This window comes from Magnetospirillum sp. LM-5, assembly GCF_902729445.1.
In the GTDB taxonomy this organism is placed as follows: Bacteria; Pseudomonadota; Alphaproteobacteria; order Rhodospirillales; family Magnetospirillaceae; genus Magnetospirillum.
This window is the reverse complement of the sequence record NZ_CACVCE010000002.1, coordinates 1-56,711: the sequence shown is the minus strand read 5'-3', so window position 1 is coordinate 56,711 and position 56,711 is coordinate 1. Positions and strand designations below refer to the sequence as shown.

The 56,711-nt window shown below is 65.8% G+C and carries 50 protein-coding genes and 1 pseudogene (1 of these 51 running past the window's edge); 23 read left to right on the top strand and 28 right to left on the bottom strand.

Going from position 1 to position 56,711, the window contains the following annotated elements:
• A protein-coding gene (locus tag MTBLM5_RS01835; protein WP_173974104.1) for a glycosyltransferase family 2 protein crosses the window boundary here: on the bottom strand, positions 1–546 show its 5' portion. It extends 432 nt beyond the left edge of the window; the window shows 546 of its 978 coding nt (coding positions 1–546); the start codon lies at positions 544–546; its stop codon lies off the left edge, out of view.
• A 95-nt stretch (positions 547–641) separates the two neighbouring features.
• Here MTBLM5_RS01835 and MTBLM5_RS01830 point away from each other — a divergent pair, with 95 nt between their 5' ends.
• Complete coding sequence (locus tag MTBLM5_RS01830) at positions 642–1,484, top strand: ChbG/HpnK family deacetylase (protein WP_173974103.1); 843 nt, start codon at positions 642–644, stop codon at positions 1,482–1,484.
• Positions 1,481–2,656: a 3-phenylpropionate MFS transporter gene (locus tag MTBLM5_RS01825; protein WP_173974102.1), complete on the top strand. Its 1,176-nt coding sequence runs from the start codon at positions 1,481–1,483 to the stop codon at positions 2,654–2,656. Before MTBLM5_RS01830 ends, MTBLM5_RS01825 begins: the two co-directional genes overlap by 4 nt.
• On the opposite strand, the gene chrA is transcribed toward MTBLM5_RS01825, so the two are convergent.
• A complete protein-coding gene (gene chrA / locus MTBLM5_RS01820; protein ID WP_173974101.1) occupies positions 2,627–3,883 on the bottom strand; it encodes a chromate efflux transporter in 1,257 nt (418 codons plus the stop codon). The genes MTBLM5_RS01825 and chrA overlap by 30 nt on opposite strands.
• A gap of 4 nt (positions 3,884–3,887) precedes the next feature.
• On the bottom strand, positions 3,888–5,282 hold the full coding sequence (locus tag MTBLM5_RS01815) for a PLP-dependent aminotransferase family protein (protein ID WP_173974100.1): 1,395 nt from the start codon (positions 5,280–5,282) through the stop codon (positions 3,888–3,890).
• A 75-nt stretch (positions 5,283–5,357) separates the two neighbouring features.
• Between MTBLM5_RS01815 and MTBLM5_RS01810 the strand changes: the two genes are divergently transcribed.
• Entirely contained in the window at positions 5,358–5,567 is a 210-nt protein-coding gene (locus MTBLM5_RS01810) for a DUF1127 domain-containing protein (protein WP_173974099.1), read from the top strand.
• A gap of 46 nt (positions 5,568–5,613) precedes the next feature.
• Here the strand turns inward: MTBLM5_RS01810 and MTBLM5_RS01805 are convergent, their stop codons facing one another.
• A complete protein-coding gene (locus tag MTBLM5_RS01805; RefSeq protein ID WP_173974098.1) occupies positions 5,614–7,311 on the bottom strand; it encodes a di-heme-cytochrome C peroxidase in 1,698 nt (565 codons plus the stop codon).
• A gap of 178 nt (positions 7,312–7,489) precedes the next feature.
• On the opposite strand from MTBLM5_RS01805, the gene MTBLM5_RS01800 reads away from it, so the two are divergent.
• Both MTBLM5_RS01800 and MTBLM5_RS01795 read left to right on the top strand, forming a co-directional pair.
• Complete coding sequence (locus tag MTBLM5_RS01800) at positions 7,490–8,749, top strand: HD-GYP domain-containing protein (RefSeq protein ID WP_173974097.1); 1,260 nt, start codon at positions 7,490–7,492, stop codon at positions 8,747–8,749.
• A gap of 113 nt (positions 8,750–8,862) precedes the next feature.
• Positions 8,863–9,759 carry a D-hexose-6-phosphate mutarotase gene (locus MTBLM5_RS01795; protein ID WP_173974096.1) on the top strand — a complete coding sequence of 299 codons (897 nt, stop codon included), beginning with the start codon at positions 8,863–8,865 and terminating at the stop codon, positions 9,757–9,759.
• Between the two features lie 251 nt (positions 9,760–10,010).
• Here the strand turns inward: MTBLM5_RS01795 and MTBLM5_RS01790 are convergent, their stop codons facing one another.
• Both MTBLM5_RS01790 and MTBLM5_RS01785 read right to left on the bottom strand, forming a co-directional pair.
• A complete protein-coding gene (locus tag MTBLM5_RS01790; protein ID WP_173974095.1) occupies positions 10,011–11,927 on the bottom strand; it encodes a propionyl-CoA synthetase in 1,917 nt (638 codons plus the stop codon).
• A gap of 235 nt (positions 11,928–12,162) precedes the next feature.
• Positions 12,163–12,336 carry a YdcH family protein gene (locus MTBLM5_RS01785; RefSeq protein WP_082911000.1) on the bottom strand — a complete coding sequence of 58 codons (174 nt, stop codon included), beginning with the start codon at positions 12,334–12,336 and terminating at the stop codon, positions 12,163–12,165.
• Positions 12,337–12,482: 146 nt separating this feature from the next.
• Between MTBLM5_RS01785 and MTBLM5_RS01780 the strand changes: the two genes are divergently transcribed.
• A complete protein-coding gene (locus MTBLM5_RS01780; RefSeq protein ID WP_173974094.1) occupies positions 12,483–13,052 on the top strand; it encodes a UbiX family flavin prenyltransferase in 570 nt (189 codons plus the stop codon).
• Between the two features lies 1 nt (position 13,053).
• On the opposite strand, the gene MTBLM5_RS01775 is transcribed toward MTBLM5_RS01780, so the two are convergent.
• The 9 genes from MTBLM5_RS01775 to MTBLM5_RS01735 all read right to left on the bottom strand — a co-directional run bounded on the left by MTBLM5_RS01775 (position 13,054) and on the right by MTBLM5_RS01735 (position 25,385).
• On the bottom strand, positions 13,054–13,500 hold the full coding sequence (locus MTBLM5_RS01775; protein WP_173974093.1) for a response regulator: 447 nt from the start codon (positions 13,498–13,500) through the stop codon (positions 13,054–13,056).
• Positions 13,493–15,067, bottom strand: a complete 1,575-nt coding sequence (locus MTBLM5_RS01770; protein ID WP_173974092.1) for an ATP-binding protein — start codon at positions 15,065–15,067, stop codon at positions 13,493–13,495. The genes MTBLM5_RS01775 and MTBLM5_RS01770 overlap by 8 nt, the downstream gene beginning before the upstream one ends.
• A gap of 8 nt (positions 15,068–15,075) precedes the next feature.
• The gene (locus MTBLM5_RS01765; protein WP_173974091.1) at positions 15,076–15,795 is read right to left on the bottom strand and encodes an ABC transporter substrate-binding protein; all 720 of its coding nucleotides are present in this window, start codon (positions 15,793–15,795) and stop codon (positions 15,076–15,078) included.
• Positions 15,796–15,850: 55 nt separating this feature from the next.
• Complete coding sequence (locus MTBLM5_RS01760) at positions 15,851–16,567, bottom strand: cytochrome c (RefSeq protein WP_173974090.1); 717 nt, start codon at positions 16,565–16,567, stop codon at positions 15,851–15,853.
• Positions 16,564–19,653, bottom strand: coding sequence for an efflux RND transporter permease subunit (locus tag MTBLM5_RS01755; RefSeq protein WP_173974089.1), 3,090 nt, complete (start codon positions 19,651–19,653; stop codon positions 16,564–16,566). The genes MTBLM5_RS01760 and MTBLM5_RS01755 overlap by 4 nt, the downstream gene beginning before the upstream one ends.
• A 3-nt stretch (positions 19,654–19,656) precedes the next feature.
• Positions 19,657–21,258, bottom strand: a complete 1,602-nt coding sequence (locus MTBLM5_RS01750) for an efflux RND transporter periplasmic adaptor subunit (protein ID WP_254430864.1) — start codon at positions 21,256–21,258, stop codon at positions 19,657–19,659.
• A gap of 111 nt (positions 21,259–21,369) precedes the next feature.
• On the bottom strand, positions 21,370–21,744 hold the full coding sequence (locus tag MTBLM5_RS01745; RefSeq protein WP_173974088.1) for a hypothetical protein: 375 nt from the start codon (positions 21,742–21,744) through the stop codon (positions 21,370–21,372).
• Between the two features lie 31 nt (positions 21,745–21,775).
• The gene (locus MTBLM5_RS01740; protein WP_173974087.1) at positions 21,776–24,709 is read right to left on the bottom strand and encodes a methyl-accepting chemotaxis protein; all 2,934 of its coding nucleotides are present in this window, start codon (positions 24,707–24,709) and stop codon (positions 21,776–21,778) included.
• A 142-nt stretch (positions 24,710–24,851) separates the two neighbouring features.
• Positions 24,852–25,385, bottom strand: coding sequence for a hypothetical protein (locus MTBLM5_RS01735; RefSeq protein WP_173974086.1), 534 nt, complete (start codon positions 25,383–25,385; stop codon positions 24,852–24,854).
• Between the two features lie 34 nt (positions 25,386–25,419).
• Here MTBLM5_RS01735 and MTBLM5_RS01730 point away from each other — a divergent pair, with 34 nt between their 5' ends.
• Positions 25,420–27,933, top strand: coding sequence for an HD domain-containing phosphohydrolase (locus MTBLM5_RS01730; RefSeq protein ID WP_254430863.1), 2,514 nt, complete (start codon positions 25,420–25,422; stop codon positions 27,931–27,933).
• Here the strand turns inward: MTBLM5_RS01730 and MTBLM5_RS01725 are convergent.
• The 3 genes from MTBLM5_RS01725 to MTBLM5_RS01715 form a co-directional block, all read right to left on the bottom strand.
• Positions 27,914–29,053: an FIST signal transduction protein gene (locus MTBLM5_RS01725; RefSeq protein ID WP_173974085.1), complete on the bottom strand. Its 1,140-nt coding sequence runs from the start codon at positions 29,051–29,053 to the stop codon at positions 27,914–27,916. The two genes, MTBLM5_RS01730 and MTBLM5_RS01725, sit on opposite strands and share 20 nt — an antisense overlap.
• A gap of 164 nt (positions 29,054–29,217) precedes the next feature.
• Positions 29,218–29,544: a TusE/DsrC/DsvC family sulfur relay protein gene (locus MTBLM5_RS01720; RefSeq protein ID WP_173974084.1), complete on the bottom strand. Its 327-nt coding sequence runs from the start codon at positions 29,542–29,544 to the stop codon at positions 29,218–29,220.
• A 47-nt stretch (positions 29,545–29,591) separates the two neighbouring features.
• Positions 29,592–30,275, bottom strand: a complete 684-nt coding sequence (locus MTBLM5_RS01715) for a bifunctional 2-polyprenyl-6-hydroxyphenol methylase/3-demethylubiquinol 3-O-methyltransferase UbiG (RefSeq protein WP_173974083.1) — start codon at positions 30,273–30,275, stop codon at positions 29,592–29,594.
• Between the two features lie 34 nt (positions 30,276–30,309).
• Here MTBLM5_RS01715 and MTBLM5_RS01710 point away from each other — a divergent pair, with 34 nt between their 5' ends.
• A complete protein-coding gene (locus MTBLM5_RS01710; RefSeq protein ID WP_173974082.1) occupies positions 30,310–30,813 on the top strand; it encodes a YdcF family protein in 504 nt (167 codons plus the stop codon).
• A 49-nt stretch (positions 30,814–30,862) separates the two neighbouring features.
• Here the strand turns inward: MTBLM5_RS01710 and purL are convergent, their stop codons facing one another.
• Both purL and purQ read right to left on the bottom strand, forming a co-directional pair.
• Positions 30,863–33,061 (bottom strand): phosphoribosylformylglycinamidine synthase subunit PurL, encoded by a 2,199-nt coding sequence (purL, locus tag MTBLM5_RS01705; RefSeq protein WP_173974081.1) that lies wholly within the window; start codon positions 33,059–33,061, stop codon positions 30,863–30,865.
• Positions 33,058–33,747, bottom strand: coding sequence for a phosphoribosylformylglycinamidine synthase subunit PurQ (gene purQ / locus MTBLM5_RS01700; RefSeq protein WP_173974080.1), 690 nt, complete (start codon positions 33,745–33,747; stop codon positions 33,058–33,060). Before purQ ends, purL begins: the two co-directional genes overlap by 4 nt.
• Before the next feature lie 234 nt (positions 33,748–33,981).
• Between purQ and MTBLM5_RS01695 the strand changes: the two genes are divergently transcribed.
• The 7 genes from MTBLM5_RS01695 to MTBLM5_RS01665 all read left to right on the top strand — a co-directional run bounded on the left by MTBLM5_RS01695 (position 33,982) and on the right by MTBLM5_RS01665 (position 39,731).
• A complete protein-coding gene (locus MTBLM5_RS01695) occupies positions 33,982–35,136 on the top strand; it encodes an ABC transporter substrate-binding protein (protein WP_173974079.1) in 1,155 nt (384 codons plus the stop codon).
• A 65-nt stretch (positions 35,137–35,201) separates the two neighbouring features.
• The gene (locus MTBLM5_RS01690) at positions 35,202–36,077 is read left to right on the top strand and encodes a branched-chain amino acid ABC transporter permease (RefSeq protein ID WP_173974078.1); all 876 of its coding nucleotides are present in this window, start codon (positions 35,202–35,204) and stop codon (positions 36,075–36,077) included.
• A 5-nt stretch (positions 36,078–36,082) separates the two neighbouring features.
• On the top strand, positions 36,083–37,027 hold the full coding sequence (locus MTBLM5_RS01685; RefSeq protein WP_173974077.1) for a branched-chain amino acid ABC transporter permease: 945 nt from the start codon (positions 36,083–36,085) through the stop codon (positions 37,025–37,027).
• The gene (locus MTBLM5_RS01680) at positions 37,024–37,785 is read left to right on the top strand and encodes an ABC transporter ATP-binding protein (RefSeq protein ID WP_173974076.1); all 762 of its coding nucleotides are present in this window, start codon (positions 37,024–37,026) and stop codon (positions 37,783–37,785) included. The genes MTBLM5_RS01685 and MTBLM5_RS01680 overlap by 4 nt, the downstream gene beginning before the upstream one ends.
• The gene (locus MTBLM5_RS01675) at positions 37,785–38,489 is read left to right on the top strand and encodes an ABC transporter ATP-binding protein (protein WP_173974182.1); all 705 of its coding nucleotides are present in this window, start codon (positions 37,785–37,787) and stop codon (positions 38,487–38,489) included. Before MTBLM5_RS01680 ends, MTBLM5_RS01675 begins: the two co-directional genes overlap by 1 nt.
• Before the next feature lie 64 nt (positions 38,490–38,553).
• A complete protein-coding gene (rarD, locus tag MTBLM5_RS01670; protein WP_173974075.1) occupies positions 38,554–39,405 on the top strand; it encodes an EamA family transporter RarD in 852 nt (283 codons plus the stop codon).
• 68 nt (positions 39,406–39,473) lie between these two features.
• Entirely contained in the window at positions 39,474–39,731 is a 258-nt protein-coding gene (locus tag MTBLM5_RS01665) for a BolA family protein (protein ID WP_173974074.1), read from the top strand.
• Here MTBLM5_RS01665 and MTBLM5_RS01660 read toward each other — a convergent pair.
• Positions 39,728–40,771, bottom strand: coding sequence for a hypothetical protein (locus MTBLM5_RS01660; RefSeq protein WP_173974073.1), 1,044 nt, complete (start codon positions 40,769–40,771; stop codon positions 39,728–39,730). The two genes, MTBLM5_RS01665 and MTBLM5_RS01660, sit on opposite strands and share 4 nt — an antisense overlap.
• Before the next feature lie 190 nt (positions 40,772–40,961).
• On the opposite strand from MTBLM5_RS01660, the gene grxD reads away from it, so the two are divergent.
• On the top strand, positions 40,962–41,285 hold the full coding sequence (gene grxD, locus MTBLM5_RS01655) for a Grx4 family monothiol glutaredoxin (protein WP_068503252.1): 324 nt from the start codon (positions 40,962–40,964) through the stop codon (positions 41,283–41,285).
• Positions 41,286–41,452: 167 nt separating this feature from the next.
• The gene (locus MTBLM5_RS01650) at positions 41,453–41,683 is read left to right on the top strand and encodes a hypothetical protein (protein ID WP_173974072.1); all 231 of its coding nucleotides are present in this window, start codon (positions 41,453–41,455) and stop codon (positions 41,681–41,683) included.
• 32 nt (positions 41,684–41,715) lie between these two features.
• Here MTBLM5_RS01650 and MTBLM5_RS01645 read toward each other — a convergent pair whose 3' ends face one another.
• Together MTBLM5_RS01645 and parE are read right to left on the bottom strand one after the other, a co-directional pair.
• Complete coding sequence (locus MTBLM5_RS01645) at positions 41,716–42,180, bottom strand: peptidylprolyl isomerase (protein WP_254430862.1); 465 nt, start codon at positions 42,178–42,180, stop codon at positions 41,716–41,718.
• Positions 42,177–44,168 carry a DNA topoisomerase IV subunit B gene (gene parE / locus MTBLM5_RS01640; protein WP_217424954.1) on the bottom strand — a complete coding sequence of 664 codons (1,992 nt, stop codon included), beginning with the start codon at positions 44,166–44,168 and terminating at the stop codon, positions 42,177–42,179. The genes MTBLM5_RS01645 and parE overlap by 4 nt, the downstream gene beginning before the upstream one ends.
• A gap of 94 nt (positions 44,169–44,262) precedes the next feature.
• On the opposite strand from parE, the gene MTBLM5_RS01635 reads away from it, so the two are divergent.
• Positions 44,263–44,676: an acyl-CoA thioesterase gene (locus MTBLM5_RS01635; RefSeq protein WP_254430861.1), complete on the top strand. Its 414-nt coding sequence runs from the start codon at positions 44,263–44,265 to the stop codon at positions 44,674–44,676.
• On the opposite strand, the gene MTBLM5_RS01630 is transcribed toward MTBLM5_RS01635, so the two are convergent.
• The gene (locus MTBLM5_RS01630) at positions 44,677–45,300 is read right to left on the bottom strand and encodes a hypothetical protein (protein ID WP_173974070.1); all 624 of its coding nucleotides are present in this window, start codon (positions 45,298–45,300) and stop codon (positions 44,677–44,679) included. It lies immediately after the preceding gene.
• Positions 45,301–45,715: 415 nt separating this feature from the next.
• On the opposite strand from MTBLM5_RS01630, the gene MTBLM5_RS01625 reads away from it, so the two are divergent.
• Together MTBLM5_RS01625 and MTBLM5_RS01620 are read left to right on the top strand one after the other, a co-directional pair.
• Complete coding sequence (locus MTBLM5_RS01625; protein WP_173974069.1) at positions 45,716–46,393, top strand: response regulator transcription factor; 678 nt, start codon at positions 45,716–45,718, stop codon at positions 46,391–46,393.
• Complete coding sequence (locus tag MTBLM5_RS01620) at positions 46,380–47,771, top strand: HAMP domain-containing sensor histidine kinase (protein ID WP_173974068.1); 1,392 nt, start codon at positions 46,380–46,382, stop codon at positions 47,769–47,771. The genes MTBLM5_RS01625 and MTBLM5_RS01620 overlap by 14 nt, the downstream gene beginning before the upstream one ends.
• Here the strand turns inward: MTBLM5_RS01620 and MTBLM5_RS01615 are convergent, their stop codons facing one another.
• Entirely contained in the window at positions 47,772–48,335 is a 564-nt protein-coding gene (locus tag MTBLM5_RS01615; RefSeq protein WP_173974067.1) for a PleD family two-component system response regulator, read from the bottom strand. It abuts the gene before it with no gap.
• A 340-nt stretch (positions 48,336–48,675) separates the two neighbouring features.
• A pseudogene (locus MTBLM5_RS18800) lies at positions 48,676–48,873 on the bottom strand (Hpt domain-containing protein); the annotation flags it as partial.
• A 212-nt stretch (positions 48,874–49,085) separates the two neighbouring features.
• Here MTBLM5_RS18800 and MTBLM5_RS01605 point away from each other — a divergent pair.
• Entirely contained in the window at positions 49,086–51,599 is a 2,514-nt protein-coding gene (locus tag MTBLM5_RS01605) for an EAL domain-containing protein (RefSeq protein ID WP_173974066.1), read from the top strand.
• Between the two features lie 683 nt (positions 51,600–52,282).
• Entirely contained in the window at positions 52,283–52,714 is a 432-nt protein-coding gene (locus MTBLM5_RS01600; RefSeq protein ID WP_173974065.1) for a thermonuclease family protein, read from the top strand.
• Positions 52,715–52,737: 23 nt separating this feature from the next.
• Here MTBLM5_RS01600 and MTBLM5_RS01595 read toward each other — a convergent pair whose 3' ends face one another.
• Both MTBLM5_RS01595 and alaS read right to left on the bottom strand, forming a co-directional pair.
• A complete protein-coding gene (locus MTBLM5_RS01595; RefSeq protein WP_173974064.1) occupies positions 52,738–53,028 on the bottom strand; it encodes a hypothetical protein in 291 nt (96 codons plus the stop codon).
• Positions 53,029–53,095: 67 nt separating this feature from the next.
• Positions 53,096–55,726 (bottom strand): alanine--tRNA ligase, encoded by a 2,631-nt coding sequence (alaS, locus tag MTBLM5_RS01590; protein WP_173974063.1) that lies wholly within the window; start codon positions 55,724–55,726, stop codon positions 53,096–53,098.
• Positions 55,727–55,839: 113 nt separating this feature from the next.
• Between alaS and MTBLM5_RS01585 the strand changes: the two genes are divergently transcribed.
• A complete protein-coding gene (locus MTBLM5_RS01585) occupies positions 55,840–56,343 on the top strand; it encodes a thermonuclease family protein (RefSeq protein WP_173974062.1) in 504 nt (167 codons plus the stop codon).
• Positions 56,344–56,711: the final 368 nt, after the last annotated feature.

Sequence of the window (56,711 nt, the reverse complement as noted above, 5' to 3'; positions counted from 1 at the left end):
TTCCGGCATCGAGTTCAACACATCGACCACCTTGCGATCCAGCAGGCGGAAATCGCCGGCGCCTTGCGGCAGGCTGACCTCCGACACCTTGGCGAACAGGTCGTAGAACAGATTGGCCGAAAAGCGTTTGACCGCGCTTTCCTTCTCGCGGCCCGAGCGAACGGCGATGACCATCTCATAGCCCTCGCGCCACAATTCCAGCATCCGCCCCACCAGTTCCGGCGGGTGCTGCAGGTCGGCGTCGATCATCGCCACCGCCTGGCCCGAGGTGTGATGCAGACCGGCCGACAGCGCCTTTTCCTTGCCGAAATTGCGCGACAATTCGACCAGCTTGATGCGCGGTTCCTGGTGGTGATGGGCCACCACCTTGGCAACGGTGTCGTCGCGGCTGCCGTCATCGACGCAGACCACTTCCCACGTCACCCCGAACCCGTCCAGGACCGGAATCAGCCGGGCGAACAGATGGTCGACATTGTCCGATTCATTGAACATCGGCACCACCAGCGACAGGATCGGCCGGCCGGAATCAGGATTGTTTTCGGACATGGGAAGATCCCTTGTGGCGACGCTTGGAAAGTCGAGCGGAAGTGTGAACAATAGCGGCCCGCCGGTCAACGTCCGGCACCTGGAAAGAAATTCGGATGACCGCACCCAACGCCATCACCCTGTGCGCCGACGATTACGGCCTGGCCCCCGGCGTGTCGCTGGCGATCCGCCAATTGATCGAACAGGGGCGCCTGCAGGCCACCGGCTGCATGACGCAAAGCCGCTTCTGGCCCGACGAGGCCCGGGCGCTGAAGGACCTGGACGGCCGGGCCGATATCGGCATCCACCTGACGCTGACCGACCAGGCTCCGCTGGGACCGATGCCCAGGCTGGCCCCCGACGGCAAGCTGCCGCCCCTGGGCACGCTGTTGAAGCTGGCGCTGACCGGCCGCCTGGACCAGGCCGAGATCAAGGCCGAGTTCCATCGCCAGTACGATGCCTTCGAGGCTGGCTTCGGCCGCCCCCCCGATTTCCTGGACGGCCACCATCATGTCCAGCAATTGCCGGGAATCGGCGCCGCGACGCTGGAATTATGGCGCCATCGCATGGGCCGCAAGGGCTGGATCCGATCCTGCGTCGAGCCGCGCGCCGCCATCATCGCCCGCGCCGTCAACCCGGTGCGCGCCCTGATCATTTCCGAGTTGGGCCGCCATTTCCGCCGCTGCCTGCAGGTGGAAGGGGTGCCGCATAACGGTTCGTTCCGGGGGGTCTACGACTTCTCGGGGAGGGTGCCGTTCGCCCAATTGTTCCGCCGCTTCACCGACCGGCCGCGCCTGCGCACCTTGATGATGGTCCATCCCGGCTTCGTCGATGACGCCCTGAAGGCCGCCGACAGTCTGACCACCCAGCGGGAAGAGGAATACCGCTTCCTGGCGTCCGACGAATGCGTGCTGTCGATGGCCCAGCGCGGACTGACGCTGTCGCGCCTGTTCCCATGACCCGAACCCAGGCCGGCCTGCGCCTGTCGTTCTATTACACCGCCCTGTTCATCGGGGTCGGCACCCAATTGCCGTTCTGGCCGTTATGGCTGAAGGACCGGGGCCTGACCCCGGTCGAGATCGGCCTGATCATCGCCGTCATCTATGTGACCAAGGTGGTGGTCAATCCGCTGATCGGCCATGTGGTCGATAAGCGCGGCGATCGCCGCCGGCCCATGGTGGTACTGGCCACCGCCGCCGCCATCGGCTGGCTGGCCTTCGCCCTGACCGACGGATTCTGGACCATCCTGACCCTGTCGGTGGTCGCCACCGGCTGCTGGTCGGCGATCATGCCGGTGGGCGAAAGCCTGGTGCTGGCGGTGGCCACCCATCACAAGCTGGATTACGGGCGGGTGCGGCTGTGGGGATCGGCCTCGTTCATCCTGGCCGCCATCGCCACCGGCCAGATCCTGACCGGCCAGCCGACCAGCCTGTTGGTGTGGCTGGTCTCGGCCGCCCTGGCGCTGACCGCCATCAGTTGCGCCACCCTGCCCGACCAGCGGATTCCCGTCGGCCCCGGTCGCGAGCCGGCCCGGCTGGCGCCCCTGTTGGGCTCGGCGCCGTTCCTGTTGTTTCTGGCCGCCGCCAGCCTGAACCAGGCGGCGCACACCGTCTATTACGGCTTCGCCACCATCCATTGGAAGTCTGCCGGCATCGAGGGCGACGTCATCGGCTATCTGTGGTCGGAAGGGGTGGTGGCCGAAATCGCCCTGTTCGCCTTCTCGGGCCGGGTGGTGGCGCGGCTGGGGCCGGCCCGGCTGCTGCTGATCGCCGCCTTGGCCGGCATCGTGCGCTGGTTGGTGCTGGGCACCACCACCGCCCTGCCCGCCTTGGCCCTTGCCCAATTGCTGCACGCCGCCACCTTCGGCTGCGGCCATCTGGGCGCGATGCATTTCCTGAACCGCGCAGTGCCCGCCGGCCTGTCGGCCCGCGCCCAAGGCATTTTCGCCGGCATCGCCGCCGGAGCGGCGCCGGGATTGATGAGCCTGGCCTCGGGCCGGCTGTACGAAGCCTTTGGCGGCGGCGCCTTCCTGACCATGGCAGCCATCAGCATGGCCTCGGGGCTGGCGGCCTGGCTATTGGCCAGGCGCTGGGACGGCGGGCTAATAAAGCAGGGCGCCGATCGCGGCTGAGCCTGCCAACACCGGCACCATTCCCCACTTCAAGCGAACCAAAGCCACCATCGCCGCCGCCCCCAGGACGATGGCGACCGGCTGGGCCGAGGCCGGATCGGGAAGCGGCAGATTGATCGGCCCCACCCCCCAATCGCCGACCTTGGCAAAGGCCACATGCAGGGCGAACCACAGCGACAGGTTCAAGATCACACCGAAGACGGCGGCGGTGATGGCCGACAAGGCCGCCGCCAGCCGGGCATTGCCGCGCATGCGCTCGACATGGGGGGCGCCGGCGAAGATCCACAAAAAAGACGGCACGAAGGTCACCCACACCGTCAGGCAGGCCGCCAGCACTCCGCCGGCCCATGGGTTCAACGGGCCGGGATCGCGAAAGCCGGCCAGGAAGCCTGCGAACTGGTTGACCAGGATCAGCGGACCGGGGGTGGTTTCCGCCAGCCCCAAGCCGTCCAGCATCTCAGGGGGCGTCAGCCAGCCATGCACCTCGACCGCCTGCTGGGCGACGTAAGCCAGAACCGAATAGGCGCCGCCGAAGGTCACCACCGCCATCTTGGCGAAGAACAGGCCGACCGCCCCGAAGGCCCCTTGACCCCAGGCCAACGCCAGCCCGACCGGGGCCAGCCACAGGATCGACCACAGAAGAATCGTCGGCAGCGACCGCCCGACCGGCGGGCTGTCCACCACCGCTAGCTGGCCCTCGGCCTTGGTGCTGGCGAAGCCGTAAAGCCCGGCCGCCGCGACGATCAGCGGAAAGGGCAGGCCGAACAGGAAGATGGCGAGGAAGGACAGCACCGCCACCACCCGGTGACTGGGCCGCTTCAGGCCGCGTTTGCCGATGCGCAGGCAGGCTTCGACCACCACCGCCAGCACTGCCGGCTTCAGTCCGGCGAACAATCCCTGGACCAGGGTCAGGTCGCGAAAGCCGACATAGAAGGCGGCCAGCGCCATCATCACCACGAAACCGGGGGCGACGAACAAGATGCCGGCGGCCAGCCCGCCCTTGACCCGGTGCAGCAGCCAGCCGGCATAGGTGGCCAGTTGTTGGGCCTCGGGGCCGGGCAGCAGCATGCAGAAATTCAGGGCGTGCAGGAAGCGTTCCTCGTCCAGCCACTTCTTCTCGTCCACCAGGATGCGGTGCATGGTGGCGATCTGCCCGGCCGGCCCGCCGAACGACAGCAGCCCGATCTTGGCGAAGGTGCGAACCGTCTCGGCGAAACCGGGCTGCATGGTGTTACACCGTCGGCATGGTATGGCCGGGACCGGCGGCCAACAGGCCGGCCAGGATGCGAAGGCCCCGTTCCAGGGTGGCATGATCAGGCGGCGCCGTCACCGATACCCGCACGCCGTCCTGGTGCGGCCGGCCGATGGCGAAGGATTCGGTGGGCGCCAGGTTGACGCCGTGCCGGGCCGCCTCGGCGACGAAGGAAAGGCTGGTCCATGGCAGGGCCAGCGGCAGCCACAGATTGAAGGCGGCCCCGGTGGGGCGCAATTCGTCACCCAGGATTTGGGCGGCCAGATCCAGCCGAACCATCGCCTCGGCCCGCTGGCGGTCGGCGGCGACGATCGCCTGGCCCTCGTCGATCAGGATGCAGGCGGCTTCGATCAAGGGCACCGGCAACGCCAGGCTAAGGGCACCGATGGCGGCGTCGAAGCGGCCCTTCCAGACGGCGGGAACGGCGGCGAAAGCGGCGCGCAGGCCCGGCGACACGCTTTTCGACAAGGTGGTCAGATAAATCACCCGCTCGGGCGCGAACACCTGCAGCGCGTCGGGGCCGTCGGGATCAAGGAATCGGTGCACCCCGTCTTCCAGCACGAACGCATCATGGGCGCGGGCCAATTGCGCGATGGCCCGGCGGCGTTCGGCGCTCAGGGTGGCGGTGGTCGGGTTCTGCACCGTCGCGGTGGTATAAAGCAGACGCGCCCCCTTGGCGAAGGCCTTGTCGACCTCGTCGGGGATCAGTCCGTGTTCATCCATCGCCACCGGCACCACCGGCCGACCCAGCAGGGCGGCGGCCGACTTGAAACCGGGATAGGTCAATTCCTCGGCGGCGACCATGTCGCCGGCCCGGGTCAGGGTGGCCAGGGCGGCGACGATGGCCTGCTGGCTGCCGGCGGTGACCGACACCAATTCCGGCACCACCTCGACCTTCTCGCGTTTTAGCCACAAGGCGCCGGCCTGGCGGTGGCGCATGCCGACCGGGTCCAGGTTGTAGGACAGCAATTGCGGCAGATCGGGACGGCGGCCAATCCGTTCCAGCACCGGGCCGACCGCCCAGGCGCCCTGGTCGCCGCCCGGCCGGTTGACGGCCAGGTTGACGGTGTCGGGCTGGGGCCGCCACGCCACCGCCAAATATTCCGGCAGGGCTGCGTCGGCCTGGCGGGCCGGGTCGGTGACGAAGGTACCGCGCCCGACCTCGCCTGACAGCAGGCCGCGACGCTCGGCCTCGACATAGGCCCGCGCCACCGTGCCGACGGTGACCTTCAGGCGCCAGGCCAGATCGCGGTGGGTCGGCATGCGAAAGCCCGGGGCCAACCCGCCCGAGGCGATGTCGGCCTCGATGGCGTCGGCGATGGCGCGGTATTTCGGTCCGCCATGGGCGGCCAGGTCGGGAAGCCAATTTGACATGGTGTCAATACTGCCATTGACTCGGATACACCGTCAATGTGCAAATCAATTACGGTGTCAATGGAGGGCAATGCCATGACTGCCCAGAATTGGATGGGTTCATTTTTCCGCCTCACCCGGTCGAGCGAAGGCTTTCGACTGCGGTTGGACATGCTGCTGACCTGGATCGAGCGTTCGGCCCAGCGCCGCGCGTTGTCGCGCCTGGACTATCGCATGATGACCGATCTGGGCCTGAACCGCGCCCAGGTGGAAGAAGAAGCCGCCAAGCCGTTCTGGAAAGAATAGGCCGCCACCGGTGACGGTGACGGCCTAAGTCGAGGGAGGAAGACGGTTAAAGCGTCTTGATGTACTCGATCAGCTGCCAACGCTGCTCGTCGGTCAAGTCGGTTCCATAGGTGTGCCCGGCATTGGAATTGGCCGGCTTGGTGGTGTCGAACTCAGTTCGGCCGATGTTGGTCCGGAAGCCGACATTCTTGGCGTCGAAGACGGTGCCGCCAACCTTGAAGGTCTTGATCCGCTCGGCCGGCGGCTTCAGCAGTTCGTACAGATTGGGCACCGAGCCGTTGTGCAGATAGGGCGCGGTCGCCCAGATGCCGTTGAGCGGACGGGCCTTATAGACGGTGGCGACGGCAAAGGACGGACCGGCCGGCGGCTTGGCCAGGGCCTTCGGCGCGCTCCAGCCGGTCGGCAAGGGCGACAGCGGATCGGTCTCGGGCCGGGCGATCTTGCCCAGGATCGAACCGGTGACCGCGTTGGCCAGAAGATTGATGCCCAGGTCGGTCGGCTGCAGCTTGGCACCGCCCAGCATCTTGGTGCCGGCCAACTGACGGGTCTGGACCATGCGGGTAGCGTTCTGGTTCATGGTCGGGTCGGTGCCGACCTGATCCATCGGGATGGTCACCACCTCGATCGGGGCACTGGGGTCGGTCAGCAGGGCGTGGCACGACATACACTTCTCGGCGTAAATATTGCCGCCCCGGCCGGCCAGCTTGGCGTCGATCGGACCGATGGCATCGCGCCAGCGCGGCGACGTCAACTTTTCGACCAGCACTTCCATGGCGCCCAGATTGCGCACCCGCACCGTGCTGTCATAGTAATCATGCAGCAGGCTGGGCTTCTTCAGCGCGGCGTCGCCGAACACGCCCAGCACCTCGCCGGCATTGCGGCCCAGCTTCTCGAAGCTGGTGCGGTTGGGCACGGCGGCATTCCACTGCACCCAGTTGAAGCGGCCGGTATCCCACAGATGCGGATACGACACCGGGGCATCGGCCGCCTTCTCGTTGGCGTCATAGCGCAGATCGACACCGGTGACACGGTTGAAGATCATGCCGAACGCATCGGTGCGGCCATGTCCCCAGCTCTCGCTGCTCGAGTTCTTCAAGATGACGGCGACACGGTCGGCGTTTTCCTTCAGCCGCGCCTTCAATGCCTGCTTGGCGCGGTTGGAGGGCGCAGCCCCCAGCATGCGGAACGACATCCGGTCGAACTTGCCGGAATCCGAGACGGTTTCTGCCAGCGCCGCTTGCAGATCGCGCAGGAAGCCCCCCAGATCGGCCAGGGCCGGGGCGCCGTCGATCTGAATCTCGCGCCCCTGGTACCGGATGCGGTTGGTGTGGCAAGCCGCGCAGGTCATGCCGAACCAGGCCGGCTTGAACTGGTCGGGCTGGTCCTTGGCGAAACCGATCGGCAAATTGTCGGAATTCCATTTGGCCGAAACCGCCGGCAGATAGCCGTAGCGGACCAGGCCGCCAGCCAGAAACCGATCGAAGGATTTCGGCTGTTCCAGATTGACCACCAGATCGTAGTGGGCGATGCGGGAACCCTGGCTGAGATTGTAGTACCAATCGGCCTCGTCGTTGTTCCAGCCCTGGTTGACCTTCATGACGTTGTATTCGGTCGCGTTGGTCTTGGCGGCCCAGGCCGGCGCCTCGTCCCGCTGACCCACGGGCTTGGATTCCTGAACGGCCGGTTCGGGGGCACACCCCATCATCAGGCCGCCGATCGCGATCACTGAAAGATATCTCAGCATGAACACCCCCCCTTATGACGATTGCACGGAACGACGATACCATTCTTACATCGCAAGACAACTACAGTTTAACTACTTTTGGTAATGAACTGAACGTTCATTCCCGGTTCATGGACGACCTCACCGCCTGGTGTATGATCGCGCCGCACGCCCCATCCGCCCCAAAGGACCCGTTGGCATGAATCCGTTTCAGAAGCGCACAGCGATCCGCATTGCGGCCGTGAGCATCGTGCTGGCCTCGGTGGCCAGCCCGATCGCCTGGTTTGTCGAACGGGAAGGCGCCGAGGAAAGCATCGTCAAGCTGGCGATCGAGGAATCCGACCAACTGATGCACTTCCACGACGCCATCGGCCTGTCCGGCGAGGAAGGAATCGAGCGGGCCATGCAGGCCGCCAAGACCATCTCGGGCGGTCTGTTCGACATCGCCGAGATCTATGACAAGAGCGGCACGAAGCTGGCCGAGGCCATCACCGCCGAGGGCGAAACGGTGGAATCCGCCCTGCCCAGCCACGGCAGGCCGAACTACAGCTCTGCATCCTATGAAAACATTCGGGTTGCCGACCGCTGGGTGCTTAGGGTGTTCGTGCCGCTGCGCACCGACAGCGCCGACACCACCGGGCCGATCCTGGGCTATTTCGAGGGCGTGCGCGTCGTGCCGGAATGGCAGCGCCAACAGATCCTGGACAGCTCGCTGGCGGTGGCGTTGATGGTCAGCCTGGCCTCGCTTCTGTGCGGGGCGGCGCTTTATCCGGTGGTGGTGCACCTGTCATCCGACAACGAGCGCAAGGCCCGCGAGGTGCTGGATTCCCACATCTCGATGATGGAGGCCCTGGGCCGCGCCATCGCCAAGCGCGATTCCGACACCGGCGCCCACAATTACCGGGTCGCGTGGATCGCGGCCCGCATCGCCGAGCGCCTGGGCATGACCGGGTCGGCCATGCAGGCCCTGATCGCCGGCAGTTTCCTGCACGATGTCGGCAAGATCGGCATCCCCGACGCCATCCTGCTCAAGCCCGGGCGGCTGGATGACGGCGAAATGACCATCATGCGCACCCACGTCGCCCTGGGCGAGGAGATCGTCACCGGCATGGGCTGGCTGGACGGCGCCCACGCGGTGGTGGCGGCGCACCACGAGAAGTGGGACGGCAGCGGCTACCCCCGTCGGATCAAGGGCGAGGAGATTCCGTTGGCGGCGCGCATCTTCGCCGTCGCCGACGTGTTCGACGCGCTGTGCTCGAAGCGGCCCTACAAGGCGCCGATGAAGTTCGACGAGGTGATGGCGATCTTGGAGCGTGACACCGGCAGCCATTTCGACCACACGGTCATGGCCGAGTTCCGCGTGATCGCCGCCGCGATCTTCGACCAATTGGCCGATTGCGACGAGGCCGAGGCACGGCGCCTGCTGGAAGAACGCGTGCGCCGCCACTTCGAGATGTGATCCCCAATCGGGGCGGCTTGGCCCGCCCGCCGCCCCCGCCCCGCCGGGGCGGTGTGTCGGGCCAAGGGCTGGGTTAGGATCAACGACACCTTCGACCAGCCCAGGATGCCCCGATGACCATCGCCGACCTGACCCGACGCTTCGCCATCGACGGCAGCCTGTCCTTCCGCGCCGGTCCCGGCGACCTGATCATGATCGACGTGACCGCCGATGGCGGCCGCGCCACCATCAGCCTGTATGCCGGCCAGGTGCTGTCGTTCGTGCCCGACGGCAAGACCGACCTGCTGTTCCTGAGCGAGCAGGCCTATTACGCCAAGGGCAAGGCCATCAAGGGCGGCATGCCGGTGTGCTGGCCGTGGTTCGGCCCCGATCCCGACGGGCTGGGCCGCCCCGGCCACGGTTTCGCCCGCACCCGGCCGTGGGATGTGATGGAAACCCGCAAGCTGGCCGACGGCCGCGTGATGGTGGTTCTGGGCCTGGCCTGCGACGCCGAGACCCGGGCGATCTGGCCGCATTCCTTCGTGCTGGCCCAGGAAATCGTTGTCGGCGACGGTCTTGAGGTGGCGCTGGTCACCCGCAATTCCGGCCAGACCACCTTCACCCTGTCGCAGGCCCTGCACACCTATTTCCGGGTCGGCGACATCGAGCGCACCCGGATCCGCGGCCTGGATGGCTGCGCCTATATCGACAAGATGGAGGGCGGCGCCGTCAAGAGCCAGTCCGGCCCGGTGGTCATTTCCAGCGAAACCGACCGCATCTATACCGGCGTGCCGGCCGCCCTGTCGATCGAGGATGACGGCCAGGACCGCCGCATCCTGGTGGAAAGCAAGGGGTCGGCCAGCGCGGTGGTGTGGAACCCGTGGCAGGACACCGCCAAGGCCATGGCCGACCTGGCCGACGAGGATTACCGCCACATGATCTGCGTCGAGACCACCAATGCCGGCCCCGACCTGGTCGCCGTGCCGCCCGGGGCGGTCCACCGCCTGGAAGCCCGCATCCGCCTGGGCTGAGTTCCGCGTGGAAAAGTCCCTCGGCTTCGCCTCGGTGTACTTTTCCCCGATTCTGTTTGGAAACCCCGTGCTCAAGCAAGCTTTCCGCGCGGGATTGCTCCGTTTTCCCGCCATGAGGCGAGCACGGCTCGCCTCATGGCGGGGGTCAAACGGGAAAAATAGGCGCAGGGCCGCCCCTAGCCTATTTTTCTCCTTTTGAATCAACGTGCAAAAGTACACTGAGCGAAGCGAAGGACTTTTGCACGAACGACTTATTCCCCCGCGTCCTTGCGGGCCTTGGAATAGCCGATGCCCTGCAGGCTCTCGTCGATCTCGTCCAGGATGGCCGGGTCGTCGATGGTCGCCGGCATCTTGTAATCCTGGTTGTCGGCGATCTTCTGCATGGTGCCGCGCAGAATCTTGCCCGAACGGGTCTTGGGCAGACGCTTGACCACGGTGCAGCTCTTGAAGGCGGCGACCGGGCCGATGGTCTCGCGCACCAGGGCCACCACTTCCTTGAGGATCTGATCGTCCGGCTTGGTGACGCCGGCCTTCAGGCAGATGAAGCCCAGCGGCAACTGGCCCTTCAGTTGGTCGGCCACGCCGATGACGGCGCATTCGGCGACGTCTGGGTGGCTGGCCAGCACTTCCTCCATCTGGCCGGTCGACAGGCGGTGGCCGGCGACATTGATGATGTCGTCGGTGCGGCTCATCACATAGGCATAGCCGTCCTCGTCGATCATGCCGGCGTCGGCGGTCTTGTAATAGCCGGGGAACTCGGCCAGATAGCTGTCGAAGAAGCGCTGCTCGGCGTTCCACAGGGTGTAGAAGGTGCCGGGCGGCAGCGGCAGCTTGACCACCAGCGAGCCGGTCTGGCCGGGCTTGCACTGGTGATGGCCTTCGTCCAGCACCTGCAGGTCCCAACCGGGCGCCGCCTTGGTCGGCGAACCGGGCTTGACCGGGAATTCATGCAGGCCCAGGCAGTTGGCGGCGATGGCCCAGCCGGTTTCGGTCTGCCACCAATGGTCGACCACCGGAACCTTCAGGTTCGACTGCGCCCACTTGATGGTGTCGGGGTCCGAGCGCTCGCCGGCCAGGAACAGGGCCTTCAGGCAACCCAGATCGTACTTCTTCAGCAATTCGCCGTTGGGGTCCTCGCGCTTGATGGCGCGGAAGGCGGTCGGCGCGGTGAACAGGGCGGTCACCTTGTGCTGGCTGATGACGCGCCAGAAGGCGCCGGCGTCGGGAGTGCCGACCGGCTTGCCCTCATAGACGATCGAGGTGGCGCCGTGCAGCAAGGGCGCGTAGCAGATGTAGGAATGGCCGACCACCCAACCCACGTCCGAGGCGGCCCAGAACACCTGGCCCGGCTCGATGTTGTAGACGGCCTTCATGGTCCACTTCAGCGCCACCATGTGGCCGCCATTGTCGCGGACCACGCCCTTGGGCTGGCCGGTGGTGCCCGAGGTGTAAAGGATGTACAGCGGATCGGTGGCGGCGACGGCCACGCACTCGGCCGGCTGGGCCTTGGCGGCGGCTTCGGTCCAATCGACGTCGCGGCCGGCGATCATGTCGGCGGCCACCTGCGGACGCTGCAAGATGACGCAATGGGCCGGCTTGTGGTCGGCCAGCTCGATGGCATGGTCCAGCAGCGGCTTGTAGGGAATGACGCGGTTGGTTTCGATGCCGCACGAGGCCGACACCATCACCTTGGGCAGGGCATCGTTGATGCGGGTCGCCAGTTCGTTCGAGGCGAAGCCGCCGAACACCACCGAGTGCACCGCGCCCAGACGGGCGCAAGCCAGCATGGCGACCACCGCTTCCGGCACCATCGGCATGTAGACGATGACGCGGTCGCCCTTGCCGACGCCCAGGTCGCGCAGCACGCCGGCGAAGCGCGACACCTGGTCCTTCAACTCGGCATAGGTGATGGTCTTGCAGGTGTTGGTGACCGGGCTGTCATAGATCAGAGCGGCCTGGGCGCCACGGCCGGCCTCGACATGACGGTCGACGGCGTTATAGCAGGTGTTGACCTCGCCGCCGGTGAACCAACGATAAAAGGGCTTGCGCGAATCATCCAGGACCTTGGTCCACGGCTTGATCCAATGGACATCCTTGGCCGCCTCGGCCCAGAAACCCTCGGGGTCCTTGAGCGAACGTTCGTAAGCCTGCTGATATGCGTTGGTCATTCTCTGACGAATCCTCTGCTTTGCGACTTCCCTTGGGGGGTAAACCCCCCTCCTTTCGAGGGGGCTAACATCGCACAGAGGACGCAATTAATGCAAAGCCGGAATTGTGGTTTTCCACAGTTTCGCCGCCCGCTATCGTGCCGCGGCGCAACATTGCGCAACTTTGTTACCGCCAGAAACGGCAGCGGCCGCCGGGGCACCCCCGACGGCCGCGCATTTCCGCCACGAATTCAAACTAATGCGTCGTCGAACTGCACCGCGTCAGCTCCTCCTTGATCCGGAGTTTCTGGCGTTTCATGTCGGCAATCGCCACATTATTGGGAAGAGGACGCTGGGCTTCCTGGATGATGGCGGAGTCAAGCGCAGCGTGCTTGGCTTTCAAAGACTCGATCCGGTCCTGAAGGCTCATTACTATCCTCCCTGGGATATGGGTGAGGTGGATAGCATAGGACGGCGAAAAGCCGCTGTCAGCGAAAAAATCGCGTTATGTGCCCGACTATTGCTTTAGAATCAACCCACATTCCGCATGGGAATGGCGCAAACGGAGAGAATGTCATGGATCAGACACCCAACCGGCTGGTGGTCGGCATCAGCGGCGCCTCGGGGGTGATCTATGGCATTCGCATGCTCGAGACGCTGCGGGCGCTGAAAATCGAGACCCATCTGGTCCTGAGCAAGGCCGCCGAGGTCACCTTGGCCCACGAAAGCGATCTGAAGCTGGCCCAGGTGCGCGCCCTGGCCGATCATTGCCACCGCCCCGAGGATATCGGCGCCGCGCCGGCGTCGGGTTCGTTTCGCACGTTGGGGATGGTGATCGCGCCCTGTTCCGTCCGCACCATGAGCGAGATCGCCACCGGGGTCACCTCGTCGCTGCTGACCCGGGCGGCCGACGTCGCCCTGAAAGAGCGCCGCCGGCTGGTGCTGATGGTGCGCGAAACGCCGCTGCATTCCGGCCACCTGCGCACCATGCTGGCGCTGTCGGAGATGGGGGCGATCATCGCGCCGCCGGTGCCGGCCTTCTATGCCGCACCGGCCAGCCTGGACGACATGGTCGATCACACAATCGGCCGGGTCCTGGACCTGTTCGGCCTGGATTCCGGCCGGCTGCGGCGCTGGGGCGAATAGATCAGGACGCCGCCGGGATGTTGATGGTCAGCCAGTAAAGGCCCAGCTTGTCGACGACGCGATTGAAATCGGCGGAATCCATCGGCTTGTGGATGTAGGAATTGGCCCCGAGGTCATAACCTTCCATCACGTCGGTCTCGTCGTCGGACGTGGTCAGGATCACCACCGGCATCCGCCTGGTGGCGTCGGTCTCGCGCATCTTCTTCAAGACGTCCAGGCCGCCGATACCCGGCAGCTTGAGGTCCAGCAGCATCAGGGCCGGCAGCGCCATCGAACCGCTGGCGACCCCGGCGGGGCCGTGCATCAGCCTGACCGCCTCTTCGCCGCTGCGGGCGACAACCAGGTCGCTGTAGAGATTGGCCTTGGACAAGGCGTGCTGGGTCAATTCGATATCGTCGTCATTGTCCTCGACCAGAACGATGGTCCGCGACCGCAACGGCTTAGTCATTCCTCATTCCTTCCCAGCACGTAAAATAGAAGGTGGCGCCTTGTCCCGGGCTCCCCTCGGCCCACACCTTGCCGCCATGGCGCACGATCACGCGATGAACCGTCGCCAGTCCGATGCCGACCCCCTCCATCCCCTCGGCGTTGGGCAGACGGTTGAAGGGGGCGAACAGCCGATCAACGAAAGCCATGTCGAAACCGGACCCGTTGTCGGTGACGAAGAAGACCTGACGGCCGTCTTTTTCGCAAGTCCCGAAGGTGACTTTCGGATCGGGCCGCCCCCGGGTGAATTTCCAGGAATTTTCAAAAAGGTTGGCGATGGCGGCCGACATCAGGCGGCGGTCGCCCTTGACCTCCAGCCCGGGCTGGATGTCGACCGACACCGGATGATCGGGATGGTGCTCGGCCAGTTCGGCGACGATTTCGCCCGCGACCGACGACAGGTCGATGGGCTCGACCTGCAATTCGCCGGTGGTGGCGCGCGACAATTTCAGGAAAGAATCGATCATCCCGGCCATGTCGCGGGTGCCGCTGCGGATGCGTTCCAGGCAATGCTTGCCGCGCGCGTCCAGAACCACCCCGTATTCCTCGAACAGGATGCTGACGAACCCCTCGATGCGACGCAACGGCGCGCGCAGATCGTGCGACACCGAATAGCTGAAGGTCGAGAGCTCCATGTTGGCGCCTTCCAGCTCGGCGGTCCGCTGCCGCACCCGGGTTTCCAGCTCGCGGTTCAGGCGAACCACCTGGGCCTCGGCCGCCTTGCGATCCTCGATATCGCGCTCGAGGGCGAGATTGGTGCGGGTCAGATCCTGATAGGCGGCTTCCAGACCGACGCACAGGCTGTTGAAGGCGGCCACCATGTCGTCCAACTCGTCGGGCTCGCGCGGGGCGCGGCGGATCAGGCGCAAGGTCGGAGCCGGCGCGTGAACATCGTAATGGCGCAGATAGGTGGCGATGGTGACCAGATGCCGGGTGACCAGGCGCCACACCACGTACAAGATGAACAGCGACATCAGGAGGATCGAGCCGACCTGGCTGACCAAGGTGACCATCGCGGTTTCCTTGAGCCGGCCATAGACGCCCTCCAGCGTCGCCTCGACATAGAGGTGGCCGACCACGCGCGGCTGCCCGCGATCGCCATAGATGATCGGATAGACCCTGGCCAATTCGTCCCGGCCGGCCCGGGTCCCGACAGCGATGACCACCGGCTTGGAATTGGCGTTGAACACTTCGCGCACTTCCAGGGCCTGCATGTCGGGCAGCTTCAGGATGCCTTCCAGTTCCAGCCTGATCTGCGCGGTGTCCATATGCCACAGGCTGCCGGCCAGGGAATTGAGACGGCTGGATTCGATCTCCTGCAAGCGATCTTCAATGGTGCGCAATTCGCGCTGGTAATCGCGATAGACCAGGGCGCTGGTCGAGACCAGCGCCAGCGTCAGGCTGAACACCAGGACCAGGCCCAGCAAGCGCATCGCCAGACCGCGGCGGCGGATCGGGCGCGGCTCGGGGCCGGCCAGCGGAAGATGGTCGAGCTCGGGAGCCTTGGTCTCGCGGGGGGTCCCGTCCATGGCCGCCATCACCGATATCCGTTGCGGGCAAGGATCTTGCGCAAGGTCCCGTCATCCTTCATCGCCCGGATGACGGCCCCCAATTCGGCCATGTGGGGCAATTGCGCCGAACTCTTCGAACATTGCAGGGCCAGCGGAATGCGCGACAGTTCCAGGATGTCGCCGATCTGGTCATCCAATCCGGCCTTTTGGACCTGATGCAAGATGGTGGGAACGGCCCCCGACACCGCGTCGACCCGGCCATGGGCCAGCTTCTGCAGGGACTGACCGTAATCCTTGTCGATGTCGCGCTTGATGCGCTCGTCGGCCTCGAACCGCTTGTCGAAGGCCACGCCCCGGACCATCGACACCGTCAGCGGCAACAGGTCGTCATACTTGGCCAAGGTCACGCCCTTGCGGGCGATGATCCCGAACGGCATGGGATAGACGGTCTCGCCCAGTTCCACCAGGCGGCCCCGGCTGTCCATCCACAAGATGATGGTGCAATCCTGCACCCCCAGTTCCAGATCGCGCTCGATACGGGCGAAGGTCTGCAGGGTGAACGGCAGCGTGTGCCCGCTACGCTTTTCCAGTTCGGCGATGATCTCGGGAAAGGCGCCGGCCGGGCGGTCAGGGGCTTCGTAGAACGCCCACGGCGCCGCGTCAATGGAGACGAAGCGGATTTCCGCCGCCGACGCCGGCACGGCCGCCATCGCCAACACGCCGAAAATCCACCTTTTCCACGCCATGCGCGCTATCCCAATCCCGGATTAAGCGTAAGGATATGTCGGATCATAACGCGACTCAATGGCCGGAATGGCCGGAATGGCCGCCCATGCCCGGCAAAGGTGCGCTCTGATCGATCCCGTTGGCGGCCTGCATGGCGCGGACATAGGCCAGGGCCGGCTTGTCCTCGCCCGCCTTCAATCCCTCGGGCTTGGGCATGTCGCCCAGTTTCCACATATGGCCCTTGGTGCCCTCGCGCAGGACCTTCAGGACCTGGGAATCGTCGTGACCGCCACCGGGGGCGTACCAGGCATGGATCAAGGGCGGCCCCTGATCGCTGCCGCGCAGTGCGGTCCCGTGGCAGGTGGCGCACACCCGCTCGAACACCGCCTTGCCGGCCAGGGCGGCGCCGGTCAGGCTGGGCTGGACCAGCTCGGCCTGGGCGAAGCGCGCCGATAGCGGGCGGCCTTGCGCGGTCAAGCTTAAGACCGCCGTCACCTTGTCGGCGGCCTTGACCGGCAGTTCCGCCTTCAGGCCGGCGCCGTCTTCGGTGAACGACACTTCGTGCCTGGCCGCCCCCACCAGCACGGTGGCCTTGCCGACAGCCGCGACCGGCTTGTCGGCATGGTCGCGCACCCACGCCCGGATCAGGCCGTCGCGGACCACGAATTCCACATGCAAATCGCCCGACAGCCCGATCTGGCCGCCATAGAACGGCAGCATCGCCCCATGCGATTGCGCCCAGGCCGGGGGGGCGGCAAGACCTGCAAGCAACATCAGAACAACCTTCTTCATGATTGCAACTCCTTCACGGCACGGTGGCCGACCAGCAGATAGATGACGGGGGTAACCAGGGTGTCGAGCAAGGTCGACGACATCAGCCCGCCGAAGATCACCACCGCCACCGGGTGCAAGATCTCCTTTCCGGGCTGGCCGCCGGCGATGGCCAGCGGCAACAGGGCGAAGGCCGCCACCAGGGCGGTCATCAGGACCGGCGTCAGCCGTTCGGCCGAGCCGCGCACGATCATCGCCGCCCCGAAGCCTTCGCCTTCGTGGGCCATCAGGTGGCGGTAGTGCGACACCTTCATGATGCCGTTGCGCGCCGCGATGCCGATCAGGGTGACGAAGCCGACCAGCGACGCCACCGACAGCGGCAAGCCGGTCAGCCACAGGGCGGCGACGGCGCCGACCAGGGCCATGGGCACATTGGCCATGATCACCAGGGCCAGCACGCCCGAGCGGAAATGGCTGGCCAGCACGGCGAAGATGCCGGCCAGCGACACCAGGGCCAAGAGGGCGATGCGGCGGCTGGCGTCCTGCTGGCTTTTGAACTGGCCTTCCAGGCGGATCTCGAAGCCGGCCGGCAGGGTCATCTGATCCAAGGTCGCGTTCAGATCGGCCACCACCGAGCCGATGTCGCGGCCCTGGGAATTGCCCAGCACCACGATGCGCCGTCGCAAATCGTCGCGATTGATCAGGTTGGGCCCTTGCGTCTCGACCACGTCGGCCAGCAGGCCCAAGGGAACCTTGCCGGCCGGCGTGTCCACCAGGATCTGGCCGAACTCGGCGCTTTCCGATCGCCAATCCTCGGCCAGGCGCAGGACCACATCGACGGTCTTCTGGCCGTCCCTGATCTGCGACACCACCCGCCCGCCCAGGGCGGCTTCCAGGGTCGCGGTCAGATGATCGGCGGTCAGCCCGTATTTGCGGGCCTCGGCCCGGTCCAGCCGGATCTGGACCTGGCCGATCAGCACCTGCTTTTCCACCTGCAGATCGACCACGCCCGGCACCTGGGCCATGCGCTCGCGCGCCTGGGCCGCCACCTGGCGAAGCGTGTCGAGATCGTCGCCGAAGATCTTGACGGCGATTTCCGCCCGCACGCCCGACAGCAGGTGGTCCAGACGATGCGAGATCGGCTGGCCGATATTGACCGAAATCCCCGGAATCTGCGCCAGCTTGGCCCGCATGTCGCCCAGGATCGCCTCACGCGCGCGGCCGGTTTCCTTCAAGTCCACGTCGATCTCGGAATAATGGACGCCCTCGGCATGCTCGTCCAACTCGGCCCGCCCGGTGCGCCGGCCGGTGGACAGGGTCTCGGGCACCGTGGCCAGCAGGGTCTCGGCGATGGTCCCGATGCGGTTGGATTCCGACAGCGAGGTCCCCGGCGGCAGCACCACATTGACCGTCACCGTGCCCTCGTTGAAGGGCGGCAGGAAGGTGGTGCCGAGAAACGGCACCGAGACAGCCGCGACCACCACCGCCAGACCGGCCGGAGCCAGCACCCGGGCCGGATGGGCGAAGGCCCAGGCCAGAAGTCGGCCGTTGGCGGCCTTGAGGCCACGCACCAGTGCCGTCTCGCGGTGCGCCACCACCCCGGCCTTGGGCAGCAGCAGCAAGGACAAGACCGGCGTCACCGTCAACGACACCGCCAGCGATGCCAGGATCGACACCACATAGGCCACGCCCAAGGGCGCGAACAGCCGGCCCTCGATGCCCGACAGGGCGAACAGCGGCAGGAAGGCCAGCACCACGATGATGGTGGCGTAGACGATGGAATTGCGCACCTCGGCCGAGGCGGCCCGCACCACCTCGAAGGCCGGGCGGGGGTTGGCCGCCGCCCGGTTCTCGCGCAGGCGGCGCAAGATGTTCTCGACATCGACCACCGAATCGTCGACCAGTTCGCCGATGGCCACCGCCAGCCCGCCCAGGGTCATGGTGTTGATGGACAGCCCCATGGCCTGGAACACCATCGCCGTCACCACGATGGACAGCGGAATGGCGGTCAGGCTGATGGCGGTGGTGCGGAAATTGGCCAGGAACACGAACAGCACGATGGCCACCAGCACGGCGCCGTCGCGCAGGGCTTCCTCGACATTGGCGATGGCCCGCTCGATGAAGGCCGCCTGGCGAAACAGCACCCGTTGGGCATCGACGTCTGCCGGCAGGGTGCGGGCCATGTCGGCCAAGGCCGCCTCGACCGCGGCGGTGACGGCGACGGTGTCGGCGCCCGGCTGCTTTTGCACCGCCAGGATCACCGCCGGACGAGCGTCAACCGAGGCGTCGCCCCGCTTGATCCCGGCGCCGATGCGGACGTCGGCGACCTGGCCGACGGTCACCGCCGCGCCGCCCTTCCACGCCACCACGGTATCTTCCAGATCGCGGATGTCGGTGGTCTGGCCGAGATTGCGGATCAGATATTCCGATTGGCGCTGTTCCAGGAAGCCGCCGGTGGTATTGCGGGCGAAGCCGGCCAAGGCGGTTTCCAACTCGGCGAAGGTCAGGCCCAGGCCGGACAGCCTGGATGGCGAGACCAGCACCTGAACCTGCCGAACCTCGCCGCCGATGGGGATGACCTGGGCGATGCCCGGCACCGACAACAGCCGTTGACGGACCACCCAATCGGCCAGCGTGCGAATCTCCATCGGACTGGTGAGACCGTCCTTCGACCGCATGCCGATCAGCATGATCTCGCCCATCAGCGAGGTGATCGGTCCCATCACCGGACTGATGCCGGCCGGCAGCCTTTCGCGCGCGGTATCCAGGCGCTCCGACACCAGTTGGCGGTTGCGCAAGGTGTCGGTTCCCCAATCGAACTCGGCGAACACGATGGAAAGGCCAACGCCCGAGGTCGAGCGCACCCGCACCAGGCCGGGTGTGCCGTTGACGGCGGTCTCGACCGGGCGGGTGACCAGGGCCTCGACCTCTTCCGGGGCCAGGCCGGCGGCCTCGGTCATGATGGTGACGGTCGGGCGGTTGAGGTCGGGGAACACGTCCACCGGCAACCGGGCCAGGGTCAGCGCGCCATAGACCAGCAAGAGGGCGGCCACGGCCAGGACCAGCAGACGGCGGCGCAGGCTGAAGGCGATGATATGGTCGAACATCGCCTACCTCGCCGACTTCAGCTGGGCCGCGCCCTGCACCACCACCCGTTCACCCGGCTTGACGCCGTCGATCTCGGCCAACGGGCCGATCAGGCGCTCGACCTTGACCGGCCGGGCCTCGAAGGTCTCGGGGGCGGTCAGCACGAACACCACGCTGCGCCCGGCCATCTCGGCCAGGGCGTCGCGCGGCACCGCCATGCGCAAGCGGGTGGCGCCGACCGCCAGGTGGACATCCACCGGCATGCCGACCTTCAGCCCGTCACCATGGCCGGGACGGACGGCGAACAAGGCGTGGATGCCCTGATCGACGGAATCCACCTTGGGGCTGACGCCCAACAGGTCCAGGGGAAAGGCGTGGTTGGGGACCAGGCGGGTGGTGGCCTCGGCGGCGCCGATGCGGGCCGCCACCGCCGGATCGTGGGTCACCGCCTCGACCCGCAAGCGGGCCGGATCGACGATTTCCACCATCACCTTGTCCACCGCCACCACCTCGCCCGGGACCACATGGACGTCGGCGATCACCCCATCGACCGGGGCGGTCACCAATTCGCGCCCCAATTGGGTGACGGCGATCTGGGTGCGTTCGCGCCGCAATTGCTCCAGCCGGATGCGGCTGGTCTCCACCGCCTTGGCGGTGACGATGGTCCCCAGCGCCTCTTGCCGGGCCAATTCGCGCTCGGCCAGGACGATCTCGCCCTCGACGCGATAGAGCGAGGCCCGCTTCTCGCCCCGTTCAAGGGTCGATAGCGTCGGTTCCAGCACCGCCACCACCTGGCCGCGCTTGACCTGTTGACCGGGAACCGGCAGCGGAAAGGCCGCATCGGCCACCACCCGGGCCGGCTGCGACGGCTGCACCCGGGCGAAGCCGGCGGGATCGGGCATGACCCGGCCCGGCACCCGCACGGTCTGGGCCGCCTCGCGCGCGGCGACCCGTTCGGTCCGGATGCCCAGCAGGAACTGCGTCGATTTCGCCATGGAGACCGACGCGCCGACCACCGGAGCCGGCGCGGCGGCCGGTTCGGCGTGGTCGTGGCCGGAATGGGCAAAGGCCGGGCCGGACGCCACCAGCAAGGCCAGCAGCGCCAGGCGTTTTCGCCGCAGCACCAGCACCAGGATCAGACTGGCCAGGCCGCCCAACAGCGCACCGCCCCACCAATGGCGCCAATGGGGTTCCGCCACGGCCGGGGCCTCGATTACGGCCGGGCGGGCCAGACCGGCCAGCAGCAGCAGGTCGTCGCGGCCGTTGGCCGACACCATCAGGGTCATATCGACCGGGGTGGCCGGCAAGGACCACGACAGGCGATAGATGCCGGTGCCGGCGGTGGGCTGGGCCGTCCCGCTCCACCCCGCCGCTTCGGAATCGATGCGCGCCCCGCCCACCGGGGCGTTGCTGTCGGCATCGGCCAGATAGACCAGGACATGGCCGTCATCCTCGGGCACCAGCACCGCCTGGAAGGCGGTACCATCGGCGGCGAAGCCGGGCTGGACCGCCTGGATCGCCACCACGGGCGGGGCGGAATGATCCTCGCCGCCATGGGCCAAGGCGGAAACGGGCGAAAGGACGAAGCCGGCCAGCACCAGGCCGGCCATCAGGCGAAACCACATGGGGAATCCCCACCAAAAGACGAAGCGACACGACGGCGAATCACCCGCGCGGTGCCGACCGGTTGGGGCCGCACCGCGCGTGTCCCGTCCCCTGTCGGGGCGGGCGCTGCGTCAGGTTCGAGGAGGCTTCGCCGGTGGATCGGCCAGGCGTTGGGCCGGCGGCAAGGCCACCGGAACCGCTTCGGGCTGGTAAAGGGCGACCGAGACGGTCAGCTCGATCGAGCCGACCGGCAGGGCGGCGGTGCAGGCGGCCGAGATGCAATGGCACGAGCCGCCATGATGCGGGCCGCTTTCTTGCGCCGCCGGCATGTCGTCGCCCGTGGTCCGGGCCTGATCGGCATGGTCGGCGTGATGGGCATGATCGGCGTGATGGGCTTGATCCGCCTGGGCCGGACCGGACACCAGCAGGGCGACCACGCCCACCACCAGGGCCAGTGCCCCGATGCGGATCATGCGCGCCAGACGTGCCAAGGCTTGCGTACCCATGTCCCCACTATGAGAAGAAGCCTGCCCGGGATCAAGAGGCTTCCAGCTTCATCGCCATGCGCAAGGCGCCCCAATGGCGGTCGCGCACCTTGATGGGGGCGTCGATTTCCTTCAGCAGCACGAAATTGCCGCCGCCCATGTTGCGGGCATAGGTCTGGGCCAGATAGGGCTTGGTATTGCGCGCCGCCAGGATGCCGGTCCGGTCGTCGAAGATGCGCCGGTTGCGGCAATTGGCGGCGTTCCACACCGGATCGTTCGGCCGCTGCGGCTGGGAATATTTGGCATTGTGGGCGGCGATATAGCCCGAGCGGTCGGTGACGCAGCACAGCACGATCCGGCTGTCCTTGGCCAGCACCGGTTCGGTGAAGGGCGGGAACAACTGGTCGGCCAACAAGGTATGCTTGGCCATCACCTGCAAGGGATCGGAACCGGGGATCGCCTCGTATTCGATGTCGAACAGGTCGGCCTCGCTGATCCTGCCGCTTTGCACCGCCGCCTCCAGGGCATGGGCCACCTGGCCCGAGACCGACTGAATCAGCTCGATGAAGGGGGTGTCGTGGGCCTGCACCGCCTCGATGCGCGATTGCAGCGCATCCCTGGCGGCCCGGCTCAGATTGTCGAAACGGACATGCAGCCCGACGGTGCTTTCCGACAACAGCCGCGCGTCCAGCTTACCGACGCCCTGCAGCTCGACGGTGCCCGAGGTCACCGAGGGAATCTCGGACGCGGCCACCACCAGCAGCGCCCCATGCAGCGACAGGTCGCCGGTAAAGCCCTCGAACACCTTGCCCTGGAAGTCGGCATGGTATTTCAGCGCCACCGGCACCCGGCCCTCGTGCCGGCGATCGCCACCATAGGACGAGCGCAAGATCACGTGCAGGCGCCGCTGCAACGCCTCGATGTCGTGGTTGACCATCGCCGACAGGTTGGTGACGCGGGCGGCGGTCACCCCGGTCGCCTCGACGCCGGCCATCATCGACTGGACCTTTTCCGCCACCATGCGGGTGTGGTCGGCAGCCTGCACCGCGCTCGACATGATTTCGGCGGTGGCGGCGCGCTGCTCGTCGGCGGCGCGGGCGACCTCGGCGGCGATGCTGTCGATCTCGCGGATGGTGGCGGCGACGGCGCCGACCGTCTCGACGGTGTCGCTGGTGGTGCGGCCGATATCCTCGGCCTGGGTGCTGACGGTGGCGATGCCGTCCTCGGTCTGGCGGGCCAGGCCCTTGACCTCTTCGGCCACCACCGCAAAGCCCTTGCCGGCCTCGCCCGCGCGCGCGGCCTCGATGGTGGCGTTCAGGGCCAGCATGCGGGTCTGGCCGGCGATGTTCTGGATCATGCCGACGACATTGCCGATGCGCGCCGACGCCTCGGTCAGGCCGCCGACCCGCTCGCTGGCCAGGTCAACCCGCTCGCGCGCGGTTTCCGCCAGTTTCGAGCTGGTCGCCACCTGGGCCGAAATCTCGCGGCTGGAGGCTTCCAGCTCTTCGGTGGCGCTGGCCACCGTCTGGACGTTGCCGGCGGTGGTTTCCACCGATTCGGTGACGGCACGGGCGGTGCGCATCAACTCGTCCGCCACCCGGGTCAGCCGGCTGGCGCCCTCGGACAGGCGGGTCGCCTGGGTCGAGATGTCGGTGACGGTCTCCTGGACCTCGCCTTCCAGCACCTCGGTCAGGGTCAGCATCTCGCTTTTCAGATGCTCCTCGGCGCGGACCATCATTTCCTGGCGCTCTTCGCCACTGAAGGCCAGATGCGCCCGCATGGTGCGCAACATGGCGTTGGTGCGCTGGAAATCGGGGATCGGCTCGGCCTTGATTTCGTGCTTGAGGTCACCCCGGGCGATCGCCGCGAAATAGCCGTCCATCCGGGCCAGCGGGTCGTGCATGGCCTTGAACAGCCAGCGCGACAGCAAAAGCAAGGCAACGATGATCAGCCCCAGAACCACCAGCGCGCCGCTGGTGTGCTTGGTCAGGTCGGACTTGGATTCGGCGACATGGTCGGCGCCGACGCGGATCTGCAATTCGATCAACTGGGTGGTCAGCGCCAAGGTCTGCTCGACCCCCGGAGCAATGGCGTCGGTCCACAGCTGTTGCAGACGCTCGTCGGCGGCGACGGCGGCGAAGCCCATCTCGTTCAGGCCCTTGCGCATGGTGCCCAGGCGGTCGGCCAGTTGACGCTCCTCGGGCGTCAGGGTGGTGGCCATGTATTCGGCCCACACTTTGTCGGACTGGGCGATATTGGCCTTGATGCGGGCGATGGCCGGAGCCGCAGCCGCCCCCAGGCGCATATCCATTACCTGGCGAGCACTGTCGTGAACCAGCGACTGAATTTCGGCCAGTTGCCGGGCCGGAACCAGGCGGTCGGCATAGACCGCCTCCAGCGCCTCGTTGGAATCGGCCATGCCGATCAGGCCGATGCCGTCGGCGACCACGCCCAGGATCAGCATAATGATGGCCAGGGCGGTGATCCGCCCCCTCAGGCTGCGACTGAAGCGGGCAAGCCGTCCGCCGACCGAATCGGTCAGCACCTCGCCGCCCGACAGGCGGATGTTGCCGGCGCGCCCTTCGCGAAGGGCTGCGTAAAGCTGGGCGGCGGCCGCCACCTGATCCTTGGCGGGCTTGGTGCGGACCGAGATATAGCCGGCGATCTTGCCATCCTCGATGATCGGCGTGGCGTTGGCGCGGACCCAATAATGGTCGCCGCTCTTGGCGCGGTTCTTGACGATGCCTTCCCACGGCCGGCCGGCCTGGATGGTGGCCCACAAATCGGCGAAAGCGGCCGGCGGCATGTCGGGGTGGCGGACCAGATTGTGGGGCTGGCCGATCAACTCGGACTCGGAGAATCCACTGACCTCGACGAAAGCGCGGTTTGCGAACGTGATACGACCAGCGACATCGGTTTTCGACACCAGCAATACATCATCCGGCAACTCGATTTCTTTATTGGTGACCGGTTCGTTGATCCGCATTCCCGCCCTCGCCCATTCGCGAGCACCGTTCTCGGCACCCGTTTCTATTGTTTATGCTAGGCAAAATGACACACTCGGCAAGGCAAAAATACAGGCTTCGCCCCCTTTTCAAGTTTAACTCGGTATTCTATTTTTAATCGGTTTAAGACCGGATCAGGCTTTTATGATTTCCTGGTTCGCTCCCATCAGGAACCAAGTTTCTCCGCGCACGGAAAGACACCTCATGAAGATCCGTTTCCAGGTCAGCATCGTCTCGGCAATCTTTCTGATCATCGTGGCGATGACCGGTGCGACCTTGACCAGCGTCTATTTCGCCAGTTCGCGCGCCGCCGAAGACACCGCGGCCAACCTGTTCGGCGAGATGGCCAGGCGCACATCGGAACAGGTCGATCGCCAGATCGGCGAGACGCTCAGCCTGGCGGCGCTGGGGGGGGCTCGCCCGGTCGGCGACAGCGTCACCGGCGACGGCACCGCCTTTCCGGCCCTGCCCTTCCTGGTCCAGGCCCTGGAAGACAATGCTGCGCTTTATTCCCTGTATTTCGGCTTCCAGGACGGCAGCTTCCTGCAGGTGATCAAGACCCGCAGCGATCCCCGCGTCATCGAGGCGCTGAAGGCGCCGGCCGAGACCGCCTGGGTGGTGCGCGCCATCACCGGGACCGAGGCCGCTCGCCAGCAATCCTGGACCTTCCTGGATGCCGGCGCGGTCAAGCTTGGCGCCACTCTCGAGCCGCAGCCCAGCTACGACCCCCGCGCGCGGCCATGGTACGGCCAGGCGATGGCCAGCGAAGGGGGCGTCGCTATCGGCGCCCTATATCTTCAGCTCGCTGAAAGAGCCGGGCATCACCGCGTCGCGCAAGCTGCCGGGCGGCGTCGGCGTGTTCGGCGTCGATATCACCCTGACCGGCCTGGGCCGTTTCGTCGAATCGCTGGCGGTGTCGCCCAGGGGCGGCGTGGTGATGGCCGATGGCGGCAAGCTGCTGGCCGCGGCCCACACCGTCCGGGTGGGCGACACCGCCTCCTCATTGCTGCAACCTTTGGCCGAAAGCGGATCGCCGCTGCTGGCCGCGATCGCCGGCCGGCCGATGACGGAAGGGCTGGAACGCCTGGACATCGCCGGCGAGGAATGGCTGGTCCGCCAGGATGTCTGGAATGGCCCCGGCGGACGCACCATCCAGATCAGCGTCGCCGCCCCGGCCACCGACTTCGCCGGCCATATCCAGGAAATGCAGCGTCACGTGCTGATGCTGGCTTTGGGTGCCCTGGCGGTGATCGTCCCGCTGGCGCTGTGGTTCTCGTCCAGCATGGCCAAGGTGGTGCGCGAACTTGCCGCCGATGCCGAGCGGATCCAGAACATGGATTTCTCGGATGACGAGGCGCACGACTCGCATATTCAGGAATTCCATCAACTGGGCGAGGCGTTCAGGCAGATGAAGGCGACGCTGTCGGCCAAGACCGACGCCCTGGCCTTCGCCCAGGACAAGTTGGCCCGCATCATCGATCTGGGCATCGCCATGTCGGCGGAACGCGACACCTCGAAGCTGATGGACATGATCCTGCTGGGGGCCAAGGACCTGACCAACGCCGACGGCGGCACCCTTTACATCCGCAGCGATGACGACAAGCTGAATTTCCAGATTCTGCGCAACGATACGCTGGGCGTGGCGTTGGGCGGCGAAGGCCGCCCGGCGCCCACCATCCCGCCGGTGCCGATGTTCGACGAAAGCGGCCAGCCCAACCACCGCAACGTGGTCAGCCACGCGGTGCACCAGCAAGAGACCATCAACATCCCCGACGCCTACGACGCCGGCCAGTTCGACTTCTCGGGCACCCGCATCTTCGACGAACGCAACCATTACCGCTCGAAGTCGTTCATGACCGTGCCGTTGAAGCCGCGGGGCGGCGACGTCATTGGCGCGCTGCAGCTGATCAACGCCCGCCCGCAGGGATCGAGCGAGATCATTCCGTTTGCCGCCGACATCCAGCGCTTCATCGAGGCCCTGGCCGCCCAGGCCGCCACCGCGCTCTATAATCGCGAACTGCTGCTGGCCCAGGAACGGCTGATGGATTCGATGATCCAGCTGATCGCCGGCGCCATCGACGCCAAAAGCCCCTATACCGGCGGCCATTGCGAGCGCGTCCCCGAATTGTCGGTGATGCTGGCCGAAAAGGCCTGCGAGGTGAAGGATGGCCCGCTGGCCGACTTCGCCTTCACCACCGACGAGGAATGGCGCGAATTCCGCATCGGCGCCTGGCTGCACGATTGCGGCAAGGTCACCACCCCGGAATACGTGGTCGACAAGGCCACCAAGCTGGAAACCATCTATAACCGCATCCACGAGGTGCGCACCCGTTTCGAGGTGCTGCTGCGCGACGCCGAGATCCAGCGTCTGCGATCCATCGCGAGCGGCATGAACCCGGCCGAGGCCGGTTCGCGCATGGCCGGACGCAAGGCGCAGTTGCTGGACGATTTCGCCTTCGTCGCCGAGTGCAATGTCGGCGGCGAGTTCATGGCCCCCGATAAGGTGGAACGCCTGAAACGGATCGCCGGATACACCTGGTGGCGCCATTTCGACGACCGCCTGGGCCTGTCGCACGAGGAACTGAAGCGCTACCCGGCCGAGGCCTCACCCCTGCCGATGGAAGAAAAGCTGCTGGACGACAAGCCCCACCACGTCATCCCGCGCGCCGCCGCCGTCAAGGATTTGTACCAAGGCTGCGGCTTCCAGACCCAGGTGCCCGAGAACCTTTACAATCTGGGCGAGGTCTACAACCTGTCGGTCGGGCGCGGCACGCTGACCGAGGAAGAGCGCTTCAAGATCAACGAACACATCATGCAGACCATCGTGATGCTGGAGCGCCTGCCCTTCCCCAAGCATCTGAAGCGCGTGCCGGAATATGCCGGCACCCACCACGAGACCATGATCGGCAGCGGTTACCCGCGCAAGCTGACCCAGGATCACCTGTCGATCCCGGCCCGCATCACCGCCATCGCCGACATCTTCGAGGCGCTGACGGCGTCGGACCGGCCGTACAAGAAGGCCAAGACCCTGTCGGAATCGGTGAAGATCCTGTCCTTCTTCAAGAAGGACGGCCATATCGACCCCGACCTGTTCGACCTGTTCCTGACGTCCGGCGTCTATCGCGACTACGCCGAGCGCTTCTTGCTGCCCGAACAGATCGACGAGGTCGAGATCGAGAAGTTCGTCACGCAGACCGCTGCGTGACCCCCAGGCAGACCAGGGCGGCGTTGTGGAACACCGGGTCGCCATGGCTGTCGGCTGAAATCTCGCCCAGGGACAGGGCGCCGAATTGGTTGGGGGTGCCGACCTGCACGGCCAGTTGCCCCAACTCGCGCGACACCTGGGCGACGCCCAGGTGCATGCGGCGGCCGGCGCAATAAAAGGTCAGCAATCCGGCCAGGCCCGGACCAAGCCGGTCGGCGATGCGGGCGACGCAATCGCTTTCCTCGACCGAGGGCGCCTTCATGACGACGGCGACCGCGCCTTCCTGGACCTCGCCGACGCAGGTCATCGCGTGGTCCGCCGCCAGTGCCACCGGTATGCGGATCTGGGGCAGGGAATTTCCCGACAGAATCGCCAGCGGGAAATGCACGGCCTCGCTGTAGAAGGTGTCGGCAGTCATGGCGACGCCATAGGCGCTGGCGATCATTTCTTGATAGACCTCGAACGCCGGGCGACCGTTCAGGCCTGCGATGGTGTTCTGATGGGATTGGCTGACCCGCATGATGTTGATGGGAATCTTGAAGCCGTGTTCGACCGCGACCGCGTCGTGCGGCGGCAACAACAATGCCAGCCCCCCGCGCTCGAATGTCGAAAAGCCGTCGAACAGACAGGGGATCGGGGCGAAGCTTTCGCTGCCGGCATTGGCGCCGACATAGCGGAACCGATCTTCCAGGCGGTCGGCAAAGCGGCGCAGGATGGTGTCCAGATTGGGCAGGGTCGAATCGAAGATGGTGAACAAGATCGGTGGCGCCGAGCCCCAATCCACCACCTCCCGCAAGGCACCGCACCGCTCGACAAATTCCTCTTGACCGGATGGCCCGTCCAGACCGCCCATGACCACCATCGGCGCCATGAGCTCCAGGCAGATCAGCCGAACCCCGCTTCGCACCTCGGACGCCCCGTCGATCAGGGCCGGAAACACCGCCCCGGCCAGCGCCACACCGTGCTGGCGACAGGCCGACTGAAGAACGGGAATCTTCCCCGCCTCGGCTTCAGGCACCAGGGCCAGCACGCCAGCCACGGATAAGGACTTCTTCCAGCCTTGCAGCGCGGCAGACAGCGGACCGGCCTCGATGGGCAGATGGGCGGTATCGGAAAACATGGATTTCCAGGCACGATGTGGGGAAACACGAGGGCGGCCAGTCGCCGCCCTCGCCACAATATAGGCCTAGGCCCCCGGCCTGAAAAGGGGGCACACCATACTTTCGCCTAGTATGGTGGCCTGCTTATCCCAGAAACTCGCATGCGAATTTCCGGGGCAGGACACTAGTAACCGCCCTTGCGCTTGGTCTCGGGCAGGCCGGCGATCTTTCCCGCCTGCTTCGACGGCTGCATGGGGAACAGGTCGTAGAGGTCCTTGGTCGCCACCGAGCCGCCCCAGCGCTCGCTCATCGCCTTGCACATATGGCGCTCGTTGGGCTGGTTCTCGTTGTTGTCGAAGAACTCTTCGCGCAGATAATTGATCAGGTCCCAATGCTTCTCGGTCAGCGCCAGGCCTTCGGCGGCCGCGATCTCGTCGGCGATGGCCGGCGACCAATCGGCGGTGTTGACCAGATAACCGTTGCCGGTCTTTTCCAAATCCGCGTAACCCATCGCTCTCCTCCCTGATGGCGTGTTTGCGAAATTTGTAATATTAATTTTTACGAATGTAAACGGCGCAGAATCCTGGCGCGGATCGGCTGATCGAACTCGTAGCCGCCGCCCTCGGCCGGGCGGGCGTTCTTGGCGAACAGCGCCCGCATTTCCCCGTCCAGGCGGTCGAAGATGGCCTCGCGCTCGGCATTGGCCGAGACGATGCGTTCGCGGAAGGCGGCGTAATCGGCCATGGACACGGTATGCAGGAAGACGATGTCGTCGACCGGCTCCATGCCCGGCACATGGGCCAGGGCGGCCTGGGCCAGCGCGCGCACCTGGGTTTCGTCATCGACCGGCTTGCAGGTTTCGAAGAACAGCCCCTCGGCGATCGGTTCCGACACGTACAGCAGGCCGCCGGCCTTCAGCACACGGGCGGCTTCCCGCAGGGCCTGGCCCATCACTTCGGCCGGGACGTGGTGCAGCGAGTGAAAGAACACCACGGCGTCGAAGCTGGCGTCGCCGACCGGCAGGGCCTGGCCGACGCCCTCGACGATGTCCTCGTCGCCGACTTTAGGCGTGGCGCGGGCCTTGGCCAATTGGCGGGGCGAACATTCGACGCCCACCACATGGGCGCCCTTCTTGGTCAAAAGCCGGACCACGTTGCCGTCGCCGCAGCCGACATCCAGGATACGCTTGCCTTCGGGCTTCAGCGCCTCCACCATCACATCCACATTGCGCCGCCGTTGCATGGCATCCTCCGTCGATTTATCGCATCATGCTTATATGAACGCGCCCATCGCTGTCGAGTTCGACGTCGCCATCGTTCTTGGGGCGAAAGTGTTGCCCGACGGCCGCCCGTCGCCGGCCCTGGCGCGGCGCGTCGCCGTGGCCTGCGCCCTGGCACGCGCCGATCTGGTCGGGCACGTGCTGATGAGCGGCGGCCCGGTCAGCCATCCGGTCCCCGAGGCCCACGTCATGCGCGACCTGGCGCTGGCTGCCGGCATCGCCCCCAGCCGCGTCCATGTCGAGGATCGCTCGCGCAATACCATCGACAACGCCCGGCTGTCGGCTCCGATCATCGCGGCGCAAGGCTGGGGCCGGGTGCTGGTGGTGACCGATTCCTTCCACCTGCCGCGCGCCCGCTACATCTTCGCCCGCACGGGCCTGACGGTGACCGGCTTCCCGGCCCGGCCCGACCGTCCCGGCGCAGAATGGTGGCTGGCCCACGGGCGCGAACTGTTCGCCTTCCTGAAGACCGTCTATCGGCTGGAGATCGTTCGCACATGAAAAAGGCCCGGCCTCCATCGGGAAGCCGGGCCTTGGATCATTGCCCCGATCAGTGCCCCGACATCTCGGCGCCCATATAGGCCGGCATCCACGCTTCATGGATGGCCTTCAGGTCCTCGACCGTGGCCGACTGGCCGGCAACATTGATGGAATGGCCGCCGGTGGTGCCGATGATTCGGGCGCCGACATCCCGTCCTTGCGCCGCTTCCAGCACCGAGGCCAGGTCGTCCGCGCCCACTTCCAGCACATAGCGGCCCTGATCCTCGCCGAAGCACCAGCCATGCAGGGCGATGGCCGACGGAGCCTCCAGGCTGGCACCGATGCCCGACGCCAGCGCCATCTCGGTCACCGCGACCAGCAGGCCGCCGTCCGAGACATCGTGGCAGGCCTTGACCAGGCCCTGGTCGATCAGGTCGCGCACCAATTCGCCCTTGCGCCGTTCGCGGTGCAGGGCCACCGGCGGCGGAGCGCCCTCTTCCCGTCCGCACACCTCGCGCAGATACAGCGAAGCGCCCATCCAGCCCTTGGTCTCGCCGAACAGAACGATGGAATTGCCCGCCCCCTTGAAGGCGATGGTGGTGTGCTTGGACACATCCTTCAACAGACCGACGGCGCCGATGGCCGGGGTCGGCTGGATCGCCGCGCCCTGGGTCTCGTTGTAAAGCGAGACGTTGCCCGACACCACGGGGAAGTCGAGATCGCGGCAGGCCTCGCCCATGCCTTTGATGGCCTCGACGATCTGACCCATGATCTCGGGCTTTTCCGGATTGCCGAAATTCAGATTGTCGGTCACCGCCATCGGCAAGGCACCGGTGGCCGAGATGTTGCGATAGGCTTCCGCCACCGCCTGACGGCCGCCCTCGTGCGGGTCGGCCTGGCAATAACGCGGGGTGCAGTCGGTGGTGATGGCCACCGCCTTGTCCGAGCCATGGATGCGCACCACGGCGGCATCGCCGCCCGGACGCTGGACGGTGTCGCCCATCACCATGTGGTCGTATTGCTGATAGATCCACCGCTTCGACGCCAGGTCGGGGCAGCCCAGCAGGGTCTTCAGCGCCTCGATCGGCGCCACCGCCGGCACGTCTTCCAGCTTGACCACCGGCAACTTGGCGGGCTGAACCCACGGGCGGTCATATTCCGGGCTGGCCTGGGCCAGCGGGTCGATGGGCAGGTCGGCCACCACCTCGCCATGGCGCTTCAGCACCATGCGGCCGGTGCCGGTCAACACGCCGATCACCGCGAAATCCAGCTCCCACTTGTCCATGATCGCGCGGGCCACGTCTTCCTTGCCCGGCTTCAGGATCATCAGCATGCGTTCTTGCGATTCCGACAGCATGATCTCGTAGGCGCTCATGCCCTCTTCGCGCATCGGCACCGAATCCAGGTCCATCTCGATGCCCAGACCGCCCTTCGACGCCATCTCGAACGACGACGAGGTCAGGCCGGCCGCCCCCATGTCCTGGATGGCGACGATGGAATCGGTGGCCATCAGTTCCAGGCAGGCCTCGATCAGCAGCTTCTCGGTGAAGGGATCGCCGACCTGGACGGTGGGACGCTTCTCTTCCGAGTTCTCGTCGAATTCCGCGCTGGCCATGGTGGCGCCGTGGATGCCGTCGCGGCCGGTCTTCGAGCCGAAATAGACCACCGGATTGCCGATGCCGGCGGCGGCCGAATAGAAGATGTTGTCGGTGCGCGCCAGACCGACGGTCATGGCGTTGACCAGGATGTTGCCGTTGTACGACTTGTGGAAATTGGTCTCGCCGCCCACGGTGGGCACGCCGACGCAATTGCCGTAGCCGCCGATGCCGGCCACCACGCCGGCCACCAGATGCCGGGTCTTGGGATGGCTGGGATCGCCGAAGCGCAGCGCGTTCATGTTGGCGATGGGGCGCGCCCCCATGGTGAAGACGTCGCGCAGGATGCCGCCGACGCCGGTCGCCGCACCCTGATAGGGCTCGATGAAGCTGGGGTGGTTGTGGCTTTCCATCTTGAAGACGATGGCGTCGCCTTCGCCGATATCGATGATGCCGGCATTCTCGCCCGGGCCGCAGATCACCCAGTCGGCCTTGGTCGGCAGGGTCTTCAGCCACTTCTTCGAGGACTTATAGGAACAATGTTCCGACCACATCACCGAGAAGATGCCCAGCTCGGTCAGGTTGGGCTCGCGCCCCATGATCTCGAGGATGCGGGTGTATTCGTCGGGCTTGATGCCGTGGCTGGCAAGGATATCCGGGGTAATCTGGCTCACGACAACGCCTCCACCAGCGAATCGAACATCAAGCGGCCGTCGGAACCGCCCAGCAGGTCCTCGGCCAGGCGCTCGGGGTGCGGCATCAGGCCCAGCACGTTGAACTTCTCGTTATAGATGCCGGCGACATTGCCCAACGAACCGTTGGGATTGGACTCGGCGTCGACCTTGCCTTCGGCGGTGGCGTAGCGGAAGGCGATCTGGCCGTTATCCTCCATCTCGCGATAGGCCTTGGGCTCGACGAACCAATTGCCCTCGGCGTGGGCGATGGGGAAGCGCACCACGTCGCCCGAGCGGTAATAGCGGCAGAAGTCGGTGCGGTCGTTCTCGACCCGCAGATGGACGTCCTTGCAGATGAACTTCAGATCCTTGTTGCGCATCAGCACGCCGGGCAGCAAACCCGATTCGGTCAGGATCTGGAAGCCGTTGCAGATGCCCAGCACCCGCATTCCGGCATCGGCCCGGGCCTTGACCTCGCGCATGATCGGCGAGTGTGCCGCCATGGCGCCGCAGCGCAGGTAATCGCCATAGGAGAATCCGCCGGGAACGACCACCAGGTCGACCTTGGGCAGTTCGGTGTCGCGATGCCAGACCATGAGCGGCTTGGCGCGCATGCTGGCCTCCAGCGCCACGGCGACGTCGCGGTCGCAGTTGGAACCGGGGAAGACGATGACGGCGGCTTTCACGAAGGGCGTCCCTGGGTTGGTTCGAAAGGGAGAGCGTCTTCTTAATACGGAAACCCATTGGTTTCCAGCACGAACGGGAGAGCACGAAAAAAGCCCGCGCCCCGACCACGCGGCAATTCGGTACCGGATTACCAAAAAAAGGTTGGCAGAAGTCGTTGCCCTGGGGCACAATAGCGTTAATCTTGTCACGCGGCGGATATAAGCCGCGGACATAAGTATGAGGGAGGAAAACCAATGCGTAGCCTCGTCAAGTGGGGTGTGGCGGCGTGTGCCGTCTTTGCGGTCGGCACCTTTGCGGGCGCCGCCCAGGCGGCCGACACCATCAAGATCGGCGCGTTCCTTTCGGTGACCGGACCGGCCTCGTTCCTGGGCGAACCGGAAAAGAAGACCCTGGAAATGTACGTCGAGCGCCTGAACAAGGATGGCGGCGTCCGGGGCAAGAAGGTGGAGTTGATCCACTATGACGATGCCGGCGCCCCCGACAAGGCGGTGACCTTCGCCAAGCGCCTGATCCAGAACGACAATGTCGATATCATCATCGGCGGCACCACCACCGGCACCTCGATGGCGGCCATCAAGGTGGTCGAACCGGCCGGCGTGCCGTTCATCTCGCTGGCCGGCGGCATCGACATCATCGACCCGGTCAAGAAGTGGGTGTTCAAGACCCCGCACACCGACCGCATGGCGGCCGAGAAGGTGTTCCTGGACATGAAGAAGAAGGGCATTTCCAAGGTCGCGATGATCTCGGAAGATGCCGGCTTCGGCAAGTCGGGCCATGACCAGTCGCTGAAGGTCGCGCCGATCTACGGCATCCAGATCGTCGCCGACGAGGTCTATTCGCCCAAGGACCCCGACGTCACCGCCCAGCTGACCAAGATCAAGAACACCGCCGGCGTTCAGGCCGTGTTCAATTTCGGCTTCGGCCAGGGTCCGGCGATCGTCACCAAGAACTTCAAGCAGCTGGGCATGAGCGTTCCGCTGTACCAGTCGCACGGTGTCGCCTCGAAGGACTTCATCAAGCTGGCCGGCGACGCCGCCGAGGGTATCCGCCTGCCGGCCGCCGGCCTGGTGGTGGCCGAACAACTGGGCGCCACCGACCCGCAGAAGCCGGTCGTGACCGCCTTCAAGAAGGAATACGAGGCGGCTTTCAAGTCCGACGTCTCGACCTTCGCCGGCCATGCCTATGACGGCCTGCAGATCGCCCTGGCCGCGATCCTGCGCGCCGGCTCGACCGACAAGGAAAAGGTCCGCGCCGAGATCGAGAAGACCTCGGGCTATGTCGGCACCGGCGGCCTGGTGTCGATGTCGCCGGAAGACCATATGGGCCTGTCGCTGTCGGCCTTCCGCATGGTCGAAGTCAAGAAGGGCGACTGGGTCCTGGCCGACTGACCAGACCTGGTTAAGAGCGGGGGGCCGATCGCGGCTCCCCGCCACCGCCAACCCCTGGGGGCTCCATGTTTGCCGAATTGCTGCAATACCTGTTCGCGGGTCTGACGTCGGGCGCCATCTACGCCCTGGCCGGACTGGGCTTCGCCATCATCTACAATGCCAGCCACGTGATCAATTTCGCCCAGGGCGAGTTCATCATGATCGGCGGCATGGCGACCTCGATGATGGTCGCGGCCGGTCTGCCGCTGCCGCTGGCCATCCTGCTTGCGGTGGTGGTGACCATGATGGTCGGCGTGGCCCTGGAAAAATTCGCCATCGAGCCGGCGCGCAATTCCGACGTGGTGACCATCATCATCATCACCATCGGCGCCTCGATCTTCCTGCGCGGCCTGGCCCAGGTGGTGTGGGACAAGGAATTCCATTCGCTGCCGGCCTTCTCGGGCGAGACCCCGATCAACGTCGCCGGCGCGACCTTGATGCCGCAAAGCATCTGGGTGGTCGGCATCTCGGTCCTGGTGATCGTGGCGCTGTGGTGGTTCTTCAACCGCACCCTGTTCGGCAAGGCCATGCTGGCCACCTCGTTCAACCGCCTGGCCGCCCAGTTGATGGGCATCGGCGTCAAGAAGGTGCTGATGGTCAGCTTCGCGCTGTCGGCCCTGCTGGGCGCGGTCGGCGGCATCGTGGTGACGCCGATCACCTTCACCAATTACGAAGCCGGCATCATGCTGGGCCTGAAGGGCTTCTCGGCCGCCGTGCTGGGCGGGCTGGGCAACGGCCTGGGCGCCATCGTCGGCGGCCTGGTCGTCGGTATCGCCGAGGCCTTGGCCTCGGGGTACCTGTCGTCCGCCTACAAGGACGCGGTCGCCTTCGTCATCATTCTGTTCGTCCTGTTCTTCCTGCCGAACGGCCTGTTCGGCAAGAAGGGCACTGACCGGGTGTGATCATCATGTGGAAAAACGCGCGCATCGGCGGCCTGGCGGCGCTGGCGACCATCCTCGCCCTGGCCCCGCTGGGTTTCCCCAACGCCTATTTCTACGACGTCGCCGTCAAGGCCTTGTTCAACGCGGTGGTCTGCGTCGGGCTGAACCTGCTGATCGGCTATGCCGGTCAGATCAGCCTGGGCCATGCCGGCTTCTTCGCGCTGGGCGCCTATGGATCGGCGATCCTGACCTCGACCTACAAGGTCGCGCCCCTGCCGGCGATGCTGATCTCGGCGGCATTGGTCGGGCTGCTGGCCTATCTGGTCGGCCGGCCGATCCTGAAGCTGAAGGGCCATTACCTGGCCATGGCCACGCTGGGCATCGGCATCATCATCCACATCGTGCTGAAGACCGAGGCGCGGATCACCGGCGGCCCCGATGGCATGAGCATCGATCCGTTCAGCCTGATGGGCTTCACCATGATGGGCGACCGCATGTGGTACTGGGCGGCGGCGGTGTTGCTGGTGCTGACGGTGTGGCTGTCCTTGAACCTGATCGACAGCCCCGTAGGCCGCGCGCTGCGTGCCGTGCACGGCTCCGAGGTGGGCGCCGAGGTGGTCGGCGTCGATACCTCGTCCTACAAGGTGATGGTGTTCGTGGTCTCGGCGGTGTTCGCCAGCCTGGTCGGCTCGCTGTTCGCCCACAAGGACGGCTTCATCACCCCCGATATCGGCAGCTTCTTCCGCTCGGTCGAGTTCGTGGTGATGGTGGTGCTGGGCGGCATGGCCTCGACCTTCGGGTCGGTCATCGGCGCGGTGATCCTGACCCTGCTGCCGCAGGTCCTGACCTTCGTCGAGGATTACGAGGCGATGGTCCTGGGCGGCATCATGATGGGCATGATGATCTTCCTGCCCAAGGGTTTGCTGCCGGCCGTGGTCAGCCAATTCCGCAAGCGGGGGGCCGCACGATGAGCTTGCTGAAAGTCGACGGTCTGTCCAAGGAGTTCGGCGGCATCCACGCCATCGAGGACCTGTCCTTCACCATCAACCCCGGCACCATCCATTCGATCATCGGACCGAACGGCGCCGGCAAGACCACGCTGTTCAACCTGATCACCGCCGTCTACACCCCGTCTTGCGGCAAGATCTTGTTCGACGACAAGGACATCGCCGGCAAGAAGCCTTACGAGCTGGCGGCCATGGGCATGAGCCGGACCTTCCAGAACCTGCAGATCTTCTTCAACATGCCGGCCATCGAGAACGTCATGGTCGGCCACCATCTGCATCTGGACCGCCGCTTCCTGCCATCCTTCCTGCGGCTGCCGTCGGTCACCCGCAAGGACCGCGAGTGCCGCGACTATTGCGCGTCGCTGATGGAGTTCGTCGGCCTGGCCAAGTACGTGACCGCGGATGCCGCCCAGATGCCCTATGGCGCCCTGAAGCGGCTGGAAATCGCCCGAGCCCTGGCGGCCAAGCCCCGCCTTTTGCTGCTGGACGAGCCGGCCGCCGGCCTGAACGCCACCGAAAGCCGCGAGATCGACGAGGTCATCAAGAAGGTCGCCCAGACCGGCGTGACCGTGGTGCTGGTCGAACACGACATGAAGATGGTCATGGGCATTTCCGATGCCATCCTGGCCATCGATTACGGCCGCAAGCTGGCCGAGGGCACGCCGGCCGAGGTTCGGGCCAACCCGGATGTCGTCGCCGCCTATTTGGGAGCCCATGCGTGATGCTGCTCGAAATTTCCGGGATCACCAGTCATTACGGCCGCATCCAGGCGCTGCGCGGCATCGATGTCGAGGTCCGCGAGGGCGAACTGGTCGCCTTGGTCGGTGCCAACGGCGCCGGCAAGACCACCTTGCTGCGCGGCATCTCGGGCGTGCAGCCCCTCACCGCCGGCACCATCAAGTTCGACGGCAAGGACATCACCCGCATGCCGGCCGATGCCCGCGTGGCGCTGGGCATCGCCCAGGTGCCGGAAGGCCGCCAGGTGTTCGGCCCGATGTCGGTCGAGGACAATCTGCGCCTGGGCGCCTATCGCCGCAAAGGCTGCGACGTCGAAGCCGACATGAAGCGCATGTACGACATGTTCCCGATTCTGTTCAAGAAGCGGGAACTGCCGGCCGGCACGCTGTCGGGCGGCCAGCAGCAGATGTTGGCCATCGCCCGCGCCCTGATGAGCCATCCGCGCCTGTTGCTGCTGGACGAGCCCAGCATGGGCCTGGCCCCCTTGCTGGTGCAGGAAATCTTCGACGCCGTCGTCGCCTTGAAGGAAGCGGGAACCACCATCTTCCTGGTCGAACAGAACGCCTATGCCGCCCTGGCCATCGCCGATCGCGGCTATGTGCTGGAGACCGGATCGGTGGTGATGAGCGATACCGGCAAGACCCTGCTGGCCGACGAACGGATCAAGGAAGCCTATCTGGGACTTTAGGACTTCCTTGGGGCGATCCCGGCTCCTACACTGCCGGCTCGATTGTTCGGCAGATCCCTTGATCATGGACCAGACCCGCCTTGGCATCATGGCCGTCTTGCTGGCATTCGTCAGCTGGGGCGTGTTCGGCGTCTATTTCCACGCGCTCGGCAGCCTGCCGGCCGCCGAGATCATGGCGCACCGGGCCATCGGCACCACCTTGTTCTCGGTCCTGGTGCTGGCCTTGTGGCGACGCCTGGCCGACATCCGGGCCATCCTTGGCAATCCGCGCCACGCGCTGGGACTGGCCGCCTCGGCCTTGGCCATCGGTGCCAATTGGGGCGGCTTCATCTGGGCCTCGGCCAACGGCCGGGCCTTGGAAGCCAGCCTGGGCTATTTCATCTATCCGCTGGTGTCGGTCCTGCTGGCCCGCCTGGTCCTGGGCGAGCGCCTGTCCGGGCGCCAGTCGGTGGCGGTCGGGCTGGCCGCCTTGGCGGTCGGCTGGCTGGTGGCGCACGGAAACGGCATTCCCTGGGTGGCGCTGGTGCTGGCCTTCAGCATGGCGTTCTACGGATTGCTGCGCAAAACCATCAATGTGCCGGCCCTGGCGGGCCTGGCGGTCGAGACCGGGTGGATGGTGCTGCCCGCGCTGGCCTATCTGGTCTGGATCGGCGGCGGCGAGGTGGGCCAGGCCGATGGCCGGACCATCGGGCTTCTGGCCCTGGCCGGCCCGATCACCGCCATCCCGCTGGTTCTGTTCGCCGTCGGTGCCCGCCGGCTGCGCCTGTCGACCCTGGGGATGCTGTTCTACATCAATCCGACGGTGCAGATGCTGATGGCGGTGCTGGTGCTGGGTGAGGCCTTCACCATGGCCCACGCCGTCGCCTTCCCGGTGATCTGGGCGGCCCTGGCCCTATATTCCTGGCCGAAACGCTAAAGCAGGGGTTGCGCCGACGCGCCAAGCCCCCATACTTGCAGCAATCGCGAAATCAAGGAGCAAAGCCCATGCCCATGGAAGCCGGTGTGATCGAAAAAATGATCAAGGAAGCCTTTCCCGACGCCAAGGTGATCATCGAGGACCTGCGCGGCGACGGCGACCATTATTCGGCCCTGGTGGTCAGTTCGGCCTTTGCCGGCAAAAGCCGGGTGCAGCAGCACCAGATGGTCTATGCCTCGTTGAAGGGCATGATGGGCGGCGATTTGCACGCCCTGGCCCTGCAGACCGCCACACCCGAAACCGCGCCCGACTGGGCCAAGGCCTAGACCGCCCCCACCAGCAGCGCGTTCAGCTCCCTGAGGCTGGCGAAAGACGGCGTCTGGTCCACCCGGCGCTTGGCGTTGGCCACCTGCTCGGCGCTCCAGCCGGTCAGGCCGGCCAGGATGGCATCATCCATGGCGTGGAAATCCAGCATGGTCCGCACCCCCAGCGGCCCCAGCGCCGCCGCCTTGTCGGGAAAGGACAGCTGCAGCTGCGCCTGGCCCACCCAATCCAGGCAGGTCTGAATCGAAGCCGGCGTCATCATGTAAAGCTCGACCGGATTGGTCTGGGCCAGGTTCTGAACGCCATCCAGGCCCATTTCCTTCAAGCGGAACGCGGTGAAGCTGGAAATGCCCTGGATGGTGGTCAACGGCATGCTGGCCGCCTCGCCTTCGGGGCGGAAGAACTTCAGGCCGCGGCGCAGCTTGTCCAGCATGATGTCCGGCGCCATGCCGGTCAGGAAGGCCATCACGATCAGCAAGGACGGCTTATCCGACGCACTGGGCAGGCCCAACACCTCGTCCAGGCCGCCGTGATAGATGTGGTGCAGCACCGCCGCCAGGGTGGTGGCCAGCAAGATGTTGACGCTCATGGCGTAGAAGGTGGCCGGGTTGATGTTGCGCGACACGATGCGGGTCACCAGGTTCTGGATCATCCAGATGAAGGCCCCCAGAAAGGCGAACGACACCGTGCACAAGGTCAGCATCGCGTAATTCTGGTAATCGCCCTTGATGATGTCGGCGCCGCCCAGGATGAAATCCTTGGCCAGCGGGTCGATGCGCGCGCCGTAGAAGGTCAGGAAGGACAGGATCGACACCTGGAAGGTGGTGAAGGCCACCGGAATGATGAAATGCGTCACCGAGAAGCGGTCGGCCATCTGCTGCGCCGACTGGAAGCCGCGCGCCCGCTCGATGCCGGCATAGCTGGCGGCAAGGCGCTCCAGTTCGCTTTGCTTGACCCGCGACAGATAGGTCGGCAGCAGCATGCCGCACGCCAGCACGAACAATGGCATCATCGCCGTCAAGGCCGGCGATACCCACGACATCAACTCCGTCATCATTCCCCCCGGAACCTCTTCCCGATCCCGGCACTATGCCCCATTTACGGGCTTGTTTCATGTGTTTTTACAACCTGTGAGGCAGGCCAAAAAACCCGGCTTGGCGGTTGCATATCACCCAGGCCCATCCTACATTGACCGCAATCCGCCTTAATCCCCAGCAAGCAGGGTTATGTCCATGAGCAATCCGGTTTTCGAGCGTATCCAGCAGGACCTGGCCGAGAACGACATCGTTCTCTACATGAAGGGGACCCCGATGTTCCCGCAATGCGGCTTTTCCGCCGCCGTGGTTCAGGTCCTGTCGGAACTGGGCGTCAAGTTCAAGGGCATCGACATCCTGGTCGATTCCTCCTTGCGCGAGGGCATCAAGCAGTACACCAACTGGCCGACCCTGCCGCAGCTTTACGTCAAGGGCGAGTTCGTCGGCGGCTGCGACATCGTGCGCGAGATGGCGGCCAACGGCGAGTTGAAGGCGCTGCTGACCGACAAGGGCCTGATGTAGGGTTTTCGGACCCTCCTACCCGCCTTGAAATGCGAAAAGCCACCCTGCGGGGTGGCTTTTTTGCGTTGATTCCAAAGGACTAGGGGGATGGGTTGGTTCTTCTGGGCGGGCGGTTGGCCCACCCTTGGGGTGTTCCGCGCACAGCTTGCCCGCCCTAGGATGACAGCATGTCAATTCGTATCGGGGGTCTGACCATGTCGAGCTGTCATGAATGCAAGGATTTCGTCCCGGTCCACAAGGCGGTCGAAAAGGGCATGATCTCCGCCGCCGACGCCAACAAGGCGCGCAACGACATTCACGGCTTCAACGCCTTCTGCCAGTGCGAGGGCTTCGTCAACACCTGCCGCAAGGATGACGATGGCTGCCTGTGCTTCCTGTCCAAGGCCAAGGTGCACTAGCTCCTGACCTCTTCAAGAAAAAGACGGCCGGCCTACAAAATGTGGCCGGCCTTTTTTTCGTCCTCGGTCGCCGGGCGGATCGCCTTGACCTCGCAGGAAAACAGCAGGTCCATGCCGGCCAGCGGATGGTTGCCGTCCAGCACCGCCTTGCCCTCGGCGATCTCGGTGACGGTGTAAAGAACCGATTCGCCGCCGTCGGTCGGCGTCGCCTCGATCTGCATGCCCGGCTCGGCGTCGGCCGGCAATTCGGCCAGATCGACCAGGGTGACCAAGCCGGCATCGTAATCGCCGAAAGCATCTTCGGGCGACAAGCGGATGGTCAGGGTGTCGCCCACCACCTTGCCGGCCAGCGCTTCCTCGATGCGGGGGAAGATGGCATCGTGGCCGCCATGCAGATAGACCAGCGGGTCGCGCCCCTCGTCCACCATGTGGCCGTCGCTGCCGCGCACGGAATAGGCCAGGGTGACCACATGGCCGGGCTGGATGCGGGCGCTCACAGGTCGAGGTCCTGCACGAAGCGGGCGTGCTTCTGGATATAGTGGAAACGCAGTTCCGGCTTGCGGCCCATCAGGGTCTCCACCAGATGGGCGACATCCTTGGCTTCCTCGCGGTCTTCCTCGGTGCGGCCCGACGGCAAGGTGACGCGGATCAAGGTGCGGCGCTTGGGATCCATGGTGGTTTCCTTCAATTGCGCCGGTGGCATTTCGCCCAGGCCCTTGAATCGGCTGATCTCGATGTTCTTCTTGCCGGCGAAGGTGGTCTTCAGCAGCTCTTCCTTGTGGGCGTCGTCGCGGGCATAGACCACCAGCTGGCCGTGGGCCAGGCGGTACAGCGGCGGCATCGCCAGGAACAGATGGCCGTTCCTGATCAGGTCGGGCATTTCCTGGTAGAAGAAGGTCATCAGCAGGCTGGCGATATGGGCGCCATCGACGTCGGCGTCGGTCATGATGATGACCCGCTCGTAGCGCAGCTTTTCATCGTCATAGGAATCGCGGGCGCCGCAGCCCAGCGCTTCGATCAGATCCTTCAGTTCCTGGTTCTGGCGCAGCTTGTCGGTCGAGGCCGAGGCGACGTTCAAGATCTTGCCCCGAAGCGGCAGGATCGCCTGAATCTCGCGGTTGCGGCCCGACTTGGCCGAGCCGCCGGCCGAATCGCCCTCGACCAGGAACAGTTCGGTGCCGACCGCCACCTGGCGCGAGCAATCGGCCAGCTTGCCGGGCAGCCGCAGCCGCTTGGTCGGGGTCTTGCGGGTGGTTTCCTTGGCCAGCTTCTTGCGTTGGCGTTCTTCCGCCCGCTCGATGATCCGGGCCAGCAGGGCCTTGCCGGATTCCGGGTCGCCCGACAGCCAGTGGTCGAAATGGTCCTTGATGGCGTTCTCGACCAGGCGGGTGGCCTCGGTGCTGACCAGCTTGTCCTTGGTCTGGCCCTGGAATTGCGGGTCCTTGAGGAACAGGCTGACCAGAACGCAGGCGCCGCCCATGACGTCCTCGCTGGTGACGGCCGCCCCCTTCTTGTTGGCCAGCAACTCGCCATAGGCGCGCAGGCCCCGGGTCAGGGCGTTGCGCAGGCCCGCCTCGTGGGTGCCGCCGTCGGGGGTCGGCACGGTGTTGCAATAGGTGTTGGTGAAGCCGTCCTCGTCATCGTCGGGCCAGGCCACCGCCCATTCCACCTGCCCCATATCGTCGGCCAGGGGCGCGATGCCGGCGAAGAAGCCGCGCGTCAGCAGCGGGCGCTTGTTCAGCACGCTGTCCAGGAAGTCGGACAGGCCGTTGGGGAAATGCAGGGTATCTTCCGCCGGGATCTCGTCGGTATCGTCCAGCAGGGACGGATCGCACTTCCAGCGGATCTGCACGCCGCGGAACAGATAGGCCTTCGAGCGGGCCATGCGGTAAAGGGTGCGGGCCTTCAAGAAGGCGCGGTCGCCGAAGATTTCCGGATCGGGATGGAAGGTGACGGTGGTGCCGCGCCGGTTCTGGACCGCGCCCACCTCGACCAGCCCGCCCTGGGCGACGCCCCGGCTGAATTCCTGGCGGTAAAGCTTGCGCTCGCGCGCCACTTCGACCACCAGCCGGTCGGACAGGGCATTGACCACCGACACGCCGACGCCGTGCAGGCCGCCCGACACCTTGTAGGCGTCGCCGCCGAACTTGCCGCCGGAATGCAGCGTGGTCAGGATCACTTCCAGCGCGCTCTTGTCGGGGTATTTGGGATGCGGATCGACCGGGATGCCGCGGCCGTTGTCGCGGATGGTGGCGTTGCCGGCGGCATCGAGCTCCAGCTCGATCCAGCTGGCATGGCCGGCCACCGCCTCGTCCATGGAATTGTCCAGCACCTCGGCGACCAGATGGTGCAGCGCTCGCTCGTCGGTGCCGCCGATATACATGCCGGGGCGACGGCGCACGGGTTCAAGGCCTTCAAGGACCTCGATATCCTTGGCGGAATAGTCGACCCCCTTGGGGGCCAATGGCTGGAACAGATCGGACATGGCGGGCATTATAGGAAAGCATGAGGGCGGCGCAAGCGGATGCTGTAGGATGCCCGCAACGCCCTACAACATCTTGTAAAGTGAATTTCCGACCATGACCCCCATCCCGCAAAGCATCGAGAACACCAATGCGCCCCGCGGGCGCCTGTCGATTCGCACCGTCGCCATGCCGGCCGATACCAATCCGCAAGGGGTGATCTTCGGCGGCTGGCTGCTGGCCCAGATGGACCTGGCCGGCGGCACCCATGCCTTCCACCGCGCCAAGGGGCTGGTGGTCACCGTCGCCGTCGAAGCGATGACCTTCCACGAGGCGGTGTTCGTCGGCGACGAGGTGTCGTGCTATACCGAGGTCATCAAGGTCGGCAAATCCTCGATCACCGTGCGGGTCGAAGCCTGGGTGCGGCGACGCTGGGGCGAGGCCGAGCAGATCAAGGTGACCAGCGCCAGCTTCACCTTCGTCGCCATCAACGAGGACCGCTCGAAGCGCCTGGTCCCGCCCGAGGAATGATTATTTCCCGGTGATCCACGTCACCTTGAAGCCCAGCACATGGCCGTCCATCACGTCGATGGCGATGGGAAAGGGTGACCACACCCAGGTCTCGACCCCCTTGCCCTTGCCGGGGCAGCGCCGGGACGGCTTGCCCAACTGATCGATCACCGCCTGAACCGTGTCCCCCAGCGCCAGGCCGGAAAAGCCCGCCGGCATCTCGGTCGGCGGCCCCATCAATTGCACCGCCACCGCCACGTCGTCCTGATAGGTCACGACGTAATAGGGATTGGGGATCGAACGCTGGGCGATGAAATAGGCGCGCGCCTCGGTACGCCAGTCGATGGCGGTGATGGCGTCGGGCGGACCCAAAGCCTCTTCGACCTGGCGCAGCCCCTGCGAGATCGCCACCGCGCCAATGCGCAGACAAGGCAGGAAGCTGGTCGGCTTGGTGCCGTGGGCCATGGATTGGCCGACATCGTTGGCCACCGCGCAGGCCAGGTTGCGGTCGGCGGTGCGCACGAACCGGCCGGCAACAGGCTTGGGCATGGCGCCGGGTTCGGGCAGTCCCTCGGGACCCATGCAGGCGGCCGAGGCAGAGGAAGCGGTGGCCACGAGCATGGCCAGAAGGGCAAGGATTTTCATGGCGCCGGATGATAGGCGCGAACGCCGGCTCTGTCACCACCGGCGCGGGGTGCGGTGGGCTTTCCTCCTCGCCGTCGATGTAGGCGCCGGGACAGGTCCGTCAATTCCCGGGAATCTTACGGCGATTTAATGATGCCGAAAGGTGCGTGTAACCAGACGACGGGCATAGTTGTCGTCATCAGGAAGAGACAAGACGTCCAGCGAACCAGCGCTCCTCGCAGACGACATCCTCTCCCCGACAGGCGGACGAACTCCTCCGCCGACCGGTCCCGCGGCCCCCCTCCCCCACCGCCGCGGGAACACTTCACCGGCCGATCCCCCCTCGGCCGGCCCAGCGGAAAACGGCCCCCGCAGCGATCCCCCTGGCTGCGGGGGCTTTCCTTTGGGGCGGCCCACACGGTAATCTGGGAGCACCATGCGAATCCTGCTGATCGAAGATGACGGTGAGGCGGCGGCCTATCTCGCCAAAGGGCTGAAGGAAGCCGGCCATACCGTGGACCACGCCGCCAACGGCACCGACGGTCTGTTCCTGGCCACCACCGAACGCTACGATTCGATGATCGTCGATCGCATGCTGCCGGGCCTGGACGGGTTGGCCATCATCCAGACCCTCAGGAATTCCGGCCACACCACCCCGGTCCTGATCTTGTCGGCGCTGGGCAAGGTCGATGACCGCGTCCGCGGCCTGAAGGCCGGCGGCGACGATTATCTGGTCAAGCCCTATGCCTTCGCCGAATTGCTGGCCCGCATCGAGGCACTGGGCCGGCGCGCCCAGGCCACCCAGCCCGACACCCGCCTGAAGGTCGAGGATCTGGAAATCGACCTGCTGGCCCGCGCCGTCACCCGCTCGGGCCGGGCCATCGACCTGCAGCCGCGCGAATTCCGCCTGCTGGAATATCTGATGCGCCATGCCGGCCAGGTGGTGACGCGGACCATGCTGCTGGAAAACGTGTGGGAATATCATTTCGACCCGCAGACCAACCTGATCGACGTCCATATCAGTCGGCTGCGCCAGAAGGTCGATAAGGATTTCGACCAGCAATTGATCCATACCGTGCGCGGCGCCGGATACTCGCTCCGTGCGGCCCGCTAGTTTTCCCCTGCCGCCCCTGCTGCGCGCCACCATCTTTCGGATGGCGCTGTCCTATCTGGGCATCTTCACCGTCTCGGCCATCGCGCTTCTGGCCCTGGTGTCGTGGACGACCTCGGTGTTCATCGAGTGGCAGATCCAGGAAACCGTCGAGGCCGAGACCACCGGCCTGTCCGAGCAATATCGCGAGCGCGGAATCACCGGCATGGCCGAGGTCATCGGCAGCCGCGCCTCGCAGGATCTGGAACGGCGCGCCGTCTATCTGCTCAGTTCGCCCGACGGTACCCGCCTGGCCGGCAATCTGTTCGGCTGGCCGACCGAATCGGTGGCCGAGGGCGGCTGGATGCGCTTTCCCATCGAACGGTTCGGCGAAGGCCGGTTCGGCACCGACATCCTGGCCCGCCTGTACATCCTGCCCGACGGCCACAAGCTGCTGGTCGGCCGCTCGCTGCACGAAGCCCGCCGCGTCAAGTCGGCCATCAACCGCGCCCTGGGCTGGGGTCTGGCGCTGACCATCCTGTTGGGCATCGTCGGCGGCTATCTGACCAGCCGGCACATGCTGCAGCGGGTCGATTCCATGAGCCGCACGGCGCGGCGCATCGTCGGCGGCGACATGACCAGCCGCATGAAACTGAGCGGCGCCCGGGACGAGTTCGACCAACTGGCGGCCAGCTTCAACGACATGATGGACGAGATCGAGCGGCTGGTGGACAACATCCGCACCGTCTCCGACAACATCGCCCACGATTTGCGCACGCCGCTGAACCGGCTGCGCTCGCGCATCGACGTCGCCCTGCTGGCCGAGCCCGACGCCGCCGCCTTGCGGCGCACGCTCGAGGAAACCCTGGCCGAGGCCGACAATCTGCTGGCCACCTTCAACGCCCTGCTGGCCATCAGCAATGCCGAATCCGGCCAGCGCCTGCACAGCTTCGAGCCCCTGGACCCGGCACGCCTGGCCGAGGACGTGGTCGAATTGTACGAGCCGCTGGCCGAGGACAAGGGGATTTCCCTGTCGTGCCATGCCGATATTGGCCTGCAGTTGGACGGCGACCGTCATCTGCTGTTCCAGGCCCTGGCCAACCTGGTGGACAACGCCGTCAAATACACCCCGCCGCAAGGCCGGGTCGCCGTGACCGTCGCCGGACTGGATCAAGCCATCGAAATCGCCGTGACGGATTCGGGGCCGGGAATTCCCAAGGAAGCCTGCGACCGGGTCCTGGACCGCTTCGTCCGCCTGGATCAGACCCGGTCGACGCCGGGGAACGGCTTGGGGCTGTCGCTGGTCCGCGCCGTGGCCCACCTGCACGGCGCCACCCTGAACCTGGACGATAACGGGCCGGGCCTGAAGGTGCGGATGACCTTCCCCCTGTCCCAGGGCTGATCAGATCAGGAACAGGTCGTCCAGGGCCTTGAACAGGTCGTCGCCGAAGGACGGCCCCTTGTGCAGCACCGGCACCTTGCGCGGCAGCAGGGCCAGACGTTCGTCACCCTGGTCCAGCGAGGTGATCACCGCGATGGGGATGTTGCGGGTGGCCGGCATCGACACTAGGCCGATGGCCAGGTCGATACCGTCGAGATGGGGCATGATCGCCGACACCACGATCAGGTCGGGCTTGGTCTGCACCGCCTGCGAGAAGGCCTCGATGGTGTCGGGCACCACCGAGACGCGGTAGCCGCATTGCTGCATTTCGCGCTCGACGAAGCGGGTCTGGGCGCCGGGCGGCATCACCAGCATCACCTCGACGTTCCGGACCTCGATGTCGCCGACGTCGAAGCCCAGCCGGGCCGGCAGCTTGCGCACCAGGGCGGCGGTTTCGGTGTCGGGGTCCATCCGACCCTCGGCCAGGGCCAGCATGATGTCGATGAAGGATTGCAGATCGTCCCACAGCCGGGGCGGAACCACGCGCGGCGCGTGGGTAACGTAATCGTCCAGGCGCAGCGCCACCGTGGCCAGCTGGCGCAGCCCGAAATTGGCGGCCTGCCCCTTGAAACGAAGGGCGGCGCGGCGGAACGGCTCNCACCACCGAGACGCGGTAGCCGCATTGCTGCATTTCGCGCTCGACGAAGCGGGTCTGGGCGCCGGGCGGCATCACCAGCATCACCTCGACGTTCCGGACCTCGATGTCGCCGACGTCGAAGCCCAGCCGGGCCGGCAGCTTGCGCACCAGGGCGGCGGTTTCGGTGTCGGGGTCCATCCGACCCTCGGCCAGGGCCAGCATGATGTCGATGAAGGATTGCAGATCGTCCCACAGCCGGGGCGGAACCACGCGCGGCGCGTGGGTAACGTAATCGTCCAGGCGCAGCGCCACCGTGGCCAGCTGGCGCAGCCCGAAATTGGCGGCCTGCCCCTTGAAACGAAGGGCGGCGCGGCGGAACGGCTCGATCACCTCAGCCTCGGTCTGATGACCGTTGCGGCCGGAATCCAGTTTGACGTCAAGCTCCTGCAGAACCTCGACCACCTCGTCAAGGAACTCGTTGCGCATCTCGTCTGCCAGGTCGTGCAACTTACCGGTACCGGAATCAGTCATCGAGTTCGCGCCCTTAATCGCTGCCCCCAGCCGTGTCACCTTACTCCCTATGTCTGGCTGCGACTACCCTTCCGGAAAGGCATTGATGCATTCGGACGGTTGCGTTGGGAGCAAAACCCTACGACACTGGAACATCGCCTGAATTCGCGGCCAAGGGATGCCGAACGTTGACGACAGAACATACGCTGGATCGCATCGCCAACCGGGAAATCCTGTCCTGCATGCCCGAGACTCCGATCGTCGAGGCGGCGCGGCAGATGGCGTCGCTGCGGTGCAGCTCGATCGTCATCGTCGAGAATGGGTTGCCGGTCGGCATCTGGACCGAGCGCGACGCCCTGGCCATCGATTTCACCAACCCCGCCTCGGTTCGCCGCCCCATCTCGACGGTGATGAGCAAGCCGATCAAGACCATCCATGCCTCGACATCGGTGGGCGACGCCGGTGTCCGTTTCCAGATGGAAGGGGTACGCCATTTCGTGGTGATCGACGATGCCGGCCACCCGGTCGGCGTAGTCACCCAAAGCGACGTCATCTTGCGCCACGGGGTCGAGCATTTCCTGGTGCTGCGCAACGTCGCCTCGGCCATCAAGCGGCCGATGGTGATGATCGGCGACCAGGCGCCGCTGACCGAGGCCGTGGCCGAAATGCGCGCAGGCCAGGTCGATGCCGCCGTGGTGATGGGCGAGCGCGGCGAAGCGCCCGGCATCATCACCGAACGCGACGTGGTGCGCATCATCGCCTCGGGCGGCGAGGTCCCGGCCCGGGTCGGCCTGATCGCCAGCCGCCCGCTGATCAGCATGAACAAGAACGACAGCCTGTTGGCCGCGCGCAACATGCTGGAGGAACGCCATATCCGCCACCTGGCGGTGACCGATGACGACGGCACGCTGATCGGATTGCTGTCCTTCTCGGACATCCTGGCGACCTTGCAGTACGAGTATGTCCAACGGCTGGACGAAGCCTTGCGCGAACGCGACGAGGCCTTGCTGAAATCCCGCAAGGACCTGCATCTCGCCCGCAAGGTCATCGAGGCGTCGCTGGACGGCATCATCATCTGCAGCCCGCAAGGCCTGATCGAATTCGTCAACCCGTCCTTCACCCTGCTGACCGGCTATGCCTATGACGAGGTGATCGGCAAGAATCCCAGCCTTTTGAAGTCCGGCCGCCACGACGAGACCTTCTACCGCGCCATGTGGGACACCCTGGCCGCCGAGGGCGTCTGGCAGGGCGAGGTGTGGAACCGCAGAAAGACCGGCGAGATCTACCCCGAATGGCTGACCATCAACGTCATCCGCGACGAGGACGGGCGCATCACCCAATATGCGGCGGTGTTCTCGGACATCACCGAGCGAAAGCGCACCGAAGAGCGCATCAAGAACCTGGCCTATTTCGACGTGCTGACCGGGCTGCCCAACCGCCGCCTGTTCACCGACCGCCTGCAGATCGCCATCGCCAACGCCCACCGCCACGACCACCAGTTGGCGATCATGTTCCTGGACCTCGACCTGTTCAAACGCATCAACGATTCGCTGGGCCACGGCATCGGCGACCGGGTGTTGGTGGAAACCGCCAACCGCCTGAGCCATTGCGTGCGGGAAGGCGATACCGTCGCCCGGCTGGGCGGCGACGAATTCGTGGTGCTGCTGCCCGAAATCGACCATATCGAGGACGCGGCCAAGCTGGCCGAACGCATCATCGCCCACGTCAAGATGCCGTTCCAGGTCACCGACCACGAGCTTTACGTCACCACCTCGATCGGTATCGCCGTCTATCCCGATGACGGCACCACGGCGGAGACCCTGATCAAGAACGCCGACACCGCGATGTACCGGGCCAAGGATCTGGGCCGCAACGCCTTCCAGCTCTACACGCCGGCCATGAACGCCCGCTCGTTCGAGCGTTTGGCGATGGAATCGGCGTTGCGCCACGCGCTGACCCGCAATGAATTCACCCTGGTCTATCAAGGCAAGGTCAATCTGGTGAACGGCCAGATGTCCGGTGTCGAGGCCTTGGCCCGCTGGCGTCACCCCGAAATGGGCATGGTGTCGCCGGTCGAGTTCATTCCGCTGGCCGAGAATATGGGCCTGATCTCGGAAATCGGCGCCTGGGCCTTGAAGGCCGCCTGCCACCAATGCAAAAGCTGGCATGAACTGGGCCTGCCCAAGGTCCGGATCGCCGTCAACGTCTCGACCCTGCAATTCCGCGAGGGCGACATCCCATCGCTGGTCACCGAGGCGCTGGCCGAAAGCGGGCTGGAACCGCATTACCTGGAGCTGGAAATCACCGAATCGGTACTGATGGCCCGGGTCGATGACGTCTCGCAGGTGCTGCGGGATTTGCGCGCCATGGGCGTGCATGTGTCGATCGACGATTTCGGCACCGGCTATTCGTCGCTGTCCTATCTGAAGAAGATTCCCATCGACGCCCTGAAGATCGACCGCTCCTTCGTCGCCGACATCGAGGACGGCACCGGCGACGGCGCCGAGATCGTCTCGACCATCATCGACCTGGCTCATAATTTGAAGCTGCGCGCCATCGCCGAGGGCGTCGAAACCGCCGAGCAGGCCGACTTCCTGCGCTCGAAGGGCTGCGACGAGATCCAGGGCTATCTGGTCAGCCGCCCGGTCTCGGGCGAGGATCTGATCAGCCTGTTCGACCGCGACCTGCTGCCCGGGGCCTAGGTTTTGGAGTAACTGGGGCAAAAGTCCGGGCACGCAGATGCCGCATAACCCTCTCCCCTTGTGGGAGAGGGTCCGCGCGAAGCGCGGGGGTGAGGGGTCTTACGCGCGGCGAGCGCGTAAAAAACGTCTTTGTATCAAGCACATCATATGGCGCGCCGACGCGCGCGCCCCTCACCCGGCCGCTTCGCGGCCACCCTCTCCCACAAGGGGCGAGGGTTATGCTGCGCTTGCGTTTCGGACTCATAAGTCCGCATCCACAGGCGGGAATCCATGCCCCTGCCTGCCCGAGGGCACTGCAACGCGGCGCATCCCTTGTCATCCGTGTCTTTCCTGCTGGCCGGGTGGGAGCGGGCGGCGCCACCCTTTCCGGTGGATCATTCTCCCCGGATCACGGTACAATGCGCCTTGTGTCCGCCCGCATGACGGACAGAGCGGCGATGAAGGGGGCTGGCACCCCCTCCACCGCCTAACCACAACCCTGTACCAGGAGTACGAGGTCATGGCTGACGTCTATTATAGCCGAAGGTTTCCTTTTCCTACACCGCCGCTTTCGCGCGGCGGTGATCGGATAGGACTGGCCGGAAGCTAAGGGCGGGCGCCGGCGGGTCGGGTTGTCCGATTCGTCGCTCCGGCCCGACCCGTTTGCCCGGCGCCGCTCTGGCTTCCGGCCGGTTTCCCCGGCCGTGAGATTTCTTATCCTCGCCGTCCTGTTGGTGGCGACGTGCCCGCGTGCGGCCGCGTCGGAAGCGCTGCCCGGTCCGTATCTGGCCCAGCTTGTCCGGGTGATCGACGGCGACACAATCGAGGTTCGGGTGCATGTCTGGTTGGGTCTGGACCAGACCGTGCGGGTGCGGCTGGTGGGCGTCGACGCCCCCGAGATGCACGGGGCCTGCCCCGCAGCGGCCATCGCCGCCCGCGACTTCCTGGCCCGTCTGCTGGATGGCGGGCCGCTGGTGCTGACCCGCATCACCCACGACAAGTATGGCGGACGGGTCGATGCCGCCATCGGCTTGCCCACCGGCGAAGACGCGGCCCAGGCCCTGCTGGCCGCCGGTCTGGTGGGAAAGTGGCCCAGCCGCAAGGGGGCGCCCAATTGCCCGCCGTTCGGAAACTGATCGACAGTGCCGGGCGGCGACGATCAATCGCGATCCTTCTTGCCCTTCTTGTCCTTCTTGTCCTTCTTGTCCTTCTTGTCCTTGCCGTGGCCCTTCTTCTCGTCATCCATGCGGTGGTCTTCCGACATGCCGTAATTGGGCGAGCCCGTCTTCGAGCTCGAGGTCGAGGTCCCGGTGGACTTGTTCATCTGCTCGGTCGCGGCCTGGGTGGCGGCGTCCTTGGCGGCCTGGGTGACGGTATCCTTGACGGACTGGGCCTGGCTGCCCTGGGCGGCCAGCACCAAGATCGCGGCAACGGCGACGACAAACTTCATGGACAGGTTCCTCCAAGGTTTCCATTGAAACCTCAGAGTGAACCTATCCCAAAAGAATGTAAACCGGTCAGCCGGCCAGCGCCGCCTCGATCCGGGCCACCGCTTCGGCGGCCTGGGTGGCGTCGGGGCCACCGGCCTGGGCCATGTCGGGACGGCCGCCGCCGCCCTTGCCGCCCACCGCTTCCGATCCGACCCGGACCAGATCGACCGCCGAGAAGCGCCCGGTCAGATCGTCGGTCACCGCCACCACCAGGCTGGCCTTGCCGCCATCGGTGGCGACCAGGGCGACGACACCCGAGCCGATCTGCTTCTTGATCTCGTCGGCCATGCCCTTCAGATCCTTGGCCGGCACGCCGTCCAGGACCCGGCCCGAGAAATTGATGCCGGCCACCTGCTTGACGGCGGCACCGCCGCCGCCACCGCCGCCGGTGGCCATCTGCTTGCGGGTTTCGGCCAGTTCGCGCTCCAACCGCCGGCGATCCTCGATCAGGCTGGCGACGCGGGCCGGCAGGTCGGCGGGCGCCGCCTTCAGCACCGCGGCCGTCTTGGCCAGCAATTCTTCCTGCTCGTTGGCCCACGCCAGGAAGGCGCTTCCGGTCACCGCCTCGATGCGGCGCACGCCGGCGGCGACGGCGCTTTCGGCCAATACCTTGATGCCGCCGATGTCGCCGGTGCGCCCGACATGGGTGCCGCCGCACAGTTCGACCGAGAAGTCGCCCATGGACACGACGCGCACTTCCTCGCCGTACTTCTCGCCGAACAGGGCCATGGCCCCGGCCTCGATGGCGGCGTCGGGGGTCATCAGCTTGGTGCCGACCGCCGCATTCTTGCGGACCTGATCGTTGACGCGGATTTCGACGGCGCGCAATTCATCGTGGCTCAGCGCCTTGGGGTGGGCGAAATCGAAGCGCAGGCGGTCGGCCCCGACCTGACTGCCCTTCTGGGTGACGTGGTCGCCCAGCACGGCGCGCAGCGCGGCGTGCAGCAGGTGGGTGGCCGAATGGTGGCCGCGGGTGGCGTCGCGCCGGGCGACATCGACGGCGAAATGGGCGTCCTCGCCCACCGTCACCGGCCCGCCCTCGACCGTGCCGACATGGACGATCAGATCGCCCAGCTTCTTCAAGGTGTCGCGCACGACGATGCGGGCCTTGCCGCCGGCGATGGTGATGATGCCTGAATCGCCCATCTGGCCGCCGGATTCACCGTAGAACGGGGTCTGGTTGGCCACCACCATCACTTCATGGCCGGGATGGACCGCTTCCACTGCCTTGCCGGATTCCACCAGGGCGACGATCTTGCCCTCGGCGTCGGTGGCGTCATAGCCCAGGAACTCGCTGGCGCCGACCTTCTCGCGGGTCTCGAACCACAAGGTCTCGGTGGCCGCCTCGCCCGAGCCGGACCACGCCTTGCGGGCCTCGGCGCGCTGGCGCTCCATGGCGGCGGCGAAGCCGTCGGTATCGACGCCGATACCCTTGGCCTTCAAGGCGTCCTGGGTCAGGTCGAGCGGGAAGCCATAGGTGTCGTAAAGCTTGAACGCCACCTCGCCGGCCAGCTTCTGGCCCGAGCCCAGGCGGGTCAGTTCGTCGTCCAGCAACTTCAGGCCCTTGTCCAGCGTCGCCTTGAACCGGGTTTCCTCGAGCTTCAGGGTTTCGGTGATCAGGGCGCCGGCACGGCCCAGTTCGGGATAGGCATCGCCCATCTGGGCGATCAGGGCCGGCACCAGCTTCCACAGCAAGGGCTCGGTGCAGCCCATCAGGTGGGCGTGGCGCATGGCGCGGCGCATGATGCGGCGCAGCACATAGCCGCGTCCCTCGTTCGACGGCAGCACGCCGTCGGCGATCAGGAAGCAGCTCGAGCGCAGATGGTCGGCGACGACGCGGTGGCTGACCTTGTGCGGGCCATCGACATCGGCGCCCGAAGCGTTGGCCGACGCCTCGATCAGGGCGCGCATCAGGTCGATGTCGTAATTGTCGTGCTGGCCCTGCAGCACGGCGGCCAGGCGTTCCAGTCCCATGCCGGTATCGATGGACGGCTTGGGCAGTGGGATGCGGGTGGCCTTGTCCACCTGCTCGAACTGCATGAACACCAGATTCCAGATCTCGATGAAGCGGTCGCCGTCCTGGTCGGGGCTGCCGGGCGGGCCGCCGGGGATGTGCTCGCCGTGATCGAAGAAGATTTCCGAGCACGGGCCACACGGGCCGGTGTCGCCCATGGCCCAGAAATTGTCGGACGTCGGGATGCGGATGATGCGGTCGTCAGAGAAGCCGGCGATCTTCTTCCAGGCGTTGAAGGCCTCGTCATCATCGTGATAGACGGTGACCAGCAGCTTGTCCTTGGGCAGCCCGAATTCCTTGGTGATCAGGTTCCAGGCCAGCTCGATCGCCCGATCCTTGAAATAATCGCCGAAGCTGAAATTGCCCAGCATCTCGAAGAAGGTGTGGTGGCGGGCGGTATAGCCGACATTGTCCAGGTCGTTGTGCTTGCCGCCGGCGCGCACGCACTTCTGCGAGGTCGCAGCGCGGACATAATCGCGCTTCTCGATCCCGGTGAAGACGTTCTTGAACTGCACCATGCCGGCATTGGTGAACATCAGCGTCGGGTCGTTGCGCGGGACCAAGGGGCTCGAGGACACGACTTCGTGGCCGTTCTTGCCGAAATAGTCGAGGAAGGCGCGGCGGATGGTATTTGCGGTTTGCATGGGACCCCGGGAATCAGGCGCTGAATTGGACCCTCGCTTTTACCCTTTGGCCCGCCCCCTGTCCAGTCGAGCGGGGCTGGTGCCGGGGCCGGTCCTACGATAGAGTGCCGACCATGCATGCAATCCTCGCGCTTATCCTCGTGCTGTTCGCCACCCAGGCTTTTGCCGGACCGATCCGTTGCTCGGACGATGGCGAGGGCGGCGCCTGCGTGTGGGGCCGGGCCGAAGGGTTCGACGGCGCCACCCTGCAGGTGCGCGGCCTGAAGATCCATGTGGTCGGCATCGGCGTGCCCAGCCGTCGCGACCTGTGCGCCAGCCGCGCGACGAAAGAGGAATTCGACTGCGCGCGGCCGGCCAGGAAACGCATGGGCGAATTGCTGGCCAAGGGGGTGGCCTGCGACATCCTGGACGTCTCGGGCGACAAACTGCACGGCCGCTGCCGGGTGACCGAGGGCGACCTTGGCCGTCTGCTGGTGGCCGCCGGCACCGCCAAGGCGGCCAAGGACGGCCCCTACGAGCCCGATCAAGCGGCGGCCTTGGCCGCCCACAAGGGCCTGTGGGCCACCGACATCGTGCTGCCGAAGGATTGGGACGCGGTCAGGCGGAAGGCGGAATAGGTTTGCGTCCAGGCTTCGGCAGAGGCTGCTCGATTTTCCGTTTCCGTTTCAGTTTCCCTTTGCCGTCACCCTCGGGCTTGACCCGAGGGTCCACGCGCTGGGGCACAAAAGTCTTTTAGAACAATGGGATGGGCGGGACCGCGTGGCTGCCCGGGTCAAGCCCACGGCTGTCCGGTTTAAATTTTGGCGTCCCGCCGCAAACGCTTGTGGCGCGAGCCTTTCAGAGCCTCGAGCCCGGAATGGACGCGAGTCGTCGCCCCACACTCCGTCATGCCCGTGCTTGACACGGGCATCCATGTGGCGCCGCGCAAAAATCGAATGGAAACATCGCGTTATGCGGATGCGCGTGGATGGCCGGGTCAAGCCCC

Coding starts and splice junctions, on each gene's coding strand:
- MTBLM5_RS01830 (WP_173974103.1), top strand. CDS start 642: ATGACCGCACCCAACGCCATCACCCTGTGCGCCGACGATTACGGCCTG.
- MTBLM5_RS01825 (WP_173974102.1), top strand. CDS start 1,481: ATGACCCGAACCCAGGCCGGCCTGCGCCTGTCGTTCTATTACACCGCC.
- chrA (WP_173974101.1), bottom strand. CDS start 3,883: ATGCAGCCCGGTTTCGCCGAGACGGTTCGCACCTTCGCCAAGATCGGG.
- MTBLM5_RS01815 (WP_173974100.1), bottom strand. CDS start 5,282: ATGTCAAATTGGCTTCCCGACCTGGCCGCCCATGGCGGACCGAAATAC.
- MTBLM5_RS01810 (WP_173974099.1), top strand. CDS start 5,358: ATGACTGCCCAGAATTGGATGGGTTCATTTTTCCGCCTCACCCGGTCG.
- MTBLM5_RS01805 (WP_173974098.1), bottom strand. CDS start 7,311: ATGCTGAGATATCTTTCAGTGATCGCGATCGGCGGCCTGATGATGGGG.
- MTBLM5_RS01800 (WP_173974097.1), top strand. CDS start 7,490: ATGAATCCGTTTCAGAAGCGCACAGCGATCCGCATTGCGGCCGTGAGC.
- MTBLM5_RS01795 (WP_173974096.1), top strand. CDS start 8,863: ATGACCATCGCCGACCTGACCCGACGCTTCGCCATCGACGGCAGCCTG.
- MTBLM5_RS01790 (WP_173974095.1), bottom strand. CDS start 11,927: ATGACCAACGCATATCAGCAGGCTTACGAACGTTCGCTCAAGGACCCC.
- MTBLM5_RS01785 (WP_082911000.1), bottom strand. CDS start 12,336: ATGAGCCTTCAGGACCGGATCGAGTCTTTGAAAGCCAAGCACGCTGCG.
- MTBLM5_RS01780 (WP_173974094.1), top strand. CDS start 12,483: ATGGATCAGACACCCAACCGGCTGGTGGTCGGCATCAGCGGCGCCTCG.
- MTBLM5_RS01775 (WP_173974093.1), bottom strand. CDS start 13,500: ATGACTAAGCCGTTGCGGTCGCGGACCATCGTTCTGGTCGAGGACAAT.
- MTBLM5_RS01770 (WP_173974092.1), bottom strand. CDS start 15,067: ATGGACGGGACCCCCCGCGAGACCAAGGCTCCCGAGCTCGACCATCTT.
- MTBLM5_RS01765 (WP_173974091.1), bottom strand. CDS start 15,795: ATGGCGTGGAAAAGGTGGATTTTCGGCGTGTTGGCGATGGCGGCCGTG.
- MTBLM5_RS01760 (WP_173974090.1), bottom strand. CDS start 16,567: ATGAAGAAGGTTGTTCTGATGTTGCTTGCAGGTCTTGCCGCCCCCCCG.
- MTBLM5_RS01755 (WP_173974089.1), bottom strand. CDS start 19,653: ATGTTCGACCATATCATCGCCTTCAGCCTGCGCCGCCGTCTGCTGGTC.
- MTBLM5_RS01750 (WP_254430864.1), bottom strand. CDS start 21,258: ATGTGGTTTCGCCTGATGGCCGGCCTGGTGCTGGCCGGCTTCGTCCTT.
- MTBLM5_RS01745 (WP_173974088.1), bottom strand. CDS start 21,744: ATGGGTACGCAAGCCTTGGCACGTCTGGCGCGCATGATCCGCATCGGG.
- MTBLM5_RS01740 (WP_173974087.1), bottom strand. CDS start 24,709: ATGCGGATCAACGAACCGGTCACCAATAAAGAAATCGAGTTGCCGGAT.
- MTBLM5_RS01725 (WP_173974085.1), bottom strand. CDS start 29,053: ATGTTTTCCGATACCGCCCATCTGCCCATCGAGGCCGGTCCGCTGTCT.
- MTBLM5_RS01720 (WP_173974084.1), bottom strand. CDS start 29,544: ATGGGTTACGCGGATTTGGAAAAGACCGGCAACGGTTATCTGGTCAAC.
- MTBLM5_RS01715 (WP_173974083.1), bottom strand. CDS start 30,275: ATGCAACGGCGGCGCAATGTGGATGTGATGGTGGAGGCGCTGAAGCCC.
- MTBLM5_RS01710 (WP_173974082.1), top strand. CDS start 30,310: ATGAACGCGCCCATCGCTGTCGAGTTCGACGTCGCCATCGTTCTTGGG.
- MTBLM5_RS01695 (WP_173974079.1), top strand. CDS start 33,982: ATGCGTAGCCTCGTCAAGTGGGGTGTGGCGGCGTGTGCCGTCTTTGCG.
- MTBLM5_RS01690 (WP_173974078.1), top strand. CDS start 35,202: ATGTTTGCCGAATTGCTGCAATACCTGTTCGCGGGTCTGACGTCGGGC.
- MTBLM5_RS01685 (WP_173974077.1), top strand. CDS start 36,083: ATGTGGAAAAACGCGCGCATCGGCGGCCTGGCGGCGCTGGCGACCATC.
- MTBLM5_RS01680 (WP_173974076.1), top strand. CDS start 37,024: ATGAGCTTGCTGAAAGTCGACGGTCTGTCCAAGGAGTTCGGCGGCATC.
- MTBLM5_RS01675 (WP_173974182.1), top strand. CDS start 37,785: ATGCTGCTCGAAATTTCCGGGATCACCAGTCATTACGGCCGCATCCAG.
- rarD (WP_173974075.1), top strand. CDS start 38,554: ATGGACCAGACCCGCCTTGGCATCATGGCCGTCTTGCTGGCATTCGTC.
- MTBLM5_RS01665 (WP_173974074.1), top strand. CDS start 39,474: ATGCCCATGGAAGCCGGTGTGATCGAAAAAATGATCAAGGAAGCCTTT.
- MTBLM5_RS01660 (WP_173974073.1), bottom strand. CDS start 40,771: ATGTCGTGGGTATCGCCGGCCTTGACGGCGATGATGCCATTGTTCGTG.
- grxD (WP_068503252.1), top strand. CDS start 40,962: ATGAGCAATCCGGTTTTCGAGCGTATCCAGCAGGACCTGGCCGAGAAC.
- MTBLM5_RS01650 (WP_173974072.1), top strand. CDS start 41,453: ATGTCAATTCGTATCGGGGGTCTGACCATGTCGAGCTGTCATGAATGC.
- parE (WP_217424954.1), bottom strand. CDS start 44,168: ATGTCCGATCTGTTCCAGCCATTGGCCCCCAAGGGGGTCGACTATTCC.
- MTBLM5_RS01635 (WP_254430861.1), top strand. CDS start 44,263: ATGACCCCCATCCCGCAAAGCATCGAGAACACCAATGCGCCCCGCGGG.
- MTBLM5_RS01630 (WP_173974070.1), bottom strand. CDS start 45,300: ATGAAAATCCTTGCCCTTCTGGCCATGCTCGTGGCCACCGCTTCCTCT.
- MTBLM5_RS01625 (WP_173974069.1), top strand. CDS start 45,716: ATGCGAATCCTGCTGATCGAAGATGACGGTGAGGCGGCGGCCTATCTC.
- MTBLM5_RS01595 (WP_173974064.1), bottom strand. CDS start 53,028: ATGAAGTTTGTCGTCGCCGTTGCCGCGATCTTGGTGCTGGCCGCCCAG.
- alaS (WP_173974063.1), bottom strand. CDS start 55,726: ATGCAAACCGCAAATACCATCCGCCGCGCCTTCCTCGACTATTTCGGC.
- MTBLM5_RS01585 (WP_173974062.1), top strand. CDS start 55,840: ATGCATGCAATCCTCGCGCTTATCCTCGTGCTGTTCGCCACCCAGGCT.